At 40.7% G+C, this 57,671-nt stretch carries 36 protein-coding genes and 3 tRNA genes (1 of these 39 running past the window's edge); 21 read left to right on the top strand and 18 right to left on the bottom strand.

Annotated features, from left to right (window positions below; all coding sequences use genetic code 11):
- Nucleotides 1-926: the 3' portion of a phosphoribosylformylglycinamidine cyclo-ligase gene (purM, locus tag BFS05_RS00190; RefSeq protein WP_180978545.1), read on the top strand. Its footprint begins 109 nt before the window's first position; 926 of the gene's 1,035 nt are visible here — the last part of the coding sequence; its start codon lies beyond the left edge, outside the window; the stop codon is at nt 924-926.
- A gap of 87 nt (nt 927-1,013) precedes the next feature.
- Nucleotides 1,014-2,285, top strand: a complete 1,272-nt coding sequence (purD, locus tag BFS05_RS00185; protein ID WP_103084073.1) for a phosphoribosylamine--glycine ligase — start codon at nt 1,014-1,016, stop codon at nt 2,283-2,285.
- Between the two features lie 180 nt (nt 2,286-2,465).
- Here purD and BFS05_RS00180 read toward each other — a convergent pair whose 3' ends face one another.
- Together BFS05_RS00180 and BFS05_RS00175 are read right to left on the bottom strand one after the other, a co-directional pair.
- Nucleotides 2,466-5,093, bottom strand: a complete 2,628-nt coding sequence (locus tag BFS05_RS00180; RefSeq protein WP_103084072.1) for a bifunctional lysylphosphatidylglycerol flippase/synthetase MprF — start codon at nt 5,091-5,093, stop codon at nt 2,466-2,468.
- Between the two features lie 2 nt (nt 5,094-5,095).
- Nucleotides 5,096-6,484 (bottom strand): alpha/beta hydrolase-fold protein, encoded by a 1,389-nt coding sequence (locus tag BFS05_RS00175; RefSeq protein ID WP_103084071.1) that lies wholly within the window; start codon nt 6,482-6,484, stop codon nt 5,096-5,098.
- Nucleotides 6,485-6,798: 314 nt separating this feature from the next.
- Here BFS05_RS00175 and BFS05_RS00170 point away from each other — a divergent pair, with 314 nt between their 5' ends.
- From BFS05_RS00170 to purK, 5 genes are all read left to right on the top strand, one after another.
- On the top strand, nt 6,799-9,027 hold the full coding sequence (locus BFS05_RS00170) for an LTA synthase family protein (RefSeq protein WP_103084070.1): 2,229 nt from the start codon (nt 6,799-6,801) through the stop codon (nt 9,025-9,027).
- A gap of 348 nt (nt 9,028-9,375) precedes the next feature.
- A complete protein-coding gene (locus tag BFS05_RS00165) occupies nt 9,376-9,774 on the top strand; it encodes a Fur family transcriptional regulator (RefSeq protein ID WP_103084069.1) in 399 nt (132 codons plus the stop codon).
- Nucleotides 9,775-9,856: 82 nt separating this feature from the next.
- Nucleotides 9,857-9,929 (top strand) — tRNA-Arg (locus BFS05_RS00160).
- 126 nt (nt 9,930-10,055) lie between these two features.
- The gene (purE, locus tag BFS05_RS00155; RefSeq protein WP_374703749.1) at nt 10,056-10,520 is read left to right on the top strand and encodes a 5-(carboxyamino)imidazole ribonucleotide mutase; all 465 of its coding nucleotides are present in this window, start codon (nt 10,056-10,058) and stop codon (nt 10,518-10,520) included.
- Entirely contained in the window at nt 10,504-11,676 is a 1,173-nt protein-coding gene (purK, locus tag BFS05_RS00150) for a 5-(carboxyamino)imidazole ribonucleotide synthase (RefSeq protein WP_103084067.1), read from the top strand. The genes purE and purK overlap by 17 nt, the downstream gene beginning before the upstream one ends.
- A gap of 166 nt (nt 11,677-11,842) precedes the next feature.
- Here purK and BFS05_RS00145 read toward each other — a convergent pair whose 3' ends face one another.
- Nucleotides 11,843-13,687 (bottom strand): acetolactate synthase large subunit, encoded by a 1,845-nt coding sequence (locus BFS05_RS00145; RefSeq protein ID WP_258004155.1) that lies wholly within the window; start codon nt 13,685-13,687, stop codon nt 11,843-11,845.
- A 214-nt stretch (nt 13,688-13,901) separates the two neighbouring features.
- On the opposite strand from BFS05_RS00145, the gene BFS05_RS00140 reads away from it, so the two are divergent.
- Nucleotides 13,902-15,101 carry an SLC13 family permease gene (locus BFS05_RS00140; RefSeq protein ID WP_103084066.1) on the top strand — a complete coding sequence of 400 codons (1,200 nt, stop codon included), beginning with the start codon at nt 13,902-13,904 and terminating at the stop codon, nt 15,099-15,101.
- Between the two features lie 86 nt (nt 15,102-15,187).
- Here the strand turns inward: BFS05_RS00140 and BFS05_RS00135 are convergent, their stop codons facing one another.
- Nucleotides 15,188-16,303: an ROK family protein gene (locus tag BFS05_RS00135; RefSeq protein WP_258004154.1), complete on the bottom strand. Its 1,116-nt coding sequence runs from the start codon at nt 16,301-16,303 to the stop codon at nt 15,188-15,190.
- Between the two features lie 556 nt (nt 16,304-16,859).
- Here BFS05_RS00135 and gnpA point away from each other — a divergent pair.
- The 4 genes from gnpA (at nt 16,860) to BFS05_RS00115 (ending at nt 23,113) form a co-directional block, all read left to right on the top strand.
- On the top strand, nt 16,860-19,109 hold the full coding sequence (gnpA, locus tag BFS05_RS00130) for a 1,3-beta-galactosyl-N-acetylhexosamine phosphorylase (protein ID WP_103084064.1): 2,250 nt from the start codon (nt 16,860-16,862) through the stop codon (nt 19,107-19,109).
- Between the two features lie 109 nt (nt 19,110-19,218).
- Nucleotides 19,219-20,301 carry a phosphotransferase enzyme family protein gene (locus BFS05_RS00125; RefSeq protein WP_103084063.1) on the top strand — a complete coding sequence of 361 codons (1,083 nt, stop codon included), beginning with the start codon at nt 19,219-19,221 and terminating at the stop codon, nt 20,299-20,301.
- A 121-nt stretch (nt 20,302-20,422) separates the two neighbouring features.
- Nucleotides 20,423-22,027, top strand: coding sequence for a galactose-1-phosphate uridylyltransferase (locus tag BFS05_RS00120; protein WP_103084062.1), 1,605 nt, complete (start codon nt 20,423-20,425; stop codon nt 22,025-22,027).
- 141 nt (nt 22,028-22,168) lie between these two features.
- Complete coding sequence (locus BFS05_RS00115; protein WP_103084061.1) at nt 22,169-23,113, top strand: ROK family protein; 945 nt, start codon at nt 22,169-22,171, stop codon at nt 23,111-23,113.
- 343 nt (nt 23,114-23,456) lie between these two features.
- On the opposite strand, the gene dnaG is transcribed toward BFS05_RS00115, so the two are convergent.
- From dnaG to BFS05_RS00080, 7 genes are all read right to left on the bottom strand, one after another.
- Nucleotides 23,457-25,664: a DNA primase gene (gene dnaG, locus BFS05_RS00110; RefSeq protein ID WP_103084060.1), complete on the bottom strand. Its 2,208-nt coding sequence runs from the start codon at nt 25,662-25,664 to the stop codon at nt 23,457-23,459.
- A gap of 139 nt (nt 25,665-25,803) precedes the next feature.
- Complete coding sequence (locus tag BFS05_RS00105; protein ID WP_103084059.1) at nt 25,804-27,087, bottom strand: deoxyguanosinetriphosphate triphosphohydrolase; 1,284 nt, start codon at nt 27,085-27,087, stop codon at nt 25,804-25,806.
- 74 nt (nt 27,088-27,161) lie between these two features.
- Entirely contained in the window at nt 27,162-28,532 is a 1,371-nt protein-coding gene (gene alr / locus BFS05_RS00100) for an alanine racemase (protein WP_103084058.1), read from the bottom strand.
- A gap of 118 nt (nt 28,533-28,650) precedes the next feature.
- Nucleotides 28,651-30,390 carry an ABC transporter ATP-binding protein gene (locus BFS05_RS00095; protein ID WP_103084057.1) on the bottom strand — a complete coding sequence of 580 codons (1,740 nt, stop codon included), beginning with the start codon at nt 30,388-30,390 and terminating at the stop codon, nt 28,651-28,653.
- Nucleotides 30,380-31,237 carry an ABC transporter permease gene (locus tag BFS05_RS00090; RefSeq protein WP_180978556.1) on the bottom strand — a complete coding sequence of 286 codons (858 nt, stop codon included), beginning with the start codon at nt 31,235-31,237 and terminating at the stop codon, nt 30,380-30,382. Before BFS05_RS00090 ends, BFS05_RS00095 begins: the two co-directional genes overlap by 11 nt.
- 4 nt (nt 31,238-31,241) lie before the next feature.
- Complete coding sequence (locus BFS05_RS00085; RefSeq protein WP_103084055.1) at nt 31,242-32,228, bottom strand: ABC transporter permease; 987 nt, start codon at nt 32,226-32,228, stop codon at nt 31,242-31,244.
- 300 nt (nt 32,229-32,528) lie between these two features.
- A complete protein-coding gene (locus BFS05_RS00080; RefSeq protein ID WP_103084054.1) occupies nt 32,529-34,232 on the bottom strand; it encodes an ABC transporter substrate-binding protein in 1,704 nt (567 codons plus the stop codon).
- Between the two features lie 596 nt (nt 34,233-34,828).
- Here BFS05_RS00080 and pdxS point away from each other — a divergent pair.
- The 3 genes from pdxS to BFS05_RS00065 all read left to right on the top strand — a co-directional run bounded on the left by pdxS (nt 34,829) and on the right by BFS05_RS00065 (nt 38,112).
- Nucleotides 34,829-35,764 carry a pyridoxal 5'-phosphate synthase lyase subunit PdxS gene (gene pdxS / locus BFS05_RS00075; protein WP_103084053.1) on the top strand — a complete coding sequence of 312 codons (936 nt, stop codon included), beginning with the start codon at nt 34,829-34,831 and terminating at the stop codon, nt 35,762-35,764.
- Nucleotides 35,765-35,786: 22 nt separating this feature from the next.
- Nucleotides 35,787-36,449, top strand: a complete 663-nt coding sequence (pdxT, locus tag BFS05_RS00070) for a pyridoxal 5'-phosphate synthase glutaminase subunit PdxT (protein ID WP_103084052.1) — start codon at nt 35,787-35,789, stop codon at nt 36,447-36,449.
- Between the two features lie 334 nt (nt 36,450-36,783).
- Nucleotides 36,784-38,112 (top strand): ATP-binding protein, encoded by a 1,329-nt coding sequence (locus tag BFS05_RS00065; protein WP_219726407.1) that lies wholly within the window; start codon nt 36,784-36,786, stop codon nt 38,110-38,112.
- A gap of 144 nt (nt 38,113-38,256) precedes the next feature.
- Here the strand turns inward: BFS05_RS00065 and BFS05_RS00060 are convergent, their stop codons facing one another.
- From BFS05_RS00060 to pgi, 3 genes are all read right to left on the bottom strand, one after another.
- The gene (locus BFS05_RS00060; protein ID WP_258004153.1) at nt 38,257-41,025 is read right to left on the bottom strand and encodes a BspA family leucine-rich repeat surface protein; all 2,769 of its coding nucleotides are present in this window, start codon (nt 41,023-41,025) and stop codon (nt 38,257-38,259) included.
- A gap of 155 nt (nt 41,026-41,180) precedes the next feature.
- Nucleotides 41,181-41,675, bottom strand: a complete 495-nt coding sequence (locus BFS05_RS06935) for a hypothetical protein (protein ID WP_258004152.1) — start codon at nt 41,673-41,675, stop codon at nt 41,181-41,183.
- 577 nt (nt 41,676-42,252) lie between these two features.
- Entirely contained in the window at nt 42,253-43,947 is a 1,695-nt protein-coding gene (pgi, locus tag BFS05_RS00055) for a glucose-6-phosphate isomerase (protein ID WP_103084051.1), read from the bottom strand.
- 516 nt (nt 43,948-44,463) lie between these two features.
- Here pgi and BFS05_RS00050 point away from each other — a divergent pair.
- The 3 genes from BFS05_RS00050 (at nt 44,464) to BFS05_RS00040 (ending at nt 45,387) form a co-directional block, all read left to right on the top strand.
- Nucleotides 44,464-44,536, top strand: a tRNA-Thr gene (locus BFS05_RS00050).
- A 159-nt stretch (nt 44,537-44,695) separates the two neighbouring features.
- Nucleotides 44,696-44,776, top strand: a tRNA-Leu gene (locus tag BFS05_RS00045).
- 167 nt (nt 44,777-44,943) lie between these two features.
- Nucleotides 44,944-45,387, top strand: a complete 444-nt coding sequence (locus tag BFS05_RS00040) for a toxin-antitoxin system HicB family antitoxin (protein ID WP_103084050.1) — start codon at nt 44,944-44,946, stop codon at nt 45,385-45,387.
- A 21-nt stretch (nt 45,388-45,408) separates the two neighbouring features.
- Here the strand turns inward: BFS05_RS00040 and pcp are convergent, their stop codons facing one another.
- Nucleotides 45,409-46,014 carry a pyroglutamyl-peptidase I gene (gene pcp, locus BFS05_RS00035; protein ID WP_103084049.1) on the bottom strand — a complete coding sequence of 202 codons (606 nt, stop codon included), beginning with the start codon at nt 46,012-46,014 and terminating at the stop codon, nt 45,409-45,411.
- Nucleotides 46,015-46,477: 463 nt separating this feature from the next.
- Between pcp and nox the strand changes: the two genes are divergently transcribed.
- Complete coding sequence (gene nox / locus BFS05_RS00030) at nt 46,478-47,818, top strand: H2O-forming NADH oxidase (protein WP_103084048.1); 1,341 nt, start codon at nt 46,478-46,480, stop codon at nt 47,816-47,818.
- A gap of 219 nt (nt 47,819-48,037) precedes the next feature.
- On the top strand, nt 48,038-49,171 hold the full coding sequence (locus tag BFS05_RS00025; RefSeq protein ID WP_103084047.1) for a 4-hydroxybutyrate dehydrogenase: 1,134 nt from the start codon (nt 48,038-48,040) through the stop codon (nt 49,169-49,171).
- A gap of 429 nt (nt 49,172-49,600) precedes the next feature.
- Here the strand turns inward: BFS05_RS00025 and BFS05_RS00020 are convergent, their stop codons facing one another.
- The 3 genes from BFS05_RS00020 to BFS05_RS00010 all read right to left on the bottom strand — a co-directional run bounded on the left by BFS05_RS00020 (nt 49,601) and on the right by BFS05_RS00010 (nt 57,415).
- Entirely contained in the window at nt 49,601-50,755 is a 1,155-nt protein-coding gene (locus tag BFS05_RS00020; protein WP_103084046.1) for a class C sortase, read from the bottom strand.
- A gap of 539 nt (nt 50,756-51,294) precedes the next feature.
- A complete protein-coding gene (locus BFS05_RS00015) occupies nt 51,295-53,001 on the bottom strand; it encodes a SpaH/EbpB family LPXTG-anchored major pilin (protein WP_103084045.1) in 1,707 nt (568 codons plus the stop codon).
- A 280-nt stretch (nt 53,002-53,281) separates the two neighbouring features.
- Nucleotides 53,282-57,415, bottom strand: coding sequence for a hypothetical protein (locus BFS05_RS00010; protein WP_103084044.1), 4,134 nt, complete (start codon nt 57,413-57,415; stop codon nt 53,282-53,284).
- A gap of 68 nt (nt 57,416-57,483) precedes the next feature.
- On the opposite strand from BFS05_RS00010, the gene BFS05_RS06900 reads away from it, so the two are divergent.
- A partial coding sequence (locus BFS05_RS06900; RefSeq protein ID WP_219726406.1) for a hypothetical protein occupies nt 57,484-57,671 on the top strand: 188 nt, incomplete at its 3' end.

Below are 57,671 nucleotides of genomic sequence, written 5' to 3'. Positions count from 1 at the left end.
GCATTGGCGGATTTGGCGGCTTATTTGATTTGGCATCTCTTGGTTACAAAGAGCCAGTGCTGATTTCTGGTACGGATGGCGTTGGAACCAAGCTTGTGATTGCAAAAATGATGAATAAGCATAACACCATTGGCATTGATTGCGTTGCAATGTGCGTAAACGATATTGCAGCTCAAGGTGCAGAACCGCTTTTCTTCCTCGATTACATTGCGTGCGGAAAAAACAATCCTGAAATACTTGAGCAAGTAGTTTCAGGCGTTGCAGATGGTTGCGTGCAATCAGAAGCAGGTTTAATTGGCGGAGAAACTGCAGAAATGCCTGGAATGTACGACGAAGACGAGTACGATCTTGCAGGTTTTGCAGTAGGCGTTGCAGAACGTTCAAATATTGTTGACGGCTCCACTATTACTGCCGGCGATGTGCTTATAGGACTTCCTTCTTCGGGAGTTCATTCAAACGGATTCTCTCTTGTTCGCAAAGCTTTGTTTGAAGAAGCAGGTTTTAGCGTTGACACCAAGCTAGATGAACTTGATGGCAAAACGCTTGGCGAAGTTCTTCTTGAACCTACTCGAATCTACGTAAAAGCCTTAAAGCCACTTTTTGCTGAGCATCTTATTAAGGGAGTTGCTCATATTACAGGCGGCGGATTTATTGAAAATGTTCCACGCATGTACGCAGATGATTTGGCTGCAAAAATTAACACTTCAAGCTGGAACGTTCCACCTATTTTTGGCGTTATTGAAAAAGCTGGAAAAGTTGTGCACTCTGAAATGTTCAACGTTTTTAATATGGGCATTGGCATGGTTTTGGCAGTTGATGAAAGCCGAGCAAACGAGGCAATGCGTATACTAAACGAGCATAACGAAACAGCTTATATTATTGGCAAAATGGCTAAACGCGAAAACTCTGCAGTTGAGTTGATATAAGTAAAAAATAGTCTAAACAACAAATACGCAAAACAATAAGCAGCAAAATAGTAAGCAGCAAAATCTTAAAGCAATAAAGGATTAAAAATGAAAGTTTTAGTAGTTGGTTCTGGCGCTCGCGAACATGCTATTGCACACGCGCTACTTAAAGGAGAAAGCGTTGAAGAAGTAACTGTTGCTCCTGGAAATCCTGGTATTGCAGCAGATGGCATTCAAACTGCAAACATAAATCAATCAGATCATGCAGCTCTTATTAAGTTCGTTAAAGAGCACAACTACGATTTTGCGTTCATTGGTCCTGAAGTGCCGCTTATGAATGGCATTGTTGACGATTTTGAAGCGCATGGAATTGCTGCTTTTGGTCCAAACAAAGCAGCAGCTCAAATTGAAGGCTCTAAAGATTTCGCAAAAAAGCTTATGGCTCGTCACAACGTTCCAACTGCCTCCTATAAAACATTTGATGCTTTGGAACCGGCACGCGCATACGTTCTTGAGCATGGTGCTCCAATTGTTATTAAAGCGGATGGTTTGGCTGCTGGAAAAGGCGTTACTGTTGCTATGGATGAGCAAACAGCAGTTGAGGCTTTGGAAGATATTTTCGTCGATCATCGTTTTGGTCAAGCCGGAGCAAAAGTTGTTATTGAAGAATTTTTGCAAGGTCAAGAGTTTTCACTTATGAGTTTCGTAAGCGGAACTGATTTTTGGGTTATGCCTATTTCTCAAGATCACAAGCGCGCTTATGACGGCGACAAAGGACCAAATACTGGTGGCATGGGAGCTTATAGCCCTGTTCCACAAATTAGCGACGAAACAGTTAAGCGTGCTATCGACGAAATTGTGCGCCCAACTGTTGAAGGACTAGCTAAAGAAGGTACACCTTTTACTGGCGTGCTTTATGCTGGCTTAATTGATACAGCAACAGGTACTAAAGTTATTGAGTTTAATGCTCGTTTTGGAGACCCAGAAACAGAAGTTGTACTTCCACGTCTTACTTCAGATTTTGGTGCAGCTATATGGGATATTTTGCAACATAAAAATCCTACTTTTACTTGGAAAAATAGCGGTGTTACGCTCGGCGTAATCATTGCTAGCGAAGGCTACCCTGGCACTTTAGTTACCGGAACTCCTCTTCCTCAAATTCCTGTTGACGAAAATCAAGGTCAGCACGTGTATTATGCAGGAGTAAAAAGCGATGAAGAAAGCGAAAAACTTCTTACTTCTTCAGGCAGAGTAGCTCTTGTGCAAGTGCATGGAGACGACGTAAAAGACGCTCAGAATAACGTCTACAGCATATTAGATAAGCTTAATCTTCCGCATATGTTCTTTAGGCATGATATCGCATCTAAAGCTTTAAAATAAAAGACAAATGTCTAAAACAATAAAGCTTTGTCTTTAGAACAATAATGCTTTAAATAATAAGGCTTTAGCTTTGTCTTTAGAACAAGAAGTCTTTAAATAAAGCTTTAAATAATAAGGCTTTAGGATTTTAAGTAATTAGAATTCTAAAGCCTTAACGCTAAGTAACGCGCAACTTACATATCACGCGTCTTTTTTATGCCCGCTTTGCAAAGTTTTCACCATTTCTAATAATTGCTTAGGCTTCGTTTCAGGCAAATAAGAGTTTGTGACAGCTAGCGAAATTTGAGCTAATTTTGCAGAATCCTGATAGCAAATATACACAGGACTTGCATCAGGCTGGAATTTCTTTTTGAAGAAATACAGTGATTTAAATCCATACGCAGGCTCCAAAATATCTGAAACCATTGTTAGAGCATGCTTTATTATGTCATTATCTTGAGCGTTCTGCGGCATTGATTTATCACCATTATCCGCATCATCCATTCCAGCTAAAGGCGCTGCCGACAAGCTCATAAATTCAATTTCAGAATCTGGGTTATCTATCCCCTCATCACGCAATCTTTCAGCCATTCTAGCTATAAGAAATTCCATGATTCCATTAGGACTATCAGTACGATGTCTCATAAAATCAAGAGTCCAACCAACAACCTTATTATTTTTATAAACAGGCATCCAACTTGTAACGCCCAAAACGCGATTATGCAAATCAATAGCGTAAAGAATCATAACTCTAGGGTCTTGCAATTCTTCAATTCCACCAAGAGTAAATTTCATCTCAGGCAACGCTTTAAGCTCAGCCCATTCTTCAGAGATCTCAACAATTTGCTGCTTAATATCAACTGGAGCACTGTCAAAGCTGCTTAAAATATCAGTAATGCCTTCTCGCTTAGCCTTATTAATAGCAGTGCGAATATCCTGCCATTTTTTGCCACGCGTCTGCCAACCGCTTGGATTAACAAGCATTTCTGTACCGACTTTAATAGAATAGAATCCCAATTCTTCCAATACTTTACGCTGATCTTCATGAACAGCATAGAACACAGGAGTCCAAGAATTATTCTCGCAGAATTGTATGAATCCACGTAAACTTTGATTATATTCGTTTCTTTCGCCGAAAGGACCAGTAAGAGTAAGAGCTATTCCATATTTCACGCGGTAAGCGATTCCCGATTTTCCACTTGAAGAAAACCAATAATGATTTCCAGACCAAGTGGTCATAAAACTCATGCTTTCTCCGCCAAGCTCCACTAATTTGCTTGCTTTCTTACGATCGTCTTCGCTTAAAACAATCATAGTTCTAAACCAACGTAAGCAAACCAATAGCATAACAATCCAGAAAATTACGCCTACGCCTTGCATAATAACAGAAGTTAGAATTGTTTTTGGCAAAAGCATAACTCTAGTTCTGCTGCCAAATCCCATTGGCATCCATCTTCCTGGAAGATCACTTAACAAGTGATATAAACTAGCTTTCGGTAAGAATTTTTTAGGCATTAATAAACCGTAGGAAATATACCCTGCAGCAGTTATTAGCAAAGTGGACAAAATAATAACAAGTCCAATTATGATCTGACGTTTATCTGTTTGAATTGGGAAATGCTTAATACTTAATACCAAAGAAATTGCAATAAGAATAGGAGGCAATGCAGTTAACGCAAACGCTACAGTAACCGCACTATACTTGTGATGCGCGCTTTGCAAATATATAAGCAAAGGCAAAATCGTAAAGTATGTTATTATAAATATTGCCGTAATAGCATTAACTATTATTGCTGTCCATGCTGCAAGCCGTCTTCCATGAAGCAAACCCCAAGCTATTAAAAGCATTACAATCATTGGCAATGCTGCGCGAACTAATAATCCTGTAAAAGCAGCATGCTGTAAGCCAGAATGAAGTATGCAATTAGCTGAAGTTGAATTCGTCATGCATCTAGTAAGCCACGATTTGCCACCTAATTCTGGAGACATAAACAAACCAAGCATAGTTAGTATGCCTGCATGAGATTTAGACGAAAGAGCCAGAATAGGTCCGATTGCCATAACTACTTGTGTTATTGCAAACAGTCTTCTAACTTCGTAATCAGTACCATGCCACCAACTATTTGACTTATTTTCTGAAGAATGAGTTATAAGCTTTCCAATAGCATGACCGCTTAAAGCAGCAAACATAGTGCAATAATCCCCTGGATTGCCACTGTATAGCATCATTGCAAAAGTTATAGTGTAGCCGAGCACCAACATTCTTCTTCGCAAAAGAATTGACTTATAAGAAGCAGATGCCATAAACACGCCTACTAATAACGTGAATGGCGAAAGATGTATAGGTATTCGTCTAATCCATCCTAAACTACTGATTATTGCAGAAAGCCCGCCTATAAGAACTAAGCCAAATATTATTCCAAAAATAGTGCTAATAATTGAAATCCAAAGAATGCGAAGTTTTCTTATGTGATTTTCTGCTAAACCAATCAATATGATTGCAAGAATTGCATTCACTACAAGAGACAAAAAACTATCGACGTAAATAAGCGTTTTTAATAGTTGTGAAATAAGTATAGGAATATTATTGTGCCCAAAGAATAAAGCACTTCCTATTTTCGGCTTTTTATAAAGAAATAATTTAGAAAGAGTTGCCTCAGGGCCATGAACGTATAAGTGCGTTATTGAAGTCGAAATCCAATTAACTACATTTAGAATAATTAAAATTGCAGCCGTATAAGTTGCAAGAACACGTTTTTTAATCCATACAAGCATGTCCTTATACAGAACTCTCATATGGTTAGCTTGTGGTGAGGAAGCGCGTTTCATAATTACTCTCGTTTCACTAACTGTTCTTTAACGATTTTTATGTCTTTATATGAAGTAAGAGAAGGAAGTTTGCTAGAAATACCTGTACGCTTGCAAAAACGGTCAATTGCTACACTCAATCCTGCTTTTACAGTATGCCAATCATGACCATGCCCATTTGCAATCATTGTAATAACGCTTATGCCTGATTTATGCGCAGCTTTAGCAATTGATTCTTGACTTTTTTGAGATTCCACATCAAGTTGACCTGCAACTGAATAGTAATACTGATTCAATGGAGCTTGAAGAGCCATAATAGTAGAAGGAACATGATTCTCATACGCTTGGGCGTCACCATTGAAATAACGGTCTATAGTTTTTTGACGATCTATATACGTTGGCTCTAATTCTCCAGAAGCTGCAAAGATATTTCCATAAACATCAGGATGAGCTGGAACTAATTGAGTACTGCAAGTTCCTCCTTGAGAGAATCCTCCCATCATCCAAAAGTCAGGATTATTGCTTACAGGTAGATTTTCCTTAATCCAATTAGGTACATCTTTAGTAAGATAAGTTTCCGCATTTCCATAAACTGTAGTATCTGCACAAAGAGAATTATGCGATTGGTTACCGTTTTGATCCGGAGAAACAACTATAGGCGCAAGACCGTTGTGTTTACTAGCGTAATCGTCAAGAGTTGCAACAATATTACTTGCAGAAAAGAATCTATTAGGGCTTCCTGGCTGACCTGCTAGCATAACCATAACCGGCAATCTAGGAGGATTCTTTACTAATGCTGCAGGAGGCAGATAAACATTCGCTATACGAGCTTCAAAATGCGATTTTGTATTAGGTATTTTTACAGATCTTGTAATTCCTTTTGAAGGAATCGTAGGCAATTCATTTTGTTCCGCTAAATTATTCCATTGCTCAATTGTCATATGAGGACTTTTTTTCATAGATTTTTCTAATTTAGGATATCCGCCTAATCCAAAAATAGATCCAATCGTTGTGTATTCGCCATAGATTATGTCTACTTGTAAAGCTGTGCTTATTAATACGAAGAAAATCGTGACTATTGAAATAATGCGCAATGTTGAGCGCGTCATAATGGCAGATGAAATTGCAAATCCTAAAAAGCCAAATCCGGCTGCAATACTTAGCATAACAAGTATTCCGACGCTTACTCCGAAAACCATAAAAACGTCTGAAATAAGCCAGATTATAAGCCACCCAACAAAGAACGATATAACAGATATTCCAAGTTTTACAAGAGTTGGTATGACATATTTTTTCTTTTTACCCCAATTAGACTTACAACATAACAATATTATTATTCCTAAGCCAGTTAAGCCAAAAACGCTTATTGGTAACCATCCTTGTATAAGACTGATAGATTCCAGCGATTTCATAATATTAACGTTCCAAGTCCTTATCTATTGCAAAATTCATACGTAGCTAATATAGTTCTTTCCCCTAATATTTTTCTATAAAATTTCTATAATTTTTCTATAAAGTTTCTATAATTCACTCCATAAATTTAAGTATTTTTAACAGTTTAATAGTAAAAACAATCGCATTAAGTTTAATCGTCCTTAAGTATGAAAGTCATATTTGTTTTAATCTATGACGACAGGAATAAATATAATGTTTTAGTATTGCATTTTCTCGTACAGATTATATACGAGTTTATTTTCTAAGAATGATTGAATGATTGGAATAGATTATGGACAAAACCACAGTTGAGTCTTTAAAAAGCGAAAAGAAAGAGGGTGAAATTAAAAATTTCTTTAAACGCTTACAAGCAATATTGGGTAAGTGTCGTATAACAATTCCACGCTGGCTTTATATTGTATTTTTCATTATTAACGATATTGCAATTATTGTTATTCTTCATACTGGTGTTCAAACCGGTAATCGCGAGCAAGTTTGTACAAGCTTAAGACAAAATCTTTCTAGGATGATTAAAGGAATATGGAAGGATTTGAATTTCATATTCATTTTGAACATGCTTATTGTCGCTGCGATTTATGCATTATTGCTTTTTATAACTAATCGCTTTTGGATTACTTCTATGATACTTCTTTCAGTTTCAATGGTTATTGCAACTGTTGAATACATGAAAATATTTGTACGCAATGAAGCTATTCTTCCAGCAGATTTGAATTTTTTGCAAAGTGATACTGGCAATATTTCAACATTCTTACCATATAATGCGCATAGAGTTATTTCGTATGCAGTTATTGGGATAATTTTCTTTATTTTACTTTTTATATCCCTTAATTTTATAGATAAAAACCATGGAAAAGTAGTTTGGTTTAAACGTAAAAGTCTTAGATACGGCGTCCGCGGCGGTATTTTCGCATTCATATTCTTAATATTTGCGTTATATGTTGCGTTTGTTGGAACTGTCGGATCTGCTGCAAATTCTTTTAACAAATTCATGGGCGATTTCCCAGTAATGTGGGATTCAGCATATGATGCTCAAACAAATGGACCTTTAGTTGCATTCTTTAGGCAAGTTAATACAAAGGTAATGCAAAAGCCTGCAAATTATAGCGAAGCCACTATGAAAGAAGTTGTAGCTCGTTATGAAAAGCAAGCTAATAAGCTTAATGATTCTCGAAAGAATAAGATTAATAACAGTACGGTTATTATGATTCTTTCAGAAAGCTTTGCGAATCCTGAGCGCGTTCCTGGTATTTCTTTCAATAAAAAGGTTATTCCTTTCATTGACGATTTAAAGAAGAATACTGATAGCGGTCTTATGCTTTCTTCAGGATACGGCGGTGGAACTGCAAATCTTGAGTACATGTCTATTACAGGCTTGAGTATGGTTAATTTCGATCCTTCTCTTACTAGCCCTTATCAGCAATTAGTGCCGAATACTTCATGGACTCCTACTATTAATCGATATTGGAATAATGGTAAAGATTCTTTAGCTTTCCATCCGTTTGAGCCGTCTATGTATTTGCGAGCTAAGAATTATAAGCGGTTTGGATTTACTAAGTTTTATTCGCTAAGAGAGCCAGACGTCATAGCTTATCAAAATCATATTGATTCAACTCCTTATGTTTCAGACGAATCTGCTTACGATAGCGTTTTAGATTCGATTAAATTGAAGAAAACTCCAGAATTCATACAATTGGTGACAATGCAAAATCACATGCCTTATAACAACTGGTATAAGGATAATGATTTCAAGGTTTCTTCTACTGATTCCAAGAAGCCTTTAGGTGTTGAGGAATCTTCAATAATTCAAACATATGCTAAAGGTGCTAATTACACTGATAAAGCTACAGAGAAATTCCTCAAGAGCTTAGATGAATTAGATAAGCCAGTTACAGTGTTGTTCTATGGAGATCATCTTCCTGGAGCGTATTCCACTGCTAGTGCAAATAAAAATAACTCTCTTGTTTTGCACTTAACTGATTACTTTATTTGGTCTAATAAAGCTTCTAGAGAAGAGCTGAAGTCTGAGGAAAAGACTGCTAAAAAGTCTGAGGAAAAGACTGCAGAAAAGACTTCAGAAAAATCCTCTGAAAAGTCCTCAAACAAGTCTGATGAAAAGACTACAGAAAAGACTGCTAAAAAGTCTGAGGAAAAGACTGTTGCGAATACTGCTGCTAAGACAAATCAGTACTCTTCTCCTAACTTCTTCATATCGCAAATTGCAAGTCATATGAATGCTAAAGTTTCTCCTTATGTTGCTTTCTTGACTAAATTGCATGAACACATTAGTGCTATGGAACCACCTGTAGTTAATAGTGTGCAAACGTGGTATAGAATTCCTGCAGGTCAGTCGATTTATCTTGACAATAGCGGTAAGCCAATGGCTTATTCAGATATGGATAAAGAAACTAAGCAATTATTAGAAGATTACAGGCTTATACAATACGATATTACAGCTGGAAAGAATTACGTTCGTAATACTGACTTCTTTAAAATGCCGTAATTCATATAACTTAAGCAAAATGTAAAACTACCATAAATCGCACTACGTGTTTAAACATGCGGTGCGATTTATTTTATAAAGTTAAATATTTGATTAATAAAAGTTAAATATTTGATTAATATCTTTACTCACAAATTTATATGATTAAATCATGGAAGTTATGACGTTATAACATATACTTAACATATACTTTAAAGGCAGATTATGCGTTAATATTGCTTTATATACAAGTTTTAATAAAAATTTGTATGCAAGCTTTATTACACACTATATATAACAAGCTTTATCGAGCTTTACCGAGCTTTATCTAGCTTTATCGAGTACGTGTCGCTGAAAGGATCGCTAAATATGGTAGGAGTTCAGCCAGTTAGAAGGCATACTAAGCAAAAAGAAACAGTTTTAGAATATTTACGCGAATCACGTAATTTCGTTTCAGCACAAGAATTGCATAGGTTACTTGCAGAGAACGGTGAAATCATTGGACTCGCAACTGTATACCGTCAGCTTAATTCACTTACTCAAAGCGGAGAAGTTGATACAGTTAGATACAACGGACAACAGTTATTTAGAATATGCGACGAAAACACTCATCATCATCATCTCGTTTGCGAACAATGCGGTAAAACTGTTGATATAGAGCCGCCTGACGATGAAGGTTGGATTAACAAAATCGCACAATCTCACGGTTATAGCGTTGTAGATCACACTCTTGAAGTATTCGGTTTATGCCCAGACTGTCGCAAATAATCTTATTATTTTTGATTATTAAATAAAAAAATTGATTATTTAGCGAGTGTTATATTACATATTTGCTATACTAGCTTTTTGCGCCTCTGTAGCTCAATGGATAGAGCAACGGCCTTCTAATCCGTTGGTTGCGCGTTCGAATCGCGTCGGGGGCACTTTTTTATATGCTTTTTGCTTTTAATACACAACTATTCTCTATTCTCCTTAGCTTTGCGTAAAGTTAGCATTGCATGTCATGGGAGGTTATTGTGCCAGAAGCAAAACCAATTGTTGCAGTCGTAATGGGATCCTCTAGTGATTGGGAAACCATGCGTCATGCTTGTGAAATTCTAGACAGATTCCGTGTTCCTTATATGAAACAAGTTATTTCCGCACATCGCACACCAGAATTAATGGCAGATTTTGCTCATAGTGCGCGTGCAAACGGATTCCATGTGATTATTGCTGGAGCTGGAGGAGCCGCCCACTTACCTGGAATGATTGCGGCACAAACCACACTTCCTGTTATTGGCGTGCCAGTGCGCTCGCATGCGCTATCAGGCTGGGATTCATTGCTTTCAATAGTACAAATGCCAGGAGGTATTCCTGTTGCAACTACTGCAGTTGGAAACTCCGGAGCAACAAACGCTGGATTGCTTGCTGTAAGCATTTTAAGCACAACTGATAATCGTCTTGCTGATGAACTAGCAGAATATCGCAATGAATTAAAAGAAAAAGTTGAGGAATCAAATGCCAACCTTATCTGAAGTCACTAATGGCGCTGTTGAACGTTTAATGCCGGGAGCCACTATTGGAATTATTGGCGGCGGTCAGTTGGGTCGCATGATGGCTATTGCAGCTCGCCATATGGGTTTTCGTATTGGTGTTCTTGATCCAACACTTGACTGCCCTGTTTTCCAGGTAGCAGATTTGCAAGTTGAAGCCAATTACGACGATCCAGAAGGATTGCGCGAGCTTGCTGAGCGTTGCGATGTATTAACTTACGAATTTGAAAATGTTAACGCAGACGCACTTGATAAAGTTCGTCATTTAACTGCAATTCCTCAAGGAACTGACTTATTGCGCGTAACTCAAGATCGCGTAAGTGAAAAAACCTTTATCAATAGTCATGGAATCGAAACAGCTCAATGGCGTGAAGTAAATAATTTAGATGACTTAGATGCTGCTATTGACGAAATAGGCTTGCCAGCAATTCTTAAAACTCGTCGCGGTGGCTATGACGGTCACGGTCAAGATGTTTTGCGCACAGAAGAAGATGTTGCAAATATTCACCATCGCGCGGATCGCGGCGGAAAATTCCCTCCTTCAATTCTCGAAGGTTTCGTCGATTTTGCTTTCGAAGCATCAATCCTTGTTTCAGGAAACGGTAAGGATTTCGTAACTTATCCTCTAGTGAAAAACGTGCATCACAATAGTATTTTGCACATGACTTTGGCTCCTGCAGTAGTTGATTCTGAAGTTGAAAAAGCAGCTCATGAATTAGCTTTGCGCTTAGCTAAAGGATTCGAATTAGCAGGAACGTTAGGAATTGAGCTTTTTATCACTAAAGATAATCGCGTAGTAGTAAACGAGCTTGCTCCTCGCCCTCATAATTCCGGACATTACACGATTGAAGCTTGCGATATGGATCAATTCGAAGCACATATTCGCGGTATTGTTGGATGGCCTTTAAAGAAGCCTAAGCTGCTTTCCCCTGCTGTTATGGTAAATGTTCTTGGTCAGCATGTAGCTCCTACGCGTTCGCTGATTTTGGAACACCCAGAATGGCATGTGCACGATTACGGCAAAGCTGAGGTTCGTAAGAATCGCAAAATGGGTCATATTACTGTACTCTGCGATAATCCTGTTGAAGCTGCAGCAGCATTGGATGCTACAGGATGCTGGGATGACGAATTAGACTAATTATGTATAAGTAATTCTGTATAAGTAATAAAAAACGTATAGAGTAAATAAAACGTATAAAATTTACTCTATACGTTTTATTTACTCTATATCGCTATATCGTTCGCTATATATCTGTATTTCTATATATATTTCTATATCGCTATATTGATATATCGCGTTTTATTTATTCTATATCGCCTAATTTCTCAATCAGTTTCATGTTTTCGCGATAGTCCACAGGGCAAGCAATCACGTCAACTCCTGATTTTTGAGCTAATGCTTCGCGAAGCATATTGTATAAATCTTCAGGTTTCTTAACAACAGCTCCACGCGCTCCGAAGCTTTCTGCAAGCTTTACAACGTCAGGATTATGGAAGTCAACATACTCATGCTCTCCTGCATGCAAATCCATCTTCCACTTAATTAATCCATACGCATTATCTTCCCAAACCAAAATCACCATGCGAGCTCCAACTCGCACAGCAGTTTCAATTTCTTGCACATTCATCATGAAGCTGCCATCACCCATAACAGCTAAAACAGGATTTGTATTCCTCTTGCCTTCGCTATTTAAAATAAACGACGCTCCAACGGCTCCAGGAAGAGTCCATGCCATAGTTGAAAGGCTATTATCGATTATGCAAGTATTCGGATGCATAGTTGGATACAATCTAGCCATCCACATTTTCAAAGCACCCGTGTCAACAAGCACAGTAGTTCCTTCTGGAACAGCTCTTCGAGTGTCATACACAATTCGCTGTGGCTTCATTGGCATACTATCGTCGTTTGCGCAAGAATGCAATTCATCGCTTAACATTTGACGAATACGAGGATGACTTACATCAAACGTAATATTTTGCTTCTTTAAAACAGATGTAAGAGCTAATAACGTCTGACTAATATCTGCCATGATATTTAGCGAAGCGGAATAGTGAGCATCAGTATCTTCCACAAAAGTGTTTATGTGGATAATAGTTTTATCATTATTAGGATTGATTTTCTTAGGATCAAATTGTTGAATAGAGAATCCTACCGCAATAATTAAGTCTGCAGTATCGAAAGCAAAATTCTCATAATCGCGATGCATAAATCCAACAACGCCTAAAGCATTAGGATGAGCATCAGAGAATACGCCTTTACCCTCAAAAGTAGTAGCTACAGGCACATTAAGCTGTTCTGCAAATTCACGCAATTCTTCTTGCGCATGAGATCTTGCAACACCGTTTCCTGCAAGTATGATTGGTCGTTTTGCATTTTTAATAATCGACGCTGCTTCGTCAATAGTGTCCTGCGCTGGGAGAATATGCAAAGGACGAGGCAATGCGAGCGGCTTGGCATCGGCAGGAGCTGGCATTTCGCTAATATCTTCAGGAATAACAAGGCATGTTGCACCTGGACGTTTACGCTGCGCAATTGAAAATGCTTTTCTAACCATTTCAGGAGCAGCAACAGGCGCAAGCATCATAGAAGACCATTGTGTTATAGGTTGGAATAACGAAACTAAGTCAATAATTTGATGCGATTCCTTATACAAGCGAGATACGTTTCCTTGAGCGCATAATGCAACAAGAGGAGTAGTGCTCGCGTTTGCTTGAGCTACAGGAAGAGTTAAATTCAAAGCTCCAGGTCCAAGAGTTGCAAGGCATACGCCAGGCTTTCCAGTTATATGAGCATATGTTGCTGCCATAAATCCAGCGCCCTGCTCATGACGAGTTACTATGAAACGAATATGACCATTTCTTTCAATAGCTTCAAGAAGCGGGATATTTTCTTCGCCTGGAATACCAAAAATAACTTCAACGCCTTCGTTTACTAAACACTCAACAATCAAATCAGCAGTATTTTTCTTATGATTGCTTTTAACAGAGCTATCAACGCTAGAACTATTTGCGCTATTTAAACTACTTACGCTATCTACTTGCGATTCGTTATTTTTATTTTTGGAATCAATAACTTCTTGGTTAAGTTCATTTTCCATAACAGTTGCTTCTCGCTTCTTATGGTTTTGGGCCGCTAAATTCTTTTCCATTATAGTATCCGTATTCCCATCGTTAGCATTCATAGTATGTTGCGCGTGTCTTATAAAAAGGTCGGAATTTTAATAGTCCGATTTTTGCTATTAGCACTTGGATTTAAGGTCGATTTACATTGCAATTTCAATGATTTTGTCGGAAATAAAAACAAAAAATAGGTGCCGTTTACGGTACACTTGAAAGAGTTTTGTAATTTGTCACGGAGGAAGAATGCGACGCTGGCTTCTTAACTTAGTCAAGTGTGAAACTATCCTTATCGTGGCTACGATTTTGGCTATTATTTCTTGCTTCTTCGTAAAGCCTGATGCGCAATATCTTAGCTATGTTCATACTAATACTATTGCGCAGCTTGTTGGCTTAATGATGGTCGTATGCGGATTCCAGCGTATAGGCGTTTTTCGTAGTATTGGATCGCGCCTACTTAGGCATGCTAAAACTGAGCGCGGCTTAGTTATAGTGCTTATGTCGTTGACTTTCTTCTCATCAATGTTTATTACAAACGACGTAGCATTAGTTACTTTTGTGCCATTCGCTCTTTCTGTATTAGTTATGGCTAATGCCGAAGAACACTCTATTTTAGTTATTACGCTTATGACAATCGGCGCAAATGTTGGAAGTATGCTTACGCCTATTGGAAACGCTCATAATCTATATTTGAAAGCCTTAACGAAAAAGTCTACAGGCGAATTTATGGGCATTATGGCTCCGTATACTCTTACTGCAGCATTGTTAATGGTTGCTTTCGCGTTCGTGTTTTTCAAGTCGCGCAGAGTAGACGAATTTTCTGGTTTGCAAGGCGATGATATTGAGCAAAATGTTCTTGCTCCTTCTCATGGAAAACCTAAGCCGGATGAAATTCGATTAATGGGCTATGGAACAGGTTTTAGCAAATGGCGAGTAATTGTTTATAGCATTCTTTTCGCAATCTGCTTATGCGGCGTAGCTGGCTGGATTCCAGATTGGGCAATGATACTTTTAATCGTTATTGCTTTTATAATTTGCGATCGTCATGTATTCCGCTCTCTTGATTGGGCATTGCCACTCACATTTATTATGTTCTTCATCTTCATTGGAAATATGCGAAGAGTGCAAGGCTTTACTGAGATTGCTCAAATGTGGGTTGGAACTCATCCTATGGAAGTTTCAGTTGTTTCAAGCCAATTTATAAGCAATGTGCCAACTACTATCTTGCTTTCGGGATTCTGCAATAAGTGGAATCAGCTTATTATTGGAACTAACTTAGGCGGCATGGGAACGCTTATCGCTTCTATGGCTTCATTGATTTCTTACAAAGGTATTACTAACAAATATCCGCATCATAAAGGTAGATATTTGCTTATGTATACTTTAGTAAATATCTTATTCTTAGCTGTTTTAATAATACTTGCATGGATTATAAATAATCAGTAGCAAATAAAATCAGTAGCAGATATTTAGAAATCGCGCAATAACAATAACGCAATAAAAATAGCGCTATAGAAATTAGGCTGTAAAAATCACGCAATCCCGCGATGTATTATCGGAACCATTTTACGTATAACTTCTACACCCTGACCGCGCAAAACCAAATCTTCTCCCTGCGAGCATCTATAAACTTCAGGAGGCTCACAGTATCCATTAGAGATATTGTTATGGAATTCTTCTCGCATGCCATCCAAGAAAGATTGACAGATAATATCTGAAGCTCCATAAATAGCAACATCGTGCAAATTAAGCAATCCTACTGGAACAGACATTATACGGCCTAAAGTACATCCTGCATCATGAAGGATTTTATCCCTATTTTCAGGATTTTCCGCTATACGATTTCGTAGAATCGGCTCAGAAAGCACTGATTCTAAGCATCCTCTCCTACCGCAATTGCAAACATCGCCGTCTGGATTAACAATAATATGACCTATTTCTCCAGCTGAAAAAGTCGATCCGCTAACGATTTTGTCATTTATATAAAGACTTGCACCAACTCCGCCGCTTACTGTAATAAGCATTGAATTTTCTGTAGCTCGCCCGAAGAATCTTTCTGCAACAAGCGAAACACTTGTATCGTGACTCACTATTGTTGGGATACCGGTTGCATCTTCAATAATTTTCTTAATCGGAAAATCAGTTAAATTAAGACGCACTGATCTTACAACAGTCCCATCTTTATTAACTATTCCTGCAAGCGCTACGCCTATTCCTAAAATATTTCTTTCAGTAGCAGAAGCAAGATTATGGCATAGCTCAATAATTTTATTTACTTTTTCTTCATCAGTATTTCCACTAGAAACTTCGATTCGCTTAATAATGCTTCCGCACAAATCCATAATAGCGCCTTTAAAAGCGTACGAATCAGACAAATCTAGAACTATAACTCTCCAATATGATGTGTCTATAGCCAGTACTTTTGAACGCTTTCCACGTCCTTCACGCATATCATCTCCAACTTCGCGAAGAATATGATCTCGTATCATCTCTCCTGTTACTTCGCTTGTTGCCATTCGCGAAAGACCGATTTTATTGCCCAATTCCACTCGTGGCATTTGTATAGTTGGAAAAAGCAAGTTAAAAATTGCTGAAATATTATTAACACGAATATCTGAAGGTAATTTCTTCATTAGTTCATTGCTCATCTCTTCCTCCGCTAAATAAAAGCACAAGCACTGCCACATTGTAGTTACGTGTAATATTTAAAAACGCTTACTTCATTATATTACTTTTAAACATTTTGTCAATAATCTTTACTTTTGTTTATATTATTCAAAACTAGCTATTTTAAGCCAATCTCAAAGCTAATCTCAAATCCAATCTTCAAGCTTGTTTCACGAATCATCTTAAATCTCGTATAAAAACTCATCTAATCTTAAAAATAAAAAAATACAAAAAATAATAAAATAACATTCTTTATATAATCGTAAGAAACCTGAAAATACGCCCTATTTTGCATTGAAAATATTAAAAAATATTTATGTCATCAACGTTGACAAAATAAATAACAGGGGCTACAATTTTTCTTAGATTGCGCGGTAGCAATTAAATTCAATCTCACAAAGGAGAGAGATGGACATATTAAACACTAAAAGTAAATATGTTTTCAGCTATTGTGCAATAACAAATTGCAAATACGTTGTACAACTCATAGCGAGTATTTATCAATGATGTAAATAAAAGCTAAAGGATGGATTTATTATGACTTCAACGGGACGTTTTACACTTCCAAGCGAATCAAATTTCGCAGAAAAAACTAAAGAACTCGCTGAGCTATGGGGCGCTGACGCTATTCGTAATTCAGACGGAACTCAACTCGATGAACAAGTATTGGCCCTAGGTAAGAAAATCTACAGCGCTTACTTCCCTACTCGAGCCCATAACGAGTGGATAACTCTTCACATGGATGAAACTCCACAAGTCTACTTGCTAAGCGAAAGAATACTAGCGCAATCAAGTAGCACAGTTATACCTCTTATGGATCGTTTCTTTGTTGAACAATTAACTCCAAATTATGATGCCGACCCTCATAAGTATTGGGAAGTAATAGACCGCACTACAGGAGAAGTTTTACCAAGCGAATCCTGGAGCGTGGACCCATCTTCGCACAGCGTAATAGTAAATAACACAATCCCAATGCATGAATACACGGCATCATTCCTGGCTTATATCATTTGGGATCCTGTCGAAATGTATAATCACCTCACAAATAATTGGGGAGATAAAGAGCATGAGATTCCATTCGATATTTATCATGAAAAAACTCGCGATTTCGTAATGCGAACCTTTGAAAAGTGGCTTAAAGACAATCCTCAAACAGACGTAGTACGATTTACAACATTCTTCTATCAATTCACACTTCTTTTCGACGAATCGCATAGAGAAAAAGTAGTTGATTGGTTTGGATGCTCTTGCACAGTATCTCCTAAAGCGCTTGACGATTTTGAAAGCGAATACGGCTATAGACTTCGCCCAGAAGATTTCGTTGACGCAGGATCATACAATTCAGCATGGCGTTGCCCACGAAAAGCACAGCGAGACTGGATTGATTTCACAACACGTTTTGTGCGCGAAAACGTAAAAACAATGGTGGATATGGCTCATGCACACGGCAAAGAAGCCATGATGTTCCTTGGAGACCAGTGGATTGGAACAGAACCTTATAAAGAAGGATTCGAAAAACTTGGACTTGACGCTGTAGTTGGTTCTATTGGAGACGGAACTACAACGCGCATGATTGCTGATATTCCAGGAGTTAAATACACTGAAGGCAGATTCCTTCCATACTTCTTCCCTGATACTTTCTATGAAGGAAACGATCCTAGTATTGAAGGTTTAGATAATTGGCGTAAAGCCCGTAGAGCTATTCTTCGCTCTCCTATTTCTCGAATGGGTTACGGCGGATACTTATCTCTAGCTGCAAAATTCCCTAAGTTCGTTGACACTGTTACGAATATTGCAAACGAATTCCGCGATATTCACGATAAAACTCACGGTCATGCAGCTGAAGGAGAATTAAACGTTGCTATTCTTAACGCCTGGGGTAGCATGCGTTCGTGGATGGCTTATACAGTTGCTCACGCTCTTCCAAATAAGCAAACACGCTCATACTATGGCATTCTCGAAGCACTTTCTGGCATGAGAGTAAATGTGAGATTCATTAGTTTTGACGATGTCTTAACTAATGGAGTCGATAGCGATATTGACGTAATAATCACAGGAGGACCAGTAAACACTTCATACAGTGGCGGCGAAGTTTGGCAAAATCCACAACTCGTAGAAATTTTGCGCACGTGGACGCAAAACGGCGGCGGCATGATTGGTGTTGGAGAACCAAGCTCTTACTATAAAGCAAACGATAGCAGATTCTTCAAGCTAGCTGACGTTTTCGGAGTTGACGAAGAGCGTTTCCAAACTCTTTCAATCGATAAGTACTTCCCTGCTTTAGTTACTTCACACTTTATTACAGAAGATATTCCAACAGATGCAGCGAAGATTGAAGAAGCAAATAGTAATCGCGCTATTGCTCTTAGCGGTTGCGGCGGAGGCCAGCCAGCTTCGTTGAATGATATTGATTTCGGTGAAGCAATTTTGAACACTTATCCTATTAACGAAAACGTTGAAGTATTGCGTGCCGATAACGGAGAAGTTCAGCTTGCAGCAAACAATTATGGTAAAGGACGAGGAGTTTATATTTCTGGTCTTCCTTATTCAGCTGTTAACGCTCGACTTTTAGAACGCATACTTTTCTACGCAAGTCATAAGGAAAGTTTGTACGCTGCATGGAGTTCAACTAACCCAGAATGCGAAGTAGCTCACTTCCCTCAAGAGAATCTGTATTGCGTTATCAACAATACAGATAAACCACAAAATACAACCGTACAAAGAGCAGATGGCACTCTCGATCAATTCCATCTTGATCCAAGCGCCATCGCCTGGCAAACATTGTAGTTTCTCTCTCAACGCAACACACTCTACAATGATTTGTCAGTTAACACATTGAGCTGCTTGCAATGCAGCTTGCGGCTCAGTGTGTATTTTCACAGAAAGAAAATTTATTATGGATAACGAAACATTACACGAAATTGCACAACAATTTGACGTTGAAGAATCTTTTAGCACAATTACCCCTTATGGCAGCGGTCATATAAACACTACCTATTTAGCTGTTACTCCAAAGCGTCGATACATTTTGCAAAAAATGAATACAGACATTTTCCCTGATACTGCTAATTTAATGCGAAATATTAAATTAGTTACGAGCTTCTTACGCGCGCAGGGACAAGAAACGTTGGAAATCATACCAACTCGTGACGGCAATAGCTATTACGAGTATTACGAAAACAGCGATAAGCCTGAAATGTATAGAATGTATGCGTTTATTGAGAACACTATTTCTTACGATTTAGTTCCAGATCCTGAAGTTTTCAGAGATGCTGGTGCTGCTTTCGGTAGTTTCCAAAATTACCTTGCTAAATTTGATGCTTCACAATTAGTTGAAACAATCGCACACTTCCACGATACTCCTCATCGCTTTGTTGATTTCAAGAAAGCTGTTGAAAAAGATCCTCTTAACCGCGCTAAAACATGCAAAAAAGAAATCGACTTTTACATGTTGCACGAAGATTTTTATCCAACTATTACTAAGGGCTTAGAAAGTGGAGAAATTCCTTTAAGAGTTACGCATAACGACACTAAATTAAATAATATTTTAATGGATGCAACTACTCATAAGCCTCGCGCAATAATCGATTTGGATACTATTATGCCTGGCAGCATGCTTTATGACTTTGGCGATTCGATTCGTTTTGGTGCTTCAACAGCTTTAGAAGACGAAAAAGATATTGATAAAGTTCATTTCAGCACTACGCTTTTCAAAGCATACGCACATGGATTTATTAGCGAGCAGATAAACAATATTACAAAGCGCGAAGCTGAGTTATTGCCAATTGCAGGAAACATGTTAACTCTGGAATGCGGCATGCGCTTCTTAACTGATTATTTGCAAGGAGATACTTATTTCGCAACTCGTTATGAAACTCATAATTTAGTTCGCACTCGTACGCAAATTAAATTAGTACAAGAAATGGAAGAAAAATCCTCTCAGATACGCGAAATAGTAGATCTTATTATGCAATTCTAAATCGCAATAAAAGCGCAAATATTAGCGTATAAATATAAAACTTATTCGAGCAAAATATGAGCTAATGCTTACAAAAAAGTAAAATCATTAGCTCATATAACAGCCACTAACGAGGCGTATTATGTCAAATGCACTGAATGCTGTGTATGCAAGCATTGATGAGCTTGTTATGTTTGCACAGAAAAAATTGGAACTTGATCCACTAGATGCAAATATCACGAGAAATCGCATTTTTGCTTTATTTAATTTAGATTCTTATAAGTCAAACTTATTAGATGAAACACAAGTCAAACGAAACAATAAATGTGAATCAGCAGATAAGAGTGACGAAACACAAGAATCTAATTCTGTAATAAAAATCAACTCTTCAATCGATGATATTTTACGCCGATTTTTTGAAGCAGCCTATAATGCAAATCTGCTTGACGAAAGCCAAGAAGAAGCATATAGCGATGAGATTATGGGATTGTTAAGCGCTAATCCGTCTAAAATCCAACAACTTTTTAAAAGCATTGAAAGTAAAAATAACTCAGTCGCAGCACAACAATGGCTTTACGATTATTGCGTAAATAATACTTACGTTAAACAATCTGCTTTAAATAAAAACATTAGATTTAACTCGCATAATCTAATTATCACAATCAATTTAGCTAAACCTGAATTTAAAAATATGAGTAAAGCTGCCAGCGGAAACAGCGTTTCTGGAGGCTACCCAAAGTGCACTATTTGCCGAGAAAATGAAGGATTTGCAGGCAGAAACAAGCGCACTCTTCGCACATTGTCTCTAACTCTTGGAGGCAAAGAATGGTTCTGGCAGTTTTCTCCTTACGGATACTTCAACCAGCACGGTATTTGCGTGAATGCTGAACATACTCCTATGGTTGTTAACCGAAATACTTTCGTGAATTTACTTGATTTTGTAGATGAATTTCCACATTATTTCCTGGGATGCAATGCGGCTCTCCCACGAATTGGAGGATCAGTTCTTGCTCACGATCATTACCAGGGAGGTGGAGAGCATATGCCAATGCATCATGCTCAGGTATTAAAAACTCTCCACCTTTCAAACAAACTTTCAGACTATCTTTCAAGCAGCATATCAAACTATGAAAATACGATTGTTGAAATATTAGATTGGCCAGGCACAGCTATACGAGTTGTTTCTAAGTCTCGCGAAAGCATTATTGAAGTATGCGATCGCATTCACAAAGCATGGGTGGATTACGATAATCCAAAATTAAATATTGCTTCAAAAGACGAGCATCAAAATCAACAATCAGCTTTATCTCCAAGCGTTATTAAAACTAATCGCGGCTATGAAATGAGTCTTATATTCCGAAATAACGCTGTTAGCAACGAGTATCCTGATGGGATTTTCCACGCTCACCCTGAATATTACGCTGTAAAACAGGAGCCTATTGGATTAATTGAAGCTCAAGGATTGTTTATACTTCCAGGAAGATTAGTCCGTCAGCTTAACGAAATCGCTAAAGCTTTAGAATCTGGGAAAACCGCTCAACTTCCGGATAATGAATCCGAATTTGGACTTGTTTGGAAAGAATTGCGCGAATCATTGCAAGGAAACACAGACAAAGATGCTATTAAAAACGCTATTAACGAAGAACTCGGAAGCATATGCGAACGAATTTTGTTAAACACAGCTGTTTTTAAAGATAAACAGGATCTTGTTGCTTTCCTTAATTCTTTAGGGTTTATTGAATCATGATTTGAAATCAAATGCGATTATCAAACAAGCATGATTGCAAAATACAACCGATTATCGAACAGACTAAAACAAGCTAAAACGAATCAAAATAGATTCGAAAGCCAAAACAAACGCGTGTGAAAGTTATAGAAAAGAGTTGTTATGAATACGCAAACTTCGAAGGTTCCGCATGATCTAACAATCGGAATTGACATTGGCGGTACGAAAATTGAGGGCATAATTATAGATGGTCAAAATCGCGTACTAAAAGAATTACGCATACCTTCAAGAATAGGTGAAGAACAGGTTGTTGAAGATATTACGCGAGTAGCTAAAGAATTATCCGAAAAACCTATACCCGTTGGCATTGGAATCCCGGGACAAGTTGATTGGCGTACAGGATGCGTAAAAAACGTTGTTAATTTAGGCATTTCTACTTTAGAATTAGGCTCTAAAGTAAGCGAAGCATACGGCTCTTGCGTACATGTTGAAAACGATGTGAATGCTGCAGCCGTTGGAGCAGCTAGCTTAGTCAACACAGATAACAATGCTTTATATAACGATCCTGATTCAACTATTGTTATGCTAAACTTTGGCACTGGATTAGCAGCTGGCGTTGTAAAATCAGGTAAAGCTTTACACGGTTTTAGTGGCGCTATAGGGGAAATCGGGCACATACCCGTAGACGGTAATATGTTCCCATGCCCTTGCGGACAAAAAGGATGCTTAGAAACAGTAGCTTCAGGCGGCGCAATATCTCGTTTATGGCCTTCCGCCAATCCTGCTATGCCAGATTTAATCAGTAAAGCTGAAGCCGGGAATTGCGATGCAAAGCGCATACTAAACATTGTTGTTCACGCTATGGCTGATGCTGTACAAATCGTGCTTCAAGCTTACGATCCGCAAATTATTGCAATTGGAGGCGGAGTGGCTCGCACAGGCGAACCTTTGCTTAAAATTATTTGCGAAGAGCTTAACAATCGCGCTAGCACATGCCCATTTTTGCAAAGTCTTAATGTGACTAAAAGACTTGTGCTAGTGCCATCTGATCAGCCTGTTGGAGCACTCGGAGCAGCAATATCCGCTCGCGTCAATTGCTTTGCCTAGGTTAGGCAAAGATCTGAGTTTTTCGCAACCGGATAAGTAAACAAAAGTAAGAGCTCTTCCCCGATTTTGTTTACTTATCTGGCGTGTTGGTAAACAAAACCAAGAACACCTCCCCGATTTTGTTTACTTATCCGGCGTGTTGGTAAACAAAACCAAGAACACCTCCCCGATTTTGTTTACTTATCCGGCGTGTTGGTAAACAAAAACAAGAACACTCCCCCGATTTTGTTTACTTACTGGGTGTCTAAGTAAACAAAAACAAGAACACTCCCCCGATTTTGTTTACTTATCTGGTTGCGAAAAACTTGAATCCCTGCCTAGCTAATGGAGGACCAGTTGCTAGTTAATTATTTGAACTAAAAACGCTCGCTTTAAGATTTTTGCGCTCAGCTTCCATAGAGCTGATTTGGCCAAGAAGATTCAACTTTTCTTGGCCATCTTGCAATTTGGCCATTCGCATTTTTGCAGCACCAATGCAACGCATGTATCCAATGTCTAAAAGTTTTATAAGCAGCTCATTAGCATATTGCGATTCAGCTTCGTTTGGCTTTCTAAGCATATCTGCCGGAGAACCAATCTGACTTTTAGCATTGCCAATTTGAATATTTTGGCCATTTTCATATTGCTGCAATGAAGAAGATTGAGATTGATTAGAATATTGACCGCCAATCGACGCATTGTAATCTTCACGACGAGCTGAAGGAAGCGGCAACGGCATAACAGCAAGTTCAGTAATAACTGATTCAAGCATAGGCCCCCCAGCTTTCATAAGCTTATGCAACCAAAGTCCTTGACTTATATTTGGCTGAGGAAATCCGTCTGCAGCAATAAATGCTTGGAAAATCGTTCTAAAAATTGGCGTAATAAAATTATTCAAAGTCAAACGCGTTAATAGCTTTTCTTGGAAAGCTAAAGGCATTTGCACTAGCATCGCCATAAATTGTTGCTCACACATGAAAACAGCATCATCAACACGATAATAGCTTTGAGATTTATACGCTTCACGCATCATAGCCATTTTATCGGCGGGATTAATAGCATACGTTTTAAGAGGATTAAATCCTTGAGAAGCAGATCCTGAATTAGATTCAGAAGATGCGTATGCTCCCCCAGAGTATGCTGATTCTGTCATAAATCTTGGAGCATATGCGTCCTCTGTGCGCACGTGCAATCGTCTTCTAGCAGAATCAACTTCACGTCTCATAATAGATAAATCAATGCCAATAAATCGCGCTGCTTTACGCGTATACATATCAAGCAAAGACTTGTCTCTAATTTGAGCGACTAAAGGAGAAACAGCTTTTACAGCACCCATCTGGCCAGTTGAATAAGTTGTATCAAAACGACGTATAACTGTATTTATAACAAAATCATAAAGCGGACTTGCACTATCGATAAGCGCTCTAACAGCTTCATCGCCACGCTGAATACGTAAATCGCAAGGATCGAGATTATTATCCGCTACAGCAACAAAAGTTTGAGTCAAAAACGCTGAATCTAAGCCGAAAGCGTGAATCGCAGCCTTTTGGCCAGCAGCATCACCGTCGAAAGTAAAAACAATACGCGAACTTATGTTTTGCCCTTTAACATTAAGAGGCCCAACAAGCTGAATACCACCTAAAGAATCATCCGCTATTAAGCGACGGACCATTTTCGCATGCTCAGCTCCAAAAGCAGTACCGCATGTTGCTACAGCCGTATCAATCCCTGCTAAATGACAGGCCATAACATCCGTATAGCCTTCAACTATAACAACTTGTCGCTTTGCAACAATATTTGGTTTCGCAATATCTATACCATATAAAACTTGATTTTTACGATAAAGCGCAGTATCAGGAGTGTTAATATATTTTGCACTAATAGAATCGTCGTCGTAAAGTTTGCGAGCGCCAAATCCTAAAGTTCTGCCTGTAGAATCACGAATTGGCCATGTAAGGCGTCCTCTGAAGTAATCGTAAACTCCTCGCTGACCTCTACGAGCTAATCCAGCGTCTAATAATTCTTGATGCGTAAAACCGCGTGAAGATAAGTATCGTACAAGATTATCCCAACCTTGCAAAGCATATCCGCATCCGAATCGCTCACTTTGAGCTTGAGTAAAATTACGTCCTGCTAATAATTTACGCGCTGGAGATGCTTCTGGAATAAGCAGATTTTTAACGAAAAATTCTTGAGCTGCATCATTTGCCTCTAGCAAACGAGCGCGTTTAGTTCCTACGTGAGATTGATCTGTATCATCTTTGCTATTTTCATAATGCAATTCAATGTGATATCGATCTGCTAGCAATTCAACTGCTTCACGAAAATCAATATTCTCTTTTTGCTCAACGTAAGCAAATACGTCTCCGCTTAATCCGCATCCAAAGCAATGCCATACGCCTAAAGCAGGTCGAACGTTAAAACTTGGCGTCTTTTCATCGTGGAATGGGCATAGGCCTACAAATGAACCAGTTCCAGCGGTTTTTAGCGTAACAGTTGCAGACACAATATCGTATAAATCTGCTGTTGCGCGTACACGCTCAATATCTTTTTGCGAAATGATTCCAGCCATAATTATTCACTATATCTTAAAGCTTAGTTAATTAATTACAACACTGATTACTTCGAAGAATCTTAGGAACAAATCTACGCTCACAATACATTCAGCACAACGCACTTAACCCAACACTCTTAGCACAAAGCAGCACGACTTAGCACAAGGCAGCGTGAAGAGTTGTAGCAGAACCGTCTGTAAGACTTGCAACCTGGTCAATAGCCACTCTAAGCCGCTCATCGTCATTAGTGCACTCGTTCCAATCCCCTACGAATACTTCTTCCATAGCATCGTGCGGACGAGGAGATTTACTCATAAAAACTTCCACTAAATCGGTAATGATTTTCTGCTCACGCCTATAAAACTCACGCTCGCGAGGAGCAATAATAAAATGAACAGCTAAACTTTTTAGCATAACCATTTCATAACTCGTGTTTTCTGGAATCACAACATTCGCACGATATCTGATTAACGCCCCATCGCCATATTTTTCACGAGTTGCTTTTTCAACAGAAACAGCAAAACGTCCTATAAGCATACTTGTTATATTTTTTAACTTAGCTAAAGATCTGCGTGAACCGTCGAAATTTTCCGGAAAAACATTAAGCTTACGCAAACGTTGAAAAGCTGCTAAAAGCTTATCGCAATCCCATTGCTTTCCATACCATGCATGAGTATCTTCAATAACACTGTCCGCTAAAGAAGGATCCGATACGCATTGTGTGTTAAAAGCGCCTACAACAATCGCATCCTCAATATCGTGCACGCTATAAGCAATATCATCTGAAAGATCCATTATTTGGCATTCCATTGGACGCGAGTTTTTAGGAGCACCAATTTTCAGCCATTCAAACACGTCGCGATCATCTGGATAAACGCAGAATTTCAAATCACGCTCACCTTTATCGTGCGCTTTTGCTTCATCCAATCCCCACGGATACTTTACAGTAGCGTCTAATGCTGCTCGAGTAAGATTAACCCCTGCACTACTGCCATTTTCTCGAAAAACTTTCGGCTCCAAGCGCGTAAGTAAGCGGAGGGTTTGGGCGTTACCTTCAAAACCGCCAATATTTTTCGCTATTTGTGCAAGCACGCGTTCGCCGTTATGACCAAAAGGAGGATGCCCCAAGTCGTGTGATAAGCAAGCGCAATCAACAACATCCGGGTCGCATCCAAGCATTGCCGCAATTTGCCTACCAATTTGAGCAACTTCCAAAGTATGCGTCAAACGAGTACGCACAAAATCATCCGATCCTGCAACTAAAACCTGACTTTTTGCTCCGAGTCGACGCAATGCAGAAGAGTGTATGATTCGCGCACGATCACGCTCAAAAGGAGTACGAACACGCGTATGATGAGGCTCACTCGCCCAACGCTCAGTGTCGTGCAAATCGTATTCGCCAACGACTTCATTATCTGATGCAATTACTTCGTCGCACATACAACACCTCTTTTATTTGCAATTAAGGCTATTATTAACCTTTATTAACCTTCTAAAAATCAAGCAGCAACAAACTATATAAGACTTTTTGCATCCAATCTTGCAATATCGCTAGAAGATAGCACTTCGTAAGCGTTGCGGTAAAGCCGCGGCACGCGAGGCCCGATTCCAGTCATGATTTCGTAGCTGATTGTCCCTGCAGCTTCTGCCCAATCGTCTGCAGTAGGCTCAGCAAATTCCACGCCTCTTCCAGGTCCAAAAAGCGTTACAGTATCGCCTTCACGAACGCCTAACTCTGCAGCATCGCCTTTTAAATCAACTATGAACTGATCCATGCAAACTCGCCCTGAAACGTTCAAAATTCGAGCGCCCTTATTGGTTTCCACTCTCACTGGTCCGCCCGGCTTATCAACATGACGCGCACCTTGCATATCAAATCCTGAAGCAGAACGCAAAATACCATCAGCGTAACCAAGCGGCACAATAGCAGTACTCGTATTATTTGGAGTTAAATACGTGCGCCCGTAGGAAATTCCATGCCCTTCTTCTACAGCTTTTACAGTGCCAAGTTGCGCTTGAAGCGTCATAGCTGGTTGCAACCCATAAGTTTGTGAATCCCCCATTGCAGGATCCGGCTCGTATCCATACAAACCAATTCCTGGTCGAACAAGCTCAAAACGAATTTCAGGACGATTAAGCGTTGCAGCAGTATTCGCTAAATGACGGATTTTAGGAGCAACCGATGCTTCTTTCATTCGTTTTGTAAACTCGTGGAATTGTTGGATTTGCCTGTCAGTTGCATCTACAAATTCCGGAACATCAGGAGAATCTGCCACAGCTAAGTGACTCCATTGACCAATAACCTCAATCACGCCTTCGTTAGAGTATTGTTGCAATTTTTCTAAAGCGGCACTAAAACCTTCTGGAGTGAAACCGTTTCGTCCAAAACCAGTATCGACTTTTACGTGCACGCGCGCATGTTTACCTAACTTTCGTGCAGCAAAAGCTACAGCATTAAGCGAGTCAATAGAGCCTACTGAAATATCGATATTCTCTGTAATTAGATCTGCAAATCTCGTAGTTGGAGCGCTAGTAAGCCAAGTGAGAATATGACAACGGCTGGAATCAATACCAGCCGCACGCAAACGTAACGCTTCGTACGGTTGAGCTGTGCCAAGCCAAGTAGCACCTCCAGCTAAAGCTGCGAGCGCACTAGGAATAAGCCCGTGACCATATCCGTCTGCTTTTACGACTCCCATAACTTCCGGCGCATTCTGACCAGGCTGCAAATCTTGACTAACTCGCGCAACCAAAGTGCGCATATTGTCTCGAAGCGCCTTCAAATCGACAATTACCTGCCCAGGGTATACGCTTAACGCGCGAGCATAGTTTTCAGCAAGTACTTCATTATTTACAAACTCACTTTGCTGCTTATTTTCGCTCATATTATTCCCTTATTCCCTTCGATTGCACAACTTCAATCGCAAACCTTCAAATTCGCATGCACTTTGTATATATGTAACTATATTAGACTGTAGGAAGCAAAAGCTGAAATATTAGAATTTACATTATTGCTGCGTTTACAAGAGCTTGAGTATAAGAATGCTTAGGATTATTAAGCACGTCACTCACTCTACCTGATTCCACAAGTTTTCCTTCATTAATAACCATAACGCGCGTTGCTAAATGCCCGATCATACCCAAATCGTGACTAACGAATATGCAAGCCATGTTTTTGCGCTCAGATCGAATTCTTGCAAAAGCGTCAAGTATTCTAATTCGTTCAGCAACATCGATAGCACTCATCGGCTCATCGGCTACTAAAACTCGCGGATTGTTGATTAAAGCTCTCGCAATCGCCACGCATTGAGCTTGACCGCCAGAAAGTTCGTGAGGGTATCTTTTTGCGAAAACAGAAGGATTTAATCCAACTAATTTCAACGTTTCGTCTACCTTGTTATTAATTGTTTCAGCATCAATATTTAATTGCTTACGCCAGATTTTTAAAGGCTCTGCCACGCTTTCTCTCACAGTCCAGCGCGGATCTAATGCCGCAAACGGATGCTGGAACACAAGCGAGGATTCTCGTCTAATAAGCGTATAAGCATTTTTATTTACTTTTGATAAATTAGGATTATTTACGACTTCACCGCAATAGGTAACATTGCCTTCGCAAAGAGTTTCAAGCCCAAGCATAGCGCGTATAAGAGTTGTTTTGCCGGATCCAGATCCTCCAATAATCGCTAAAGATTCACCTGCGCAAACATGCGCATCAATACCTTTTAATACTTCTAAACGATTTTTCGCCGAACCCAATATCACGTGAACATTTTTTGCCGTTATAAGCGCATTTTCTTCGCTACTGGCATTGATGGTATTTGATTTTTTGGAACTCTCGCTTAACGAATCTAAATCAGAACCCAAATCGGTACCTTTGTTTTCAGAAGTCGAATCAGAACCCAAATCGGTACTCGAATCAGAACCAGCTCTTAACGAATCTAAATCAGAACCCTCGTTTAATGAACCCAAATTTTGCGCTCGCAAAGTCAATTTTCTAGCTGCATCCACTAATTGCTTAGTCGAAGAAATACGCGGATTATCAAGCAAATTCTTAACATTTTCACTATCGATCACACGCCCAGAATCAAGCACATAACAACGATTAGCAGCACGCGAAAGCACCGAAAAATCATGAGTTACAAAAAGCATTGAAGCGCCCATATCGTCCACAAGCGAAGTAAGCATTCGCACAACTTCACTCTGAGTAACCGAATCAAGCGCAGTAGTAGGCTCATCAGCCAAAATCAAACGCGGAGACGTAATCAAAGCTGTAGCAATACCAACTCGCTGCTGCTGACCTCCAGAAAGCTCAAACGTGCGTTTAGATGCTAATTTGCTTGATAATCCAACCTTCTCTAGCATTGAAATAACGCGATTATGCACGTCATCCGCATTCAGACGATAATGTATGCGAAGCGGCAAAGAAACCTGCTGTTCTACTGTCAGCAAAGGATTTAGCGCGCGATTAGCCTGCTGAAATACTACTCCAACGTATTTTCCGCGAAGATTCGCTAAACTCTCTTCCTTTGCTTTAACAGTTTGAATATTGCCAAGCATGCAAGAACCTGAAACTTCAGCATTTGACGGCAGTAATCCAGTTATCGCTCGAATAAGCATCGATTTTCCAGATCCGGAAGATCCGATTAATCCAACTCTTTCGCCATCCTCAATCCTAAGCGTTACGTTATTTAATATGCTTACATTGCCAAATTTCACACTAAGATTTTGAATATCAACGCTCATTTTCCCCTACTTTATTCGTACTTTTTGATGAAGGATCTAAAACTTTGCGCAATACATCACCTAAAAGATTTAGAGCAACAACAACCAGCGTAACAACCAATCCAGGCCAGACAACCGATAAAGGATTTACATGAATCAACGAAACAGAAGTAGACAAGACTCGTCCCCAGCTAGGAACCCCTGAAGGAACACCAATACCCAAATACGTTAAGCCACTTTCAGCCAAAATCACAGTTCCAGCAGAAAGCGAAATCTGCACCATTGCTACAGGCATAATATTTGGAATAACATGTCGAAAAATCACACGATTCCTAGACGCGCCTTGCGAAAGCGCAAAATTTACGTAATCTGATTGCAAAACCAGCTGAGCACTTGGACGAATAATACGAGCTAAATTCAAACCATAACCTATACCGCATGCCAGTATAATCACGATAACTGTAGTTCCAAGCGGCACAACCAAAATAAGAGCTATAAGCACAGTAGGTATTGAAATTAACGCGTCAACAATTATTACAGAAGCTCCCTGAATTAAAGGCGATTTTGCAATCATCAAACCCAATAAGCCAAATCCAATAGAAATAGCAACGCATACAGTGCAAATAACAAGCAATAATTCCATACTGGAACCAGCCATAATCCAGCTAAGAGTATCCGCACCCGCGCCATCAGTACCAAGCCAATGATTAAAAGAAGGATTTTGCCACACGTTATTACCGTTTGTTGCAAGCAAAGGATAAGGAGTCCAGAACACAGAAATAGCAGAAACTATCAACCATAAACTTAAAACTATGCAAACAAATTTTCCGCAACTTGCGTGCCAAATGCGATTCAAAATCTTTAACATTACTTCACGCTTTCCCATCTTCATCATTGCTATACGAATCCTTAGCAAGACGTGAATCAAGCAAACGATGAGAAATGTCAACAATAAAACCAACAGTTAAGAAAAGCGCAGCAAGCATAAAAAGCTCACCTTGCACGGCAACAAAATCACGTAAGCCAACATCTCGAACCATACCCATTCCCAATCCAGGCAGTGAGAAAAGATTTTCGATAACCATAACACCCGTAACCATATGCGCAAAAGTTAGTCCAATAACAGAAACTAATTGCGGCAACGCAAGCCTCAAACCAACTCTCCATACAACCTGTTTGCGCGTCATACCGCATGCCATAGCTTGAGATGCAATCTCACTTCGCGAAATATCTTCAACAGCAGCGCAAGTGTATCGCATAAAACTAGAACCAACTATGATTCCAACAGTTAAAGCAGGCAAAAGAAGCGAAAGAAAAGCCTCTGTAAAATCACTCCAACCATCCGCAGGAAAATCCTGAGTCGGCAAAATACCAAAAATTCCAATACCCTTACCCAGTAGAAGAATAAGCAATAATCCACCCCACAGAGCAGGTATAGACCCGGCGATTAAAGCTGAAAATCGCGACAAGGATTGAGCTAATTTGCCTTCATGCGTAACTTGCCAACAGCCAAGCGGCACACCGATTAAAAGCGCAATAGCAAGACCTAATAAAATCAGTGGGAACGTGACAATAGCCCTGGACGCGATTACTTTAGAAACCGGTATTCCCGTAATCATAGAAGCGCCAAAATCGCCGCGCAAAATACCGCAAATCCAGTCAAAATACTGCGTGTACAACGGCTTATTCAAGCCAATCTCAGCGCGCAATTGTTCGACTTTACCCTGCGGAGCGTTAAGGCCGGCCATGACTTGCGCAACATCTCCCGGAAGCACTCGTAGCGCTAGGAAAACGACTACAGAAATGCCAAGTAAAGCAAGAATAAACAGCAATACTCTGTGGCAAATCATGCGCAACATAAAATGCCTCCTTTCTTAGTGAGTTTTCGCATTGAAGAAGTAAACAAAAGTAAGAAACCTTCCCCGACTTTGTTTACTTACACACCCAATAAGTAAACAAAACCAAGAAACCTTCCCCGACTTTGTTTACTTACACACCCAATAAGTAAACAAAACCAAGAAACCTTCCCCGACTTTGTTTACTTAGCGCCCACTGCTATCTCGCTCGCAAGCGAGGTCTGCCTTCGTTTTTACTAACGAAGGCAGAACAGATTTACGCGATAAGGAATTAGAAACTAATCAGCGCCTAGCAAATAAAAATCAGCTAAGTCGCAAATTGTACAGCGGCAAAATCTCCTGATTCATGTCAAACGGCATTCCTTCAAGATTCTTCACTTTCGCAGTAGTTACGCGATAATTAAACAGCCAATCAGCAGGAGCATCCTCGCTAATAATTCTCGCAGCTTTAGCAAGCAACTTGTAGGATTCTTTAGAATCAGTGCTAAGCATCGCCTTCGCATACAAATCCTGGACTTGCTTATTGTCGTATCCGTAGTAATACGTAGGATCCGCCCACTGTCCAAAATCGTGACTCTCATTGTGATCTACCATCGACAAATCATACTGTTTATTCTTATAAACATCCTGAAGCCAAGTAGTAAACTCAACAACATTAACTTTCAAATTGATTCCAGCAGGCTTAAGCTGCGAGCGCAACTGATCGCCAATTTGCGTGCCATAAATATTCGGATAAGTAAGCGTCAAATCCATAGGATGAGATTCGTCAAATCCTACTTCCTTCATCAAGGTCTTAGCGCGCTGCAAATCATGCGGATACAACTTAGTCAAATCCTCATAACCAGGGTCAAGAGAAGGAATCGGGCCTCCAAGAGCCAAGTCCACTCCTCCGCGAGAAGCAATAATCTGCTTGTGGTCAATCGCGTAACGAATCGCTTGACGAACTCGCTTATCTTTTGTGCGCTCGCCCTTCATGTTCATAGCCAAAACGAACTTATCGGTACCATTTCCGGCTCGAACATCATACTTCTTAGAATCATCCTTGAAAGGCTTGGCGAGTTGACCAGAAATAGGAGCTAATGCTTGCACGGAACCAGAAGAAAGCGCGTCTATTGCGGCATTGTCATCCACAAAATAGCGAACTACGATTTTCTCAGTTTTAGCAGTGTTAGCGCCTTTGTATTTAGGATTTGCCTTCAAAACAACGCGATCATTAGGCATAAACTTTTCAATTAAGTATGGGCCAGATCCAATAGCTTGAGTTTTCGCATCATATTTTGCGAGCTTATCAAAAACTAATCCAGATCTTCCGCACAAAGCCCACAAAAGCGTAGAATTTGGCTCTTCAAGCTTGATTTCAAAAGTATAATCGTCTGTAGCTTTAGCAGACTCAACTTTTCCAACCATATTCGATCCGCGATATTGCTTCGAAACAAGCTCGTTAAACGACCATTCTGCATCTTTAGCCGTAAGCTTGTGACCATTAGAAAATACGGCATCTTTACGCATATGGAACGTATATGTCAAGCCGTCTTTGCTTATATCCCAGCTTTCCGCAAGCGAAGGCGATACTTGATTCTTTGAATTGCGAACAACAAGCCCCTCGTAAACGTTGCCGATAAGCAGCTGATCGAGCGCTGAACCTGATTGGTTACGAATATCAAGATTTGTAGGAGCTAATTTCAAGCCGATTGTGACTGTTTTATGTTGCATAGCGCCAGTTGACGATTGTGAATTATTCAACTTCTGCGACGCAAATAAAGCACCGACGAATACGAAAATTAGAACCACTACTGTAAATACCCAGCCGTTTACTAATTTGTGCTTTGAGAAATATTTTGGTGACTTTTCTGCATTATTCAACGACTCATCTGTGCTAGCAGAACTATCATAGTTGTTATCTGAATCGACAGAGGATTTGGCTGAATCGACAGAGGATTTATCAGTTGATTTATAAGTCGCGCCGCTTTCTTCGTGCACGCTTTCTTCGGGTGATTTATTACCCATACCATAACCTTTCCAAATGGCATTAAAATGGCATTAAATATTAAATTGTCATTTTGTTATTTTTGTCATCTTTATTATTTTTATTATTTATTGTTTTTATTTTGCTTTTTAATTTTTGCTTTCTGATTTGTTTTATTAACTTTTAATCGCTCGACGCTTGATTACATAGTGCTCAAGTCACCGGCCTTACTAATCGTAGTCCATTCACATGTCATGATTGTTATTGGCGAGTCCAAACGCACAACCCTACAAACGCATAACCCTACAAACGTATAATCGTCCAATCACACAACCCTACAATCACACAAACATCTTATTTAACGAGAAAAATTCATAATACGCATAACGCAAAAATTCACAATGTATCTAATACAAAAATTCACAGTTCATCTAATACGAAAATTCACAATATTACTAACGCAAAAAATCATAGTGTAGATAAAGTTGTAATATTAACAAGGGTATATCCTACGAATGTGCTTAAATGCCAACAGAGCGTAAACCTGAAAACGTCTTTTGCACGCATAAAGCATGCAAATTTACATGCAGTCAGCGCGTTTACAGATTCGTAAAAACAAAGTTTAAAGCGAGGAATGATGTCTGAAAATTTGAATACTACAGCAACCGTGAACGAATCCTCAGATCCGCAAAATAAAAGCGGCGAAGACCGTACAGCATTGAACCGTCAATTGGCGCAAATGCTTAAAGGCGGCGTGATTATGGATGTCACCACACCTGAGCAGGCGCGAATTGCTGAGGATTCTGGAGCTTGCGCAGTTATGGCTTTGGAGCGTATTCCTGCTGATATTCGCGCAGCCGGCGGCGTTTCTCGTATGAGCGATCCAGCAATGATTCACGGAATTCAAGAGGCTGTGTCTATTCCTGTTATGGCAAAATGCCGTATCGGTCACTTTGTTGAAGCTCAGGTGCTTGAGGCTATTGAGATCGACTACATTGACGAAAGCGAAGTGCTTTCCCCAGCAGACGACGTATACCATATTAATAAGCGCGATTTTGCTGTTCCTTTCGTTTGCGGTGCTAAAGATTTGGGCGAGGCTTTGCGCCGAATTAACGAAGGCGCTTCAATGATTCGCACTAAGGGCGAGCCTGGAACTGGTGACGTGATTCAGGCAGTGCGCCACATGCGCATGATGAATTCCGCAATTCGTAAGCTTACAAGCATGCGCGAGGATGAGCTTTTTGAAGAAGCTAAGAATTTGCGCGTGCCTTTCGAACTCGTGAAGTACGTTGCACAAAACGGCAAGCTTCCTGTTGTTAACTTCGCTGCTGGCGGCGTTGCTACCCCAGCTGACGCTGCTTTGATGATGCAGCTTGGTGCTGAAGGCGTGTTCGTTGGCTCCGGCATCTTTAAGTCTGGAGACCCAGCAAAGCGCGCTGCTGCAATTGTTAAGGCTGTAACTAATTACAAGGATGCCAAGATGATTGCTAAGCTTTCCGAAAATTTGGGCGAAGCAATGGTTGGCATTAACGAGCAGGAAATCAAGATTTTGATGGCTGAGCGCGGCGAGTGATTGAGGCGAATGATTGAGGCGAATGATTTTGACAGACTCACCTATCAATACTGATAACTCTGCTGCTAGTAACTCAGCTACTGATAAATCCGCTACTGGCAACTCCGCTCACACTGTAGCAGTTTTAGCTGTTCAGGGTGCTTTTCTTGAGCATCGTTTGATGCTGGAGAAACTTGGCGCGCGGGTTATAGAGCTTCGGCAGGCGCGCGATTTGCAGCAGTCTTTCGACAGATTAGTGTTGCCGGGCGGCGAAAGCACCGTGCAAGCTAAGCTTCTTCGCGAGCAAAATATGCTCGAGCCTTTGCGCGAGAGGATTGCAGGCGGAATGCCTGTTCTTGGCACTTGTGCAGGATTGATTTTGCTTGCGAAGCACGTGGAAGGTAACGAGGTTAACGGCTTCGGCACTTTAGACGTAACAGTTAAGCGCAATGCTTACGGCCGACAGCTCGGGAGCTTCCATTGCGAATCTGAGTTTGGAAGCCATAATAGTTCGTTAGATCTTGGTAAAGTGCCGATGACGTTTATTCGCGCGCCTTACATTGCAGAGGTCGGCGCTAATGCTGAGGTTCTTGCAACTGTTGACGGTCACATTGTTGCCGCGCGCCAAGGTAACCAAATCGGTACATCCTTCCACCCAGAGCTTGACGACGATACGCGAATCCACCAGCTTTTCCTGGATTTGTAATCTGATTCTTAAGCGCATCGTAAGTAAAAGCGTAAATCTTACATAAGTTACATACGAAATAGCCTTCGCAAGTAGCAATGTTGCGGAGGCTTTTTGATTACAGACACTAACGCAGAACGACTACTGCGCGAAGGTCTTATAATCGCCAACCAGAGACCATAACGCAGAACACAATCTGCAATAGCAACACACTTTTTAACGCAGACGTCAAAAAGTCATCAAAATACAAAAGTTTTTAACGCGGACGTCAAAAACTTTGAATTTTATGTAAGTTTTTGATATCATGATTAAAAAGTTAGAAAAGTAGAGTAAATGTTCAAAAAGGGAGATTGCTGTGATATACAATTCAGAAACACACGCACTCATAAATCGCCCAGAATACCTAAACCAGCTTATTGAACATAAAGACGTAGACTTGGTGAAAATCGTAACTGGAATTCGAAGGTGCGGAAAATCTTCACTACTCGACCTTTTCCACAAACATCTGCTTAATTCCGGCGTAAACGAAGACCACATTATTCACATGAATCTTGAGTCGCTTAAATACAGAAACATTACAAATTACGCGGAACTGTACGATTATATAAGCGAACGAATTCCAGCAGACTGCGCAGAAATCACAGAACCACAAACTGCATCACACAATGTAAACAACAACACCAATAACAACACCAATAACAACACCAAATCCACAAAAACTTATCTTATTTTTGACGAGCTTCAAGCAGTAGAAAATTGGCAAAAAGCAGTAGAGTCGTTCCGCATTGATTTCAACGTTGACATTTACATTACAGGATCCAACGCGTATTTACTTTCCAGCGAATTTTCAACGCTACTAGCAGGTCGTTATGTTGAAATCCGCATGCTGCCATTATCCTTCAAAGAATTCCTAGACTTTTACAACTTCCCAGCAAGTGCATCAACAGACGAAAAGTTCCAAAAATACTTGCAATTTGGCGGAATGCCAGTGCTAAGCGAGTATAAATTCAACGAAGCGCGTAGCATGCAGGCTTTGGAGGGAATATATTCAACCGTTATTTTACGAGACGTTTTGCAAAGAAATGAAAAAGCAGACCAAATTGTTTTACAAAAACTTATGACTTTCTTATGCTCAACTATTGGCAGCACAACTTCCCCAAACAGCATAAGTAAATCGCTTCGAGCTGAAGGAGATATTGAAAAAACTACAGTATCTGTTGCTAGCAAAACTGTTAGCGATTACATACGCATGCTAAGCAACGCTTTTATTATTTTTCCAGTACAACGCTACGATATTCAAGGCAAAGAGCTTCTGAAAACGCTTGGAAAAAATTACGTTATTGACTTAGGTTTCCGCAATATGCTTTTAGGATACAGGGGAACAGATCGCGGACACATTATAGAAAACATTGTATTTCTTGAACTTATTAGACGCGATTATCGCGTTTATATTGGAAAAGTTGGTAGCACGGAAGTAGATTTTGTTGCAGAAAAGCCTAACGAAAAAATATACGTTCAGGTAACCGAAAGCATGCAATCTCCAGAAACGCGCGAACGCGAGCTGAAGCCATTACGCGCCATTAAGGATAATTATGAAAAAATCGTAATTTCAATGGATCGCGATTACATAAACTCTTATGACGGTATTAAGGCGATTAACCTTACGGATTGGCTGCTTAAGTAAGCGCGCTCCGACCTGCTTAAGTGCTCGCTTTGAAGGAGTCTGAAATTATTGGAATTTCAGACTCCTTCAAAGCGTGATTTGGCTCAATTGTGAAGCACGGCGTGCTTCACATGCCAAATCAGCCGAACGGCTATGCCGTGAGGATTAGCGCTGTTTAGTGTGCTTGCCGAAGGTGGCCAAAGCAGTGCTTGGAAGCACAGACGCGACCCATCCATGACGACCGAATGCGCCAGAAACAGCGAATATTGAGAACAGTCCAATAGACAAGAACGTGAACATAACAGCCGACTGGCCGCCAGTATGTGGCAAAGGCACTGGCTTAACAAAGGTCTCCAAATAGTACGTCGTAGTAAAGAACACTAAAGGAGACTTTGGATTACTAACAGGCACAGCACCCTTTTCACCTTCGCCAAGTTCTGTCCAAGTGCAAGTATTTCCGCTTGACTTCTTAAACATGATTTTATAAGTACTGCCCTGTTCTTCGGTGTCTCCAGATTCTCCAGGTTCTTCGCTTTCTTCATCGTCATCTCTTACGGCTCGCGATTCTCTTGCGGATTGCAATTTCTTTACACGCGATTTCAACTTTGCACTACGCAACTCAGGCTCAGGCTCAGGAGCAGGAGGCTCTTCCTTTTGATTATTATCTATAGCATACCGCAACTTTGAAGCGAAACTATTTTTTACAATTCTGTACGCATAATCCTGCGATTTTTCATCCTGCCTCTTCTCTAAATTACTCGAATTATACAGTGCAGGAACATAGTAAGTATAAGTAGTACCACCCGAATCTATATTGCAATCACATGTCATATTGTCATTTTTTATATCGCCAGGCTCCATCAGCTTGGCTTTAACAGGAATGTAGTATGCAATATTTTTAAAATCATCATCGTTTGAAATTGTATCTAAAATCGTAACATTATTAGTTACGACTATATTATCGCTGTGACCCTCCTCATCGAATGAGAATATTCCACCCGTAGCAAAATTACTTTTGATAGGATCATCATCAGGATTATTCTCAAAACCACTAGACTGCAAGTTATTCGCAATCAACGTGCCTTTAAAACCACCAAACATACCATCAACAGAAACAGTAGTAGACTCAGAATTAGTAGGTTTTGTAAAGTTCTTATTGCTGAAATCTAATATAAGACTGTCGCCACTTTCTGCTCCTGCATTGGAAAACATCAAACTAAGATTCGTAACTTTTGAAATATCCCACTTGCTCAAATCCGCAGAACCAGTAAGAGATTTGCAATCCGCAAACATGCTAGACATGTCCGTTACATTGCTAACATTCCAGCCTTCTAGACCTTTAAGATTACCCAAGCGAGTACAACCACTGAACATGCTAAACATATTCGTTACACTGCCAACATTCCAGCCGCTCAATGCACTTATATCAGCCAACCCTGTTGTTTCTACTACATCACCTTCATCGTTTATATGCTCAAAGTAGCAATTGGAGAACATGCTGCTCATGTCCTCAACACTGCCAACATTCCACTTTTCTAGACCTTTAAGATTACTCAAGCTATGACAACCGCTGAACATGCTGCTCATTTCCGTGACACTGCCAACATTCCAACCGCTCAAAGGTTGAAGACTGGTTAAGCCATTACAACTGCTGAACATGCTGCTCATTTCCGTGACACTGCCAACATTCCAACCGCTCAAAGGTTGAAGACTGGTTAAGCCATTACAACCGCTGAACATGCTACTCATCTTCTCAACATTGTCAACATTCCACTTTTCCAAAGGTTGAAGACTAGTAAGACTGCCACAACCGTCAAACATGCTGCTCATGTTCTCAACACTGCCAACATTCCAGCCGCTCAAAGGTTGAAGACTAGTAAGAAAACTGCAGCTATAGAACATTCTAAACGTGCTAGCTAATTGGTCTGTACTGCTCTTACCTGTTGTATTCCAATTAGATAATCCACTGATACTATTGAGCTTAGAGCAATATGCAAACATGCCATCCATTTTTTTAACGTTACTTACATTCCAATTTTCTAGGCCCTCAGTATTTTTAATCTTGTAGCACAGCGCAAACATTACCATCATGTCTTTAACGTTACTTACATTCCACTTTTCCAAAAATACAAGCGAACTCATACTCTTGCAGTATTCGAACATACCGATCATTTCCTCAACGTTTTTCGTATCCCAACCTTCCAAACCAGTAAAATCTGTTATGCTTGTGCAACCCTCAAACATTCTGTTCATGTTTATAACATTGCCAACATTCCACTTACGTAAAGGTTCAACCGAAGCAATCGCCATCTCACCTGCATATCCGTTTATATCCAAAGCATCATGTTGATCTTGGTTCCTAATAACAGACGCGAACATTCCAGACATACTTCTAACATTGCTCACATCCCAATTTTCCAAACCGCTAAGATTTTCTAAACCAGTGCACCCCTCGAACATGTTTTTCATGTTCGTAACATTGCTAACATTCCAATCTCTCATACCTTTAGGATTTTGTAGACGCGCGCACCCCTCGAACATGCCCTCCATATTCGTAACCTTGCTCACATCCCAACCAATTAAACTCGTTGGATCATAAAAATTAACATAAAAGAAATCAACAGCCAGTGAGGAATCCTTAAACAGATACGACATATCCGTAACATTACTTACATCAAAGTTTTTGCCATTACGAATGTGAGAAACGTTTGCCCCCGAAAAAAGACCTTCTTTATCTTTTGACAAACTACCGTAGCCATACGCTTTAACACCGTCTACAAAATCGATTTTGCCATCACCAGCAGGGAGAGACTCAATTTTTTCACGAATAGCATCAAATGCATCACTCTTCTCATTGGCACTGATAGAACATTTAGCTTCCCCTGATGGAGACTTAATCGTAACTTTAGTATTATCCTCGTTAATTTCAGCCACGCAAGCAGGAAGTTTTTTAACTTCTTTTAGTGTTAATTTCTTACCAGCGTCGTCAGCATCGCGATTTTGACCCTTAGCTTTTTTAGCGTCTTTGCTATCTTTTTTAGAAGCTTTGTCAGCATTTTTGTCAGCATTTTTGTCAGATTTGCCAGACTTTACAGCATCTTTATTGGCATCTTTGCCAGCACCTTTTCCAGCAGTTTTACCAGCGTCTTTGCCAGCATTGCCGTTATCTGCAGACCCCCCCCATTAGGATTTTTAACAGTTCCCTTATTACCTACAGTACCTTCTCTATTAGCTTCCCCTCTACCAGCTTCCCCATTAGCTGCCACATCATTTCTCTTACCTTCTTTTTTATCTACCTCTTTAGCCTTCTTATCCCCTTTATCCCCTTTAGCAGTCTCCCCTTTAGCCCCTTCTTTTTTACCAGCTTCCCCATTAGCTGTTCTGCTACCAGCTCCCCCTTCACCCGACTTATTTTGACCCCTATTATTCTCAATAACAGCAGACAAGGCAGCAGCGAACAATGGATTCTTCGTCACGTTGGCATAAGCCAGCCCCGGCAACACAGTTACGCTTAAAATCATAGAAATTACACATGAAACGGCGCCAATTGCCGAAAGAATACGATGTTTCCTACTCTCCTTCATCAAACTACCTCTCAAATGTAAACAAATCCACTACCGGCGTATAAACAGGACACAAAACGCATCTCCAAGAAGGTTCACCGGCGAACGCAATCTTTACACACTCGCTTTATATTATACACTCACGCACATAAATCGGAATAGCGAAATTTATTCGTGCAATACTAAACGTGTAGTACTAAACGTAAATAATTAAACAAGAAAACTAAACGTAAATAATTAAACAAGAAAACTAAACGTAACGAATTAAACGCAGCGAACCAAACGTATAGAACTAAACATAGAAAACTAAACGTAGAAAACTAAGCGCAGAAAATTAAACGTAACAAGCACATCGTCATTGATGCGTTTGTTACAAAAATGGAATAAAAACGTAAAAATAGAATAAAAAATATACACAACTGGGGCTGAAATCCACTATAGCCTTAAGAATTTCACTATAGCCTTGCGAATTCCACTATAAATTATGAAATCCACTATAGCTTTACGAAATCCACTATAAATCGCAGTGAATTCAACTATAGAATCGCAGTGAAATCCACTATAGCCTTGCGAATTCCAACCCCAGTCGAGTACTCACTTACTTGCGATGAGCGCGATAGAAGCGAATCAAGCTCTGGGTAGAAGCATCCTGAGCTGCCAAAGCTTCATCATCCTTAGAAATTGCAGGAGTAATCTGCTTTGCAAGCTGCTTGCCAAGCTCCACACCCCACTGATCGTAGGAATCCAAGCCCCAAACAGTGCCTTCAACGAAGGTAATGTGCTCGTAGAGAGCAATAAGCTCGCCCAAGCTAAATGGAGTCAAAGCATCGCCGAAGATAGAGGTGGTTGGACGGTTGCCCTTGAACACGCGAGCTGGCACAATCTCTTCTGGAGTGCCTTCAGCGCGAACTTCGTCAGCAGTCTTGCCGAAAGCAAGAGCCTTAGTCTGTGCAAGATAGTTACCCAAGAAGAGCTCGTGCACATCCTGATCGCCATCCTTAGTAGGATTTGGCGTGTTCACGAAAGCAATGAAATCAGCTGGAATAAGCTGAGTGCCCTGGTGAATCAACTGGTAGAAGGCGTGCTGGCCGTTAGTGCCTGGTTCGCCCCAGAAGATTTCGCCGGTTTCGCTTGTTACAGGAGTGCCGTCCCAGCGCACAGACTTACCGTTGGATTCCATGGTGAGCTGCTGCAAATAAGCTGGGAAGCGGTGCAAGTACTGATCGTATGGAAGCACAGCGTGAGAAGCAACCTTGTAGAAGTTGCGGTACCAAACGTTGAGCATACCGAGAAGCACAACAACATTCTTCTCGAATGGAGTCTCAGCGAAGTAGGTGTCGATTGCGTGGAAGCCCTTCAAGAACTCTTCGAAACGCTCTGGGCCGAGAACAACAGCCAAAGAAGTGCCGACAGCGGAATCCACAGAGTAACGACCGCCAACCCAGTTCCAGAAGCCAAAAGCGTTGGTTGGGTTGATGCCGAACTCTTCAACCTTCTCAAGGTTGGTGGAAACAGCCACGAAGTGCTTAGCAACAGCTTCAGCCTTCTTTGCGTCGCTTCCGTCAATAGCACCGCACTCCTGGAGCTTGTTAAGCAACCAGGTGCGAGCAGTACGAGCGTTGGTCAAAGTCTCCAAAGTAGTGAAGGTCTTGGAAACAATGATGAAAAGCGTGGTTTCTGGATCCAAATCCTTGGTCTTTTCTGCCATATCGTTTGGATCGATGTTGGAAACGTAGCGAGCGCTAATACCAGCGTCAGCATATGGCTTCAAGGCTTCGTAAACCATGACTGGACCCAAATCAGATCCGCCAATACCAATGTTTACAACGGTCTTGATGTTCTTGCCGGTAACGCCCTTCCAAGCGCCGGAACGAACTTCGTTAGCGAAATCGTAAATGCGACCCAATACTTCGCGCACGTCTGCAACAGTATCTTGACCGTCAACAATGAACTTGCCAGCATCCTCTGCAGGACGACGCAAAGCAGTGTGCAAAACTGCACGATCTTCGGTATTGTTAATGTGCACGCCGGTGTACATTGCCTTAGTGCGCTCGTCAAGCTTAACTGCCTTTGCAAGGTCAGCGAAAAGCTTAAGAGTTTCAGGCTTAATCAAATTCTTAGAAAGATCGAAGTGGAGATCTCCAGCTTCGAAGCTCAACTTATCCACGCGATTTGCATCCTCGGCAAACCACTTCTTCAGGCAGACGCCTTCTGATTGCAACTCGTCGTAATGCTTCTGCAATGCAGCCCACTCTGGGGTTTTTACGGCGTCAACTGGCGGATTGATGGCCATTGTAAGGTCCTTTCATATTCTGTAACGTGACGTGATGTGCGGTTTATGCCGCTCTATGGCAAACCGCTACTATGACAGATTCCGTTCGCGCACGTATATCGTATATATAACGTATAGCGCTATGTAACGCATAACGCATAAATAACGCTATATAAGCCACATAACTGATATATAACGGATACATAATGTATAACGATATATAACGGATATATAACGATATATAACGCGCGCAACGCAACTATCGCATCACAATCATCCACTTCACAAGATACTCACAAAAGAAGACAGAAGTACACGAGATTCGAACGTAACATCACTACTAACTCACTACCAACGCGATACCAACTCACTACTAACACGCCACCAACTCACTACTAACACGATACTAACGCGATACTAACGCGATACTAACTCACTACCAACTCACTACTAACACGCCACGCAGTAGACAAATCTAAAAAAATATAGTAAGCTTTCGTATTCGTGCGCGAGTCGCGAATGCTTCTCGGGCAACATGCCACTTTAGCTCAGTCGGTAGAGCGTCTCCCTCGTAATGAGAAGGTCGACAGTTCGATTCTGTCAAGTGGCTCTCTAGCCCGTTCGGGTGTATAAATATTTTATTTGTATTGTCCGATAGGCTTTACTTAGCGGATTTGCTATATGCTGATTCACTAACTGTGGATTTGCTATGTGATGAATGCTGATCTGCTGGTTGCTGATTGACCGGTTGGCGAATTGGCTAGATAACGCGCGAGTGGCGAAATGGTAGACGCGCAGGATTTAGGTTCCTGTGTCTTACGACGTGTGGGTTCAAGTCCCATCCCGCGCACTTTGTGAGACTTAAGCGGATATGTCTCATATTCCGCTGAGATTTTTTTATTTTCCATCACCAGTTATGTATTAAGCGCATATGCCTGAAATATACATTGACACCACATATAACACCACTTATACTTTTATAAAACCTTTAAAAATCAGCATAATATGAAATCAAATATGACTAAAACAAATAAAGCTAGCAAAAATATCACTCACAAAAACAACGCCAAAACACTCACAAATAAAACACTCAGCTACTACATGTCACTCCCATACAAGCTGGAAATTGTAAAAGATCCAGATGAAGGCGGTTTTGTGTCCTACTACCCTGATTTACCAGGATGCATAAGTTCGGGAGACTCAGAACAAGAAGCAGCAGCAAATGCGCAGGACGCTAAGCACGCTTGGCTTGAAGCAGCTATTGAAAGCAAAATCAATATAAAAGAGCCATCTCACACTGAATTAAATGACTATTCCGGACAATTCAAATTGCGTCTTCCTAAAGAATTACACAGACAGTTGGCTGAGCAATCTCAAGCAGAAGGCATAAGCATGAACCAGTATTGCGTATATCTTCTTTCGCAAAATAACGCTATTGAACGCGTGCTTGAGCGAGCGTAAAAATAAATACCTAGATATTTGCTAGCAATCACCAGCAATTACTTGCAATGCAACTTCAATGCCTCGAAGCATATCATCTAAACTCATAGAACTCGTACTCGGCTTATCAAGAATCTGCTCAGGCAAATACGGAACGTGAATGAAACCGCTTTTAATCGGCAATTCCCTAGTCTGGCAATAATGACAAACACTGTAAAGCACGTCATTGCATACGTACGCGCCCGCAGAAAAAGACACAGACGCCGGCAATTTCGCTTTATTCAAAGCTTCAACTATGTTCACAACTGGCAAAGTCGCTTTATACGCCACATCGCCATCTTGCACAACAGGCTCATACCAAGGCTTATATCCACTATTATCCGGTATGCGCGCAGCTCTACAGTTAACACCAACATACTCGACGTTAAAACAAGCAGAACCGCCAAATTGCCCTAACGAAAGCACAGCATCAGGGTGAACTTCCTCTATTTTCTCAATAACTTTTTGCGCGCCCTTGTTAAATTCCGTAGGAATCTGCAAACGAACAAGTTCCACGCCCTCAGGCGCATGCACTGATTGCGCGATCTCCCACGACGGATTTATAGACTCATTATCAAACGGCGTAAAACCAGTAATCAAAATACGCATTACAATACCCCCTCATACAATTCTCACTTTATCAAAACATTAAAACGCATCACAAAAACTGTACATATGTGAATGTCGTTGTATATAAACTGTATACAAACTGTATATAAACTGTATATAAACTGTATATAAACTGTATACAAACTTCAGGATTCTACTACGTAATTCATGTTCGCAAAAAAGATTAGTGGTAGTCATATTGTGAAATAACCCACACTCCCCACAACACGCACAAAATCAAAATTGGTAAGACTCACATTCATGTAATAAGATTGTGCGCTAGATGTGCAATCACGCTGCAGCGTAAATTAAACAAAGTAGTTAACACAGCACATAACATAATTTAAACAGAATTCAACAGAATTTAGCGGAATTAAATTAAACTAAATTAAATTAATTTCAGCAGAATTCAACAGAAATAAACAAAATTAAAACTAGATTCAACGACGAAAAGAGATTACCGATGACCAAGATTATTCAGATTGGCGCAAATCATGCTGGCACTGCCTGCGCTAACACCATTTTGACCTACCCAGGAAACGATCTTACAATTTACGATCAGAATAGCAATATTTCCTTCCTTGGTTGCGGCATGGCTTTGTGGATTGGCAAGCAGATTCAAAGCAGCGATGGGCTGTTTTACCAAAAGCCAGAAGATTTCGTTAAAAAAGGCGCTAAGGTAAATCTCGAAAGTAAAGTTCTAGACATTGATTACGCAAAGAAAGAAGTAACAGTCGAACTTAAAGACGGCACCGTTATTCACGATTCTTACGACAAGCTGGTTCTCGCTACCGGTAGCCTTCCAAACAAGCCTCGCATTAAGGGCATTGACTTGGAAAACGTGCAAATGGTAAAGCTTTTCCAGAATGCTCAAACTGTTATTGCAAAGCTTCAAGAGCGCGATTTCCATAATGTTGTGGTTCTTGGCGGCGGTTACATTGGCGTGGAACTTGCGGAAGCTTTTAAGCGACTTGGCAAGAACGTAACTCTTATAGACATGGAAGACCATATTCTTAACGGCTACTTTGACCCAGAGTTTTCCGATAATTTGAAGCAGATTATGGAAGATAAGGGCATTAAGTTTGAGCTTGGTCAAACTGTTGAAGAGATTGTTGGAGATACTGAAGTCAAGGCTGTTAAAACCAGCAAGGGCACTTACGAAGCCGACATGGTGATTTGCGCTATTGGATTCCACCCAAATGTTGCTCTTGGAAAAGATCACTTAAAGCAATACGAAAATGGCGCTTTCCTAGTTGACAAGAAGCAGCAAACTTCCGACCCAGACGTGTACGCTATTGGCGATTGCGCTACAATCTACGACAACGCTCGAAGCCGCGTAAACTACATTGCGCTCGCTACTAATGCCGTTCGAAGCGGCTTGATTGCAGGCCACAACGTTTGCGGAACTCCTGTAGAAACTGAGGGCGTGCAAGGCTCCAGTGCAATGATGATCTACGATTACAAGCTTGTCTGCACTGGTTTGAGCTTGACTGCTGCTCAAAAAGAAGGCATGGACGTTGATTACGTTGATTTTGAGGATACTCAAAAGCCTGCGTTTATGGAAGTTGAGAATCCAAAAGTGAAGATTCGCATTGTTTACAAGAAGGATACTAAGGTGATTGTTGGATGCCAATTGGCTTCTAATTACGATATGTCTGCAGCAATCCACCTGTTCTCTCTTGCTATTCAAAAGAAAGTCACGATTAAAGAGCTTGCTTTGTGCGATATCTTCTTTATGCCTCACTTCAACCAGCCATACAATTACATTACGATGGCAGCTTACACGGCTTTGTTGAAGGGATGATTAATATCTGTAATCTTTGATGATTAATCTATGCTAATTAAGTTTCTGATTAATCTCTTCTGATTAACTTCTGCGATTAGCTTAAATCGCGTTTATTAAACCAAGCAATTTGTTCTATAATGGAGCGGTTGCTTGGTTTTTTAATCATCCGCGCACAAATCGCGAACTAAAACGCGCATATTAGCGTAAGACGTACAAATTAAAACAAAGGAGTCTAGGATGAAACAGCTCTCTATTAAGCCAACTATTCACAAATTTGAAAATACGCGCGATTTTGCGCAAGAATTTAAGCTTGGCAAAGACGATTTGGTTATCACAAACCAGTACATTTGGGAGCCTTATTTTGGCGATTTAAATCTTGATTGTAATGTGATTTTCCAAGAAAAATACGGCAAGGGCGAGCCGAGCGACGCAATGGTTGATGCGATTGTTAGCGACATTCACACTACCCCAAAGCGCGTGATCGGCATTGGCGGCGGCACTGTTTTGGACATTTCCAAGGTTTGTGCTTTGAAGCAAACAAGCCCGCTTGAAGATTTGGTCGACGGCAAGATTCCTGCGCAAAAAGGCGCGGATCTTATTCTTGTTCCAACTACTTGCGGCACTGGTTCCGAAGTTACGAATGTCGCCGTGTTCTCTCTTACCAAGCGCAATACGAAGAAGGGTTTGGCGAACGATGCTTGCTACGCTACGGATGCGGTTCTTATTCCGGAATTGTTAAAGAGCCTTCCAGATTACGTTTTTGCAACCAGCTCTATTGACGCTCTTACCCATTCGATTGAATCCGCGCTTTCCCCTATTGCAACTGAACTTACAAAAATGTTTAGTTACAAGGCTTGCGGACTTATTTTGCAAAGTTATATGCGAGTTGTAAAGGAAGGTAGCAGCGCAAAAAGTCAAGTTGTAGGCGACTTGGTTTCGGCAAGTCTTTACGCTGGCATTGCGTTTGGTAACGCTGGCTGCGGTTGCGTGCATGCGATGGCTTATCCGCTTGGCGGCACTTTCCACGTGGCTCACGGCGAGACGAATGCCGCGCTTCTTACAAGCGTTTTGCGCTACTATGCTAAGCACGACTACGAAAACAACGATAGCGCAGAAAGCACTGAACTTTCGAAGCTTTTCGACTTTATGGCAAATATTCTAGAATGCCAGAAGGCAGACGTATTAGACAAGCTTGACGAAGTGCTTAACACGATTTTAACTAAGCACAGGCTTCACGAGTATGGCATGAGCGAGGATATGATTCAAAGCTGGGCTTCAAGCGTTGTTAAAGAACAGCAGCGACTTTTGAAGAATTCCTACATGCATATGGACGAAGCTGCAATTGCCGAAGTCTACGCGTCTACTTTCTAAAGCTAAAGTCAGATGCCATATTTATGAAGTAGCTAAATTAAGCGAGCTTCTCCCCGAATTTGTTTACTTACACGCCCCAAAAGTAAACAAAACCAAGAACACCTCCCCGATTTTGTTTACTTACAAGCACCATAAGTACACAAAACTAAGAACACCTCCCCGATTTTGTTTACTTATCCGGCGTGTTGGTAAACAAAACCAAGAACACCTCCCCGATTTTGTTTACTTATCAGGCATATAAGTCCACAAAACTGAGCGCGACGACACACTCGAGCGTCAAATTCACCAATCAAGGACACTGGTGCAGAACGCGTACTGCGCCAGTGTCAAAAGATAAGCAAAATCTGCCCTGCCTTCGTCTTTACTGACTCAGGCAAACCTCGCTCGCGTTGAAAGCGCACTGTGCTTCACAATTAAGCCAAATCACGCTTACAGCCACACAATTAGATGCTTGGCGCGCAAAAGCTTGTTACGACGGCGATTGCGTATTGTAATCACAATCATCGCTACGAGAATAGACGTGCAGAACGCCATTGCAATCACGAATAGCGTCATCCAAAGCGGCCATTGCACGCGATCCTCCGGCGACTTCACGAGGTCCGGCAGCACGCGATAACCTGTCACCAAAAGCCTATGCGAGTTCACACCATACGGGGTACAGGTAAGCAGAGTCGCCAAATCGCTCCCCTTTTCACGCTGAAGCAAGCTTATATCGTGCGGCTCAACCACATTGATTCTGGACACTTTGTATCGCAAAGTCTCGCCTTGCACGTCAAAATAGAAAAAGTCGCCCTTCTTTAAATCCACCAAATCATCAAACATTGTGGCATCGGCAAGACCGGTGTGCGCCGTCACAACAGAATGACGATTCTTACCCCCAACCGGCAAATCCGTGCCATACAAATGACCAGCACCATGCGCCAAAACCTTTTGCGAACTACCGTGATAAACAGGAAGTTTTACACCAATTTTTGGAATTTTTACGATACCTATAATGCCCATCGGCTCATCAAGCGCCTTGAGATAACGCTTATACTCAGGCGTATTAGCTATATCCTTTTGACCATCCGGACCATACGGATCCGCAGCAAGCTTGCTTTCGCGCGTTTTATTGTAAATCTTTGCGGAACGAATGTGTGCGCGGCGAACTTCACTAGCCTGACTGTGGTTATATTTGTCGTACTCGTTAGAAATTTCCTTCGATACGCGATTATTCCAAAGCGTTGACGCAACAGGATACGTAAAGCACAAAATTCCTGCCAGCACGAATGCGATTGGCTCGATAATGCGGCGGAGCTTGGATTTTTTATGCGATTTTTGCTTAGGCTTCTGCTTAGATTTTTGCTTACTAGTGGCAGATTGCGCGGAAGAGTTTGAGTCTACAAGATTAGTTTCGGAAGTAGCAGTTTCGACTGAACGAGTTTCAGATGCAATAGTTTCAACAACACTAGTTTCGGAAGCTATAGTTTCAGATGCGATAGTTTCAGCAGCGCGATTCTTAAAAAGCTTGCTTAAGACAGGAGCATTAATAAGGATTTTGCCGAGGAAGGCATATACTTTAGCAACTGCATCGTTCAATTTCATGCTTCCTCGTTTCGTTGGATTTAGATTTGATTCATGATTTATTTATTTTTTGCTCGCTAGCTCGCTTACGAAACTCACCCTGAATGTCCAATGGACTTTCAACGCAAGCGAAGATATGGCTGTGGCGGTGAGGAATAAGGATTGCTTGTCTCGCAGACGTTACGCTCTCGTACAGTACATGGTTTTTATGCTTGTGCTACTAGTGTTTGGATTCTTAGTTAAGTTTTGATTCCCAATAGGATTGGATTATGTGAAGGTCTGTTTAGAATCGCTCCACTCTTATATTGCTCGACCAAGCAATCCTTATCCCTCACTGCTACTTTGTATGCACACATTGGCGAAAAATCTCAAATCTCTGCCTACTTGGTAGCAAAGCAGATTCCAACCAAACCCTCACTAAATCTAGCGAATCGACTTGCATAAGAGCTTGGAACACATGAATATTGGAGCCGAGAGCAACAAGTCGTCCCAGCTCCAATATTTATGCCATCAATCAGGCAGCCAATCGATCACGCGACCAGCAATCACACTGCCATAAATCAGGCAGCCTGCTGCTCCTCATCATTCTTGCGATTGCGCAAGAATATGAACATTCCAACAGCAACCAAGCACATGCCAGCCAACGCGAAGATAATCACGCCATAAGCACCTGTCTTTGGAAGTTTGAACCAGAAATCACCCTTGTTGTCAGGGATGTTCACAATCTCAATCTCCTGAGCAGCATCATTTGCACTGCCAGAAGTTAAAACAACTTCATGCACTTTTTCGGAACGAGTGTAATCATCTGGTGCTTTAACCTCAACAAGATAAATCTTGGTAGTATTATCAGTGATTTTAGCCACGTAATCTTTAGTGACACCACTATTGCCAGCATTAGTACCTGTAGTTGTAACAGTAGCTTCACCAGCATTGGTTTGCGCAGTATCAGTAAAGCCCCCTAAGGCATTCTTACAATTATCGGCAGTATTTGGGTCAGCTGCACATTTCTTGGCCTCATTTTCATCTGCAAATGCCTTGAATTCAGCCTTGTTAAGAGTCTTTGATTTATCAGTTGCATCGACTTTCTTAATGTGGAACTTGCGGAATTCAGTTGTTGCACTGCCGCCAGGAGTTGGCTTTGGTTTAATGCCATCACCGTGACCAGGAATAAAGCCAGACTTGTTTTCAAGAACTTTGTTATTGCCAACAAAATTGCTCAAGTCTTTTGCTAACTTAAGCTTTACCGTAACAAGAATTTCTACTGGTTTTGTATTAAGTTCATTAGCTTTTTTAGCTATAGTATTGAGACCCTTATTATCAGTAGTTGTGAAAGTAACTTTGATACGCTTTCGATTCGCGTCAACTCCATTGCTAGCATCTTTACTTTCTTCAGAAAGAGTGTAGTCCTGATCTTTAGTCATAGGATTATTTTCATCTTTAATCTTAACTTCAGTAATTATGCTTGTATCAACAGTTTGATATGCAGCAGTTAAAACGTCGTCGTAGATGGCGAAATCTTGCAAATCGTTCTTAGTAAGTTCCTTATTGTCATTAGTTGACTTGGTCTTATTTAGCTTGGCACTAATTGTATAAGTAATCTCATCGCCAGCGCCAACCATCTTAGTGGTGTCTGCTGTCTTAGTAACACTATCCTTAGTGTAAGCGTTCTTAGGTTCAACAGTTACATCGTAAGTATAAGTGTTATTTGTGTTGCTCTTTTCTCGAGTAATCTGCGGAACTGTCACATAGAATGGAGCTACGTCATTCGAATAGTCATCTGCAGCCTTAGTTTCTTCGACCTTATACAATCCAAGTTCAAGACCATCGAATTTTACTTGACCACTAGATTCACCATTTTGACCTGTGGTTTTAGTTTTTACATTAGACGCGCCTTCTCCTAATTCAATTTTGGCTCCGGTTTCGTCATGCTTATTTAATTTATCAACTACAGATGCAACAGTTACCCAATCATCATATTTTTTAAGATCAAAAGTAGAATTATTAATTTTTGAAACTTTTGTGATCTTAAATTCCGCACCATCAATAGGCGTAGCTTTCTTTTGAGAACCACTATCATCAACTTCGTCCTTAAACTTCTTGATGGTAATGGAGCCCTTCTTGGTATTAGCTTGATCACCAAGAGACCATGGAGCCTTTTCAGCCGCCCAAGCAGAGTTACCAACCACCACGGCGCCAGCGACGCACAGAGTGCCAGCCATTGCGAGCGAGGCGAATGCAGCCACGCATTGTTTAGTGAATTTATTCACTTTCTTCTCCTTTGTTCGGTGCCCTTTAAGGGCAGGGTTTGGGAAAATACGTTTATTTTTTATTGTTTATTGGTTTATTTTGTGTTTTATTTATTGGTTTGTTTATTGTTTTATTTATTTTGTGTTGCGCTTTACGTTACGCATCACATTGCGCGTCACATTGCACCTTGTGTTTCACATAACATTGCGCAACAAGTTTTAGCGAGAATCGCAACGCAATCTTGCAGTCAGTTACATCTTGCGACTAACCAGCCAGCAGGATTGCGTGCAAATTTTTTCATCAGCATCGCCGCCTTTCGCTACGTCGCCTTAAAGCGCGAAGCTTTTTGGCAGTTTTGCAGATGAAATCTTTAATTTGCACATTGCGAATCAGTGTCTTTAGCAACGACTTCTTACACAACAAAGCCTTGGGAATCGCTGCCTTACGCAGCAACATCGACTTACGCAACAACACAGCCTTACGCAGCAACATCGACTTACGCAACAACACAGCCTTACGCAGCAACATCGCCTTGCTAAGCAACAACATCTCAAGCATCGCGCGCCCCCACTTGGTTTGCTCAAGGAAGAACCCGGCCGCCATCACGCCCGTGCCAATCACACACACAACACTCATCACGAGATTCCAGTTCACGCGATCATGCCCGCCGGTCTTTGGCAGCGCGAATTTGTCAACAACAGTTACTGGGAAGAATTTGACAGCATAGTCAACGCCACTCTTGTCGGTAAAGCCAATAGCCTTAGCAAAGTCATTATCAGTAACGCTAATCTTGCTATTCTTAATAGCATTCTTATACTTACCCAAATCCGTAAGCTTCATCGCAAGCACAACGCAATAATATTTGCCAGACTTCGTAGGAGCTTTGCTGCTGGTGATAGTTCCGCTAGCACGCTCCATCGTTCCGCCAGTGCTATCGAACAAAAGATACTTACCTTCAGGATTGCAGCCATCACCTTTCTTACCACTCTTACGACAAGTTTCCTGCTGCTGGAAGTCCGCATGATCCCACGACTTCTGCCAATTAAGCTTGAAGAACAGACTATCTAGATTCTCACTCCAGGTATGAGTTGCACTCTTTTTAGCAGCATCATTGTCGTCTCTACACAAAGCTCTAAGCGTAATGCCTTCAGGCTTGGCCGTGGACCACGAGTCAATGCCCATATCCTTCAGCAAGCCAACGCCTTTCATAACAACAATTCCGTTCGTGCTGTCTACAGGCCCAGTAAACTTGCCATTTTCATACTGCTTGTAAATGTCAAGATGCAAATCACCGTCGTTAACAGGCAATCTAGTAACCTTCACCTTTGCGTACACAGGGTGACCGTAGTTAATCGAATCTTCCTGATCCGTGGAACTTCCGTCCGGGTAGTGCACAACAACCTCAGCCCAATACTCGCCCTCATCCTGCCACTTATCAGGCCTAAAAGTAACGGAGCCTTTGCCGGTAGCATTCTTATCTTTTGCTTCTAACTTACCTTCAGCTTTATTGTCTTCGCCGCCTTCAAAATTCGCCCAAGGCAAACTTTTTGATCCAGAGTTACTAATATCGCCAGCCTTAACAAAGCGCTTAATACTAAACCACGTGCCTTTAGGCAAAGGAACATCATCTTCAACTCCGCCCAAATCATCTTCTGAAACGCCATTAGCGGTTACTTGCTTGCCGTCCACTGTGATATGCGCATAACTCTTTGGCGTTGAAGAACTGTTATCAGTCTGATTTTTAAACGCACCGGCTTGAACATTTGGAATTTTTACGTAAGTCGGATTGTATCTTTGGTTGTCTTTAAGCTTGACGCTAAATTTAAAAGTATTATCCGCCCATTGCGCAGTTCGCTTAGAGCCAGAGCCATTATTATAATTCGCTCCAAAATCGAACAATTTACTATGATTCTTTGCATTTCCTGCTTCAGAATCAAACTTTTTTAACCAATCAGATCCTTCATGGAACGCATATACTTTGCACTCGAAATTGCCACTCTTCTTAGGCTTTCCATCAATTACCGCGCGCGAACGCTCCAAAGTGTGTACATTGTACGAATCGCTAATAAGATAGTTGTAAACAAACGGCTCAACATTGCATTTTCCAGTTCTCTTACACTCTCTTTCCTGGCTCTCGCTAGCATGATCCCACGAATGATAATCCGTAAAGCGTAGACCATTGATTGAACCAGAAGAGTTCTTACCGCCATCAGGAGGAGTAAGTACCGTAAAGCTTTTGTTATCATTCTCTTCGTGACACACAGCACGGAATTTAATTTTCCCAATGCCATTCCACGACCACGAGTCGAGTACTATCTTTTTATCTGCGTCAATTTTACGTATATTTTTATAGTCGTTTTCACTATAGCTACGATATATTTTGTGATCACTCTCGCTACTATTTGAATCATGCATACCCTTGCCTTCATGAAGGTCAAGGTGTAAATCGTTTGCTATCGGATCATGCCTAGTAACTTTAACTGGAGCATACACAACGCTTTTTTGCTTATCATCCTTAGTTTTTCCACCATTGCAAACATTGCCTGCGTTCGAGTCTTCAGAAGTAGATCCATCTGGATACTTTACAATAACAGGAGTGTTATAAGGATTTGCACGCGGGTGAATAACTTTGCTTGGCGCAAAATGTACGATGCCATCTTTTTCATGATTTTTACTAATATCAGACCAAGACAGTGTCTCATCACCTATTGGCTCATTTCCGCCAAAATAGTACGTATTCCTTTTCGGCTTATTATTACGCACTAACTCGAACTTTGTGTCTTTCGGAAAGTAATTTTTACCGTACTTTGCAATAGTATTACTAACTAAAACACTATCTGTATTACAAGTTTTAACCTCGTTAAAAGGCTTCTCGCTATCCTTACCATTATTGAAAATCTCGTTAAAATCTGCTTCTGTTTGATTGTATTTAGGACTATACAAAGAGGCTTGAGGAAGCACGCGAATTGTGAGAGGGTGACTTCGTACAATTCGATTATTACCATAATCAAGATTGAATGATCCAGGCGCTGGATACTTGATTTCTATAGAAAACGTAAGCAGACCATCGTCCTGTCCGCGCGTTTTTCTTTTCCAATCCGTAGGCAAAGGATTATATGTTACTTTACCTCTGTACCGATCTATTTTGACGCAACCCTTATCCCTGCTAACATTACAACCGCTAGAAGTTCCGTTATCTTCACGAACACCACTAGGTAATTTTCCATTAAACCTGTATTCTATGTGTTTTTCGTCAATCTTTACAGGCAAATCTGTTGTTGTAAGGTTTTCAGTATCTTGGCTAAATGTATCTAAAATTCCACCTTTTTGTTTAGGATCTCCAAACCAATTAGTGTTCCAGTTTCCCCTACTACCCCAATCAATTATTTTTGAAAAAGGTTTAACGTTTATAGTTGTTCCATACGTAGTAATTGGAACATTATCGGTCCAACCGTAATCAGTTGCAGTACTGTTTCCTGGCTTTGAAAAATCTTTAAGCATATTGCGCCTGTACACAGGGTACTTAATCTGATCAGTGTCATTAGGATGCATGGAGTATCTATAACTGAGATTATCCGGTATACCGTCACCATCACTATCGAATGGACCAATAATCATAAACTTATTTTTGCGACTATTACCAGCACCCTTGCTTCTATCTCTTTCACTTGTAAACCCTGCAACTATAGGCATGCGATAGAGATCATCTGCAGAATGATTATTATCAAATTTTGCTGTAATTCTCCAATGATACTCAGGAGAAATTGCAAAACCTTTCCCATAGTTAATGTTTATTTTATCGAAAAAACCTACTCCAAACTTTCCTTCATTTTTCCACGCGTAGAGTTCTTTTACTGAGTACTTTGTTGGAATGCCATTTTTCATGTAACTTATATGCGACATTTGGCCAGCGCCAACACCTAAATCTCCACTTGCTGGACCAACACTATTATTCCAAGGACCGTCACATGTAGAACTAAAATCACAAGAATTAGCATTATTATAAATATTGAGATAACCTTCATGCGCGCGTTGAAGATGAGTTCTCTGCATACGATCTCTGTCGAAATAATACTTAATTCGTTCCACAGTTATAGAGGATTTATCAAGACCATTTGGAAGAAAAGCATACAATGTTGGATTTGTTCCAAAAGGACGGTTTATTCCAGAATCATCAGCGAAATTTTTTCCGTAACTAGATCCTAATTGCCTTTTGTCATAGCCTTTAGGATTAAAGATAATCTCCCATGTTATTGACTTATTATCTTGGGAAACTTGTGGATTAATATATACGTCTCGCTCTGCAGTTGTTGCGTCATTTGATGCCTTGCTGATTGGTTTGCCATTGTTATCTTCGGTTGTGGCAGCGAGATAACCGTAGCCACCGTATCGCCAATAAATATCGTAGGCGCCGGCTTTTTCGGTTGGGAGCATAATAAAAGTTGCGAAAAGTGTGGCGACGGCGATTAGGAGCGCGAGGATTGCGCGGTGGGATGTTGTGTGTGCTGTCGAGTATGCGCGGTGGGATGCTGGGCTGTGGGATGCTGTGGGTGCTGCCGGGCGGGATGCTGGGTGTGATGTCGGGCGGGATGCTGGGCTGTGGGATACTGTGGGTGATGTCGGGCGGGATGCTAGGTGTGATGTCGGGCGGGATGATGTGGGTGGTGCCGGGTTGGTTGTTATGGGTGAT

It is taken from the genome of Gardnerella coleohominis (genome assembly GCF_002896555.1).
Taxonomy (GTDB): Bacteria; Actinomycetota; Actinomycetes; order Actinomycetales; family Bifidobacteriaceae; genus Bifidobacterium; species Bifidobacterium vaginale_F.
Note: the sequence above shows the minus strand (reverse complement) of the source record. Positions and strands in the feature narration are given on the sequence as shown.

Bases quoted from the DNA above. Each gene is read 5' to 3' on its own strand.
- purD (WP_103084073.1), top strand. From the start codon at position 1,014: ATGAAAGTTTTAGTAGTTGGTTCTGGCGCTCGCGAACATGCTATTGCA.
- BFS05_RS00180 (WP_103084072.1), bottom strand. From the start codon at position 5,093: ATGAAACGCGCTTCCTCACCACAAGCTAACCATATGAGAGTTCTGTAT.
- BFS05_RS00175 (WP_103084071.1), bottom strand. From the start codon at position 6,484: ATGAAATCGCTGGAATCTATCAGTCTTATACAAGGATGGTTACCAATA.
- BFS05_RS00170 (WP_103084070.1), top strand. From the start codon at position 6,799: ATGGACAAAACCACAGTTGAGTCTTTAAAAAGCGAAAAGAAAGAGGGT.
- BFS05_RS00165 (WP_103084069.1), top strand. From the start codon at position 9,376: ATGGTAGGAGTTCAGCCAGTTAGAAGGCATACTAAGCAAAAAGAAACA.
- purE (WP_374703749.1), top strand. From the start codon at position 10,056: ATGGGATCCTCTAGTGATTGGGAAACCATGCGTCATGCTTGTGAAATT.
- purK (WP_103084067.1), top strand. From the start codon at position 10,504: ATGCCAACCTTATCTGAAGTCACTAATGGCGCTGTTGAACGTTTAATG.
- BFS05_RS00145 (WP_258004155.1), bottom strand. From the start codon at position 13,687: ATGGAAAAGAATTTAGCGGCCCAAAACCATAAGAAGCGAGAAGCAACT.
- BFS05_RS00140 (WP_103084066.1), top strand. From the start codon at position 13,902: ATGCGACGCTGGCTTCTTAACTTAGTCAAGTGTGAAACTATCCTTATC.
- BFS05_RS00135 (WP_258004154.1), bottom strand. From the start codon at position 16,303: ATGAGCAATGAACTAATGAAGAAATTACCTTCAGATATTCGTGTTAAT.
- gnpA (WP_103084064.1), top strand. From the start codon at position 16,860: ATGACTTCAACGGGACGTTTTACACTTCCAAGCGAATCAAATTTCGCA.
- BFS05_RS00125 (WP_103084063.1), top strand. From the start codon at position 19,219: ATGGATAACGAAACATTACACGAAATTGCACAACAATTTGACGTTGAA.
- BFS05_RS00120 (WP_103084062.1), top strand. From the start codon at position 20,423: ATGTCAAATGCACTGAATGCTGTGTATGCAAGCATTGATGAGCTTGTT.
- BFS05_RS00115 (WP_103084061.1), top strand. From the start codon at position 22,169: ATGAATACGCAAACTTCGAAGGTTCCGCATGATCTAACAATCGGAATT.
- dnaG (WP_103084060.1), bottom strand. From the start codon at position 25,664: ATGGCTGGAATCATTTCGCAAAAAGATATTGAGCGTGTACGCGCAACA.
- BFS05_RS00105 (WP_103084059.1), bottom strand. From the start codon at position 27,087: ATGTGCGACGAAGTAATTGCATCAGATAATGAAGTCGTTGGCGAATAC.
- alr (WP_103084058.1), bottom strand. From the start codon at position 28,532: ATGAGCGAAAATAAGCAGCAAAGTGAGTTTGTAAATAATGAAGTACTT.
- BFS05_RS00095 (WP_103084057.1), bottom strand. From the start codon at position 30,390: ATGAGCGTTGATATTCAAAATCTTAGTGTGAAATTTGGCAATGTAAGC.
- BFS05_RS00090 (WP_180978556.1), bottom strand. From the start codon at position 31,237: ATGTTAAAGATTTTGAATCGCATTTGGCACGCAAGTTGCGGAAAATTT.
- BFS05_RS00085 (WP_103084055.1), bottom strand. From the start codon at position 32,228: ATGTTGCGCATGATTTGCCACAGAGTATTGCTGTTTATTCTTGCTTTA.
- BFS05_RS00080 (WP_103084054.1), bottom strand. From the start codon at position 34,232: ATGGGTAATAAATCACCCGAAGAAAGCGTGCACGAAGAAAGCGGCGCG.
- pdxS (WP_103084053.1), top strand. From the start codon at position 34,829: ATGTCTGAAAATTTGAATACTACAGCAACCGTGAACGAATCCTCAGAT.
- pdxT (WP_103084052.1), top strand. From the start codon at position 35,787: ATGATTTTGACAGACTCACCTATCAATACTGATAACTCTGCTGCTAGT.
- BFS05_RS06935 (WP_258004152.1), bottom strand. From the start codon at position 41,675: ATGAAGGAGAGTAGGAAACATCGTATTCTTTCGGCAATTGGCGCCGTT.
- pgi (WP_103084051.1), bottom strand. From the start codon at position 43,947: ATGGCCATCAATCCGCCAGTTGACGCCGTAAAAACCCCAGAGTGGGCT.
- BFS05_RS00040 (WP_103084050.1), top strand. From the start codon at position 44,944: ATGACTAAAACAAATAAAGCTAGCAAAAATATCACTCACAAAAACAAC.
- pcp (WP_103084049.1), bottom strand. From the start codon at position 46,014: ATGCGTATTTTGATTACTGGTTTTACGCCGTTTGATAATGAGTCTATA.
- nox (WP_103084048.1), top strand. From the start codon at position 46,478: ATGACCAAGATTATTCAGATTGGCGCAAATCATGCTGGCACTGCCTGC.
- BFS05_RS00025 (WP_103084047.1), top strand. From the start codon at position 48,038: ATGAAACAGCTCTCTATTAAGCCAACTATTCACAAATTTGAAAATACG.
- BFS05_RS00020 (WP_103084046.1), bottom strand. From the start codon at position 50,755: ATGAAATTGAACGATGCAGTTGCTAAAGTATATGCCTTCCTCGGCAAA.
- BFS05_RS00010 (WP_103084044.1), bottom strand. From the start codon at position 57,415: ATGCTCCCAACCGAAAAAGCCGGCGCCTACGATATTTATTGGCGATAC.